This is a genomic window from Mesorhizobium sp. EU05-FHT14A09 (genome assembly GCF_058790995.1).
Map to the genome: position 1 here is coordinate 1 of NZ_JBYTDF010000004.1, position 56,136 is coordinate 56,136.

The following is a 56,136-nucleotide window of genomic DNA, read 5'->3' on the forward strand; positions in this document are numbered from 1 at the left end:
ATGAGGATGGCCATGCCGGGCATGGCTGCCACCCACCACTGGTCGAGGATGAACCGGCGGCCCGACGCGATCATCGCGCCCCATTCCGGCAACGGCGGCTGCGCGCCCAATCCGACAAAGCCCAGACCGGCCGCGGTCAGGATGATGCCTGCCATGTCGAGGGTGACACGCACGATCAGCGACGACGTACACATCGGCAGGATATGGCGCAGCACCACCCGGACAGGTGACGCACCCATCAGTTGCACCGCCTTGATATAGTCCGAGCCTCGCACCATCAGCGTCTCGGCGCGCGCAATGCGGGCATAAGGCGGCCATGAGGTGATGGCGATGGCGATGATGGCGTTCTCGATGCCGGGCCCGAGCGCCGCCACGAAGGCCAGAGCCAGGATCAGCTTCGGGAAGGCGAGGAAGATGTCGGTGATGCGCATCAGGATCGCATCGGTCCAGCCACCGGCGTAGCCAGCGACGGCACCGACCAGCAGACCGACGGGTGCGGAAATGACGGCGACCAGCACCACGACCAGCAATGTCAGCCGGGTGCCGTAAAGGATACGCGAATAGATGTCGCGGCCGAGATCATCGGTGCCAAGCCAATGCTGCGCGGACGGTGGCAGCAGGCGGGCAGCCTTGAGATCGCCCACCACCGGCGAATAGGCCGTCAGATGGTTCGCGAAGGTCGCGACGAACACCAGCGCCAGGATGATGAAAAGGCCCAGCATGCCCGGCTTGTTGGCGACAAAGCGCCGCCACGTTGCATAAGCGCGGCCGAGTCTGGCTTGCCAGCGCGAGGCGGGCTGCTCCGAAAGCAGCCACTCGCGGCGGGAAAACGCCGGTGCTGTGCTCATGACAGACGAGTCCAATGGATTGCGTGCACGGGTTGTTCTCCTCGTCGCGGTCCGAAATCAGCTATGGAAGTGGTGGCAGTGGCCGGCTGGCTCACTGCGCCTTGGTTCTTGGATCGAGCAATCGATAGAGCTGGTCCGAGATCAGGTTGATGGCGATGAACACCGAGCCTATGACGACCGTGCCGCCAAGCACTGCATTCATGTCGGCATTCTGCAGTGAATTGGTGATGTAGAGCCCGATGCCGGGCCAGGAGAACACCGTCTCCGTCAGCACCGATCCCTCAAGCAAACCTGCGTAGGACAGTGCGATCACCGTCACCAGCGGTACCGCCGCATTGCGCAGCGCGTGACCCCAGATGATACGCATTTCCGAAACGCCCTTGGCACGCGCCGCAATCACATACTCCTGGCTGAGTTCATTCAGCATGAAGGAGCGTGTCAGGCCGCTGATATAGGCCAGCGAAAAATAGCCGAGCAGCGCGGACGGCAGGAAGATGTGGCGCATCACATCCCAGAACACATCCCACTGCCTCTGCATGGCTGAATCCAGCAGATAGAAGCCGGTGGTCGGGGTGAAGGAATACTCGTAGGCGATGTCGAGACGACCCGGGAATGCAGCCCAACGCAGCTTGGCGTAGAACAGCACCAGCGACAGCAGGCCGAGCCAGAAGATCGGCACCGAATAGCCGATCAGGCCGATGACGCGCACCACCTGATCGACCAGGCTGCCTCGCCTGACCGCGGCCAGCACACCGAGCGGGATGCCGACGACCGCACCGATGAGCGTGCCGATCGTCGCCAGTTCGATCGTCGCCGGGAAGACACGGCGGATATCGTCCATGACCGCATTGGAGGTCAGCACCGACCTGCCAAAATCCCCGGCAAGCACACCCTTGATGTAGATATAGAACTGCTGGATCAGCGGCAGATCGAGACCCATCTCGCGTCGTGTACGTTCGACCACCGCTGCGGGCGCGCGGTCGCCGACGATCGCCAGCGCGGGATCGATCGGGATGACCCGGCCGATGAAGAATGTTACCGCCAGAAGACCCAGATAGGTCATGACGGCGATGACCAGGAAGCGGGCGACATGCGCTAGAAGTGCGAACGCACGGGTGCCGTCAGCCTCTGCTTGCGCTTCGGCTGCACTCAAGCCACGGGTTTCCACCGGTTATTCCTTTGTGACGGTGCCGACGAAATTGGTGTCGAAGCTGGGCCCCAGCTTGAAGCCCTTGACGGCGTTGCGCACACCAGCGACCTCCGTCTGCTGGTAGATGATCGCAAACGGGCTCTTCTCAAGCACCTCCTTCTGCAGATGCCGGTACATCTCGACACGCTTGGCGGGATCACTCTCCAGAAGTGCGGCTTCGGTTTCCTTGCTCAGTTCCGGCACATCCCAGGCATTGCGCCAGGCCAGCGTCTGGTTGTTGCTGTCATCCGCATTGTTGGGATTGGACGCAAAGGTCTGGGCGTTGGAGTTGGGATCGAAATAGTCCTGTCCCCACTGGCCGATATAGATGTCGTGGTTGCGGGCGCGGTACTTGGTCAAAGTCTGCTTGTCGTCGCCCGGAATGATCTCGATCTTGATCCCCGCTTCGGCGGCCGTCTGCTGGATGGCTTCGGCGATGCCCGTCACCGGCTGGCTGTTGCGCGTGTCCATGGTGACGGAGAACCCATCCTTGAGACCGGCCTTGTCGAGGAGTTCCTTGGCCTTGGCGACGTCCAGCTTGAACGGGGTCTCGTCAAGTTCGCCCAGCACGCCCTTGGGCAGGAAGGTCTGGTGGACATTGCCGATGCCCTTGATCAGCGTATCGCCGATGGCACTGTAATCGATCAGATATTTGAAGGCCTGCCGCACCTCTGGCTTGGCGAGGTTGGAGTTCTTCTGGTTGAGGCTGATGTAGTAGACCGTGCCCTTCGGCGCGCTGGTGAGGGAAACGTCGCCGGTCTTGGACACCGCGTCGAGATCGTTCGGTTCAAGGTTGCGGGCAATGTCGATGTCGCCCGCTTCGAGCGCCAGCCGCTGGGCCGAGCTTTCCTTCATGTGCCGATAGATGACGCGCGCGAGCTTGGCCTTCTCGCCCCAGTAATTGTCGTTGCGATCCATGACGACCGCTTCGCTGGCGCGCCATTCGCGCAGCTTGAACTGACCGGAACCCGCGGAATGCGTCTTCAGCCAGTCATTGCCGAAATCACTGTCGTATTTGTAGTCGTCGCCCGGCGTCATCGCCTTGGCGTTTTCAGACACCAGCTTCTTGTCGACCACCGCACCGACGCTTGAAGCCAGGCAGTTCAGCACGAAGCTCGGCGCGTAGGGCTTGTCGACGGTGAAGACGAAAGTGTCGGGACCAGTCGCCTTGGCCTTCTCGGCAACATTGTCGCCGGTCAGACCGAACTGACCAAGGATGAAAGCCGGGCTCTTGTCGAGCTTGATGACGCGTTCGAAGGAGTAGGCCACGTCCTCGGCGGTGAGCGGATTGCCGGAGGCGAATTTCAGCCCCGGCTTCAGCTTGAAGGTGTAGGTCAGCCTGTCGTCGGAGACGGTCCAGCTTTCCGCCAGATCGCTCGTCACCTTGGTGGTGTCGGCAAGATCGAAGCGCACGAGAAGGTCATAGATGTTGGCATTGACCTCGGCTGTCGACAGTTCGAACGCCTCGCCCGGGTCCATGGTGATTATCTCATCGAGAGCATAAGCCTCGACCAGCGTATCGGCAGGCGTTGCAGCGAATGCCGCCCCCCCCCCCATCAGCAGCGCAGATACTGCCGCGCCCATCAGCAGTTTACGCGAACGACAGGCGATCTTTTCCATCATCATGTTCTCTTCCCTTGGTTGCCGGAGTTCCCCACTCCGGGCGCGGCTTCGATGTCCGTCTGTACCGAGCCTCCACCCGGCGAGAGCTGACAAACCCGTACCCCACACCCAGCGCCCGGTTTCATCGATCTCCTGTCCCGAACTTTTTTGTTCAGTGGACAATAAACATTATGTATATACTTTTCCTGGTGTCAATCGTGCTTTTTTGCGGTTGAGACAGGGCCGGTTCTTGCCGTGTGTGCTTGATTGTGCCCTGTGATGCCTAAGGCGGCTTGCCCCTGCCCTATGGTGAGGCCAAGCTATTTTGACAGAAAACAAACGTCAAGCATGATTGTGTTAGAAACCTTTCATATCTGAAAACTTCGATGCAGGATGGAAATGACTGAATCCGTTCGCCAGCGACTGACCGAAAGCCTCGCCGCAGCCAGCAGTGCGAACAAGGCGCTTGCCAACTACATGCTGGCAAATCTCAGTGGCCTGCCATTTGAAACCTCGGCGACGCTGGCTGCCAAGGTTGGCGTGAGCGAGCCGACCGTGGGACGATTTTGCCGCTCGCTTGGTTATGCACATTTCAAGGAGCTGAAAGCGGATCTCAGGGACAGCATTGGCGGCCAGCCATGGCTGGCTGGTGAACGTCTGCGGGAGTTCCGCGAGCGCAGCCACAAGGGCGATGCGCTCGCCCGCAGTCTCGATCTGGAAATCGCTGCCTTGCTCAGTATCTATGAAATCGCCAAGACGGCAGAATGGGAACGTGCGGTCCAACGCCTGGCAGCAGTGCCCCAGCTCTTTGTCGCAGGCTTCCAGACCGAGCGCGGCATGGCGCAATACTTCGCGACCCAGCTACATTACCTGCGGCCCGGCGTTCAGCTGGCGGATGTCGCTGGTGGCAACTTCAGCGAAATCCTGCTGGCAGCGCCGAAGTCGACGGCGCTGGTGCTCTTCGAGGCACGCCGCTATTCCCGGTTGACCTATCTGTTGGCGCAGGAGGCGCATCGGGCAGGAATACCGATCACCCTGATCACCGACGCCTTCTGCGACTGGGGCCGTGAATTGGCTGACGAAATGTTCGTGGTGCCGACCGAGCTGGGCATGTTCTGGGACTCGACAGCGCAGATGGCCAGCCTCGGCAATCTGCTCATCAACGCCATTTTCAATGAGCTGGATGCATCTGTCGAGGAGCGTATGAACAGGGTCGCTGCGTTGCACGGCAAGTTCATCGGCTTTACCGGCGAATGATCCGGAAGCGAATAGGGCCTATTTCTGAACTTCGAAACAGCAGGAGACGATGAGCGGTTTGGGGAAGAATTCGAGCGTAACCTCACCCGATGGAGAGGAAGGGTCTGCTCGCAAGAAGCAGGCATCTGGGAAACGGTACGTAGGCCGCGCCGCCGCCATCGGCCTGACCCGGCAGCGTGTGGTCGAGGCAGCGATTGCGCTGATTGATGACGAAGGTCTGGCAGGCTTCTCCGTTCGCGCGCTGGCCCGCCGGCTCAATGTCTATCCCGCCGCGCTTTACTGGCATGTCGGTGGTGACAAGACCAACCTGCTGGCCGAAATCTCGGGTTCGCTGATCGCCAGCCTGATGCGCCCCGAAGATTTGCCGGACGACTGGCGCGACACCATTCGCATCCTATTCCGGCGCTTCCGTGCCAGCGTCCACCAGCATCCGCGCGCCGCCCCCCTGTTGGGCCCGCATATCCGCTCGAACGGCGCCCCGAATGCGCCCTGGGTCGAGGTCATCCTGAAGGCCCTGACCCAGGCTGGTTTCGAGGGGCAATCGCTGATCGATGCTTTCAACGCCGTGGTCGGCGCATTGGAAGGCTACATCACCATGGAACTTGCCGCCGACGGCGCAGCGGAAGGGTCCGAATGGGTACAGGCTTTCGACGCCGGTCTCGATGCGCTCGACGCGTCGCGGTTTCCACTGGTCAGGCAGCATCTGCCACAGATGTACAATCGCTCCTTCGTCATGCGCTGGAAGAGTGGCGACGTCGCCCCGCTCGCCGAGGGCTACGACTTCCTGCTCGAGACCCTCATCCTCGGCCTAGAGGCACAAGCCCGCGCGAAACCAGCTCCGGCTTAGGAAACTCAGCCCTTGACTGCACCGGCAGTCAACCCCGCGACGATCTTCCGCTGGAAGAACAGCACAAGCGCGATCAGCGGCAAGGTGACGGTAACCGAGGCGGCCATGATAGGCCCGAACGGATATTCGTAGCGCGAATTGCCCGCCAGCAGCCCGATCGCTACCGGCACGGTCCGGCTCCCCTCGGTCAGGGTGAAGGTCAGCGCGAACAGGAATTCGTTCCAGGCGAGGATGAAGGCGAGCAGGCCCGTGCTGACCAGCGCCGGCCCCATCAGCGGCAGCAGGATGCTGGTCAGGATGCGCCAGTGCGAGCACCCGTCCATGATCGCCGCCTCTTCCAGTTCACGCGGGAACTCACGAATGAAGCTGGTCAGCACCCAGGTGGTGAAGGGCAGCGTGAAGATAAGATAGGCAAAGACCAGCGACCAGACGCGGTTGTAGAGGCCGAACCAGCGGATCAGCTCGAACATGCCCGACAGCACAACCACCTGCGGGAAGATCGAAATCATCAGCACCGTCAGAAGCAGCGAACGCCGCTCCGGAAAATTGAGGCGGCCGAGCGCATAGGCGGCAAGGGTGCCCAGGCCTAGGGACAGCGCGGTCGTCGAGATGGCGACACAGAGCGAGTTGAAGATCGAGGTGGCGAAATTGGCGTCGCGGAACAGTTCCTTGTAGTGCCGGAAGTCCAGCGCCGGCAGCAGCACCGAATTGTAGAGTTCCGCCCCCTGCTTGGTCGAGGAAACGATCGCCCAGTAGTACGGAAACAGAACGTAGAACAGCAGCAGCGCGGTAACGCAGCCAAGGGCAAGCTGGCGCGCGCGGCGCATGGCTCTGTAATAGGCTGCCGAGCGGCGTTTGATGCGCGTGCTCATCGTTCCGCCGCTCCCGAGCGATCAAGCCGCAACGCGCCAACGATGAAGATTGCCACGAAAGCAATCAGCAGGAACACCATGGTCGAAGCGGCTGAGCCGATACCGAGTTCCTGGTTGTTGATCAGCCGGTCGCGCGCATAGATCGACATCGTCATGGCATTGACGTTGGCGCCGGCCAGCACATAGGCGAGATCGAACATGCGCAAGGCATCGAGCACGCGAAACAGCACCGCGACGCCGATGGTCGGCGCCAGCAGCGGCAAGGTGATCGACCACAGCCGCTTCCACCAAGGAATGCCGTCAACCTCCGCCGCTTCGAAGATCTCCTCGGGCAGGATCTGCAATCCGGCCAGGATAAGCAGCACCATGAACGGCGTCGTCATCCAGACGTCGATGAAGATGACGACGCCGAGCAGCAGAGAGCCGTTTGCGACCCAGGCAACGCCGTGATCAGCGAGACCCAGCCCGACGATCGCGCGGTTGACCACGCCGAACTGGTCATTGAGCATCCATTCCCAGATCTTTGTGGAGACGACCACCGGCATCGCCCACGGCACCAGGATCGCGGCGCGCACCAGCCCGCGCCCGGGAATGGCCTGATGCACCAGAAGCGCAATCGCCAGCCCGAGCACGGTTTCGATGGTGACGGAGATCGCCGTGAAGATTGCTGTGTTGCGCACCGCCCGCCACCAGACGGGATCGCCGGCAACCTCGACGAAATTGCTGAAGCCGACCAGGACATGGTTGGCGCTGTCGTCGAGATAGGCGTCCGTGAACGAAAAATACAGCGTGCGCGCCAGTGGCCAGCCGGCCACCAGGATCAGGACGGCGATCAGCGGCGCGACGAACAGCAGCCCCGATCGATGCTCGCGCCGTTCTAGCCGGGTCTTCACGCCACGACTCCATTGGCGGCGGCGGAGCGCTCGTGGCTCAGCGAATGATCGAGCCGTTGTCCATCCCTGTCGAACACGAAAAGATCCTCGAAGCGCCAGTCCAGGCCGACCGATGTGCCGGCCGCGACCTTGCCCAGCGCATTCGGCAGCCTGATCGACCAGGCGACATCCGGCGCGATGCGCACATAAGCGAGATGTTCATGACCGAGGTCTTCCAGCCGCTCGAGCGTGCCGGTGACCTTCCCCGGCCCTTGCGCGGTGATCGACAGCGCTTCCGGCCGGATGCCGATTTCCGCCGGCAGACCGGAACCGGAAAGCGTGACATCGAGCGACAGGTTTCCCGGTCCCCGCAAGTTGCAATCGGCACCGGAAGCCTTTGCCGAAACAGCCATGAAATTCATACGCGGGCTGCCGATGAAGCCGGCGACGAAACGGTTCTGCGGTGCATGATAAAGCTGCTGCGGCGTCCCGATCTGCTCGATGCGGCCCTTGTTCAGGACGACGATGCGATCGGCCAGCGTCATCGCCTCGACCTGGTCGTGGGTGACATAGATCATCGTCGCCGCCAGATTGGCGTGCAGCTTGGCAATCTCCATGCGCATTTCCATGCGCAGATCGGAATCGAGATTGGACAGCGGTTCGTCGAACAGGAACACTTCGGGCTGGCGCACCAGCGCGCGGCCGATCGCGACGCGCTGGCGCTGCCCGCCGGAGAGTTCGCGCGGGCGGCGTGCCAACAGATGATCGATCTTCAGCGTCGCCGCGACTTCCGCCACCTTGGCGTCGATCTGCTGTCGCGACAGGCCGAGCGTCTCCAGCGCGAAACCGATGTTGCGGGCGATCGTCATGTGCGGGTAGAGCGCATAGCTCTGGAAGACGAAGGCGATGCCGCGTTTCGAGGCAGGAATGTCCGTCACCACCTCGCCGTCGATGACGACGTCGCCCGCGCCCACCGGCACCAGTCCCGCGATCAGGCGCAGCAGGGTCGACTTGCCGCAACCCGAAGGTCCGACGAAGACGACGAGTTCACCGTCGGCGATTTCGAGATCGACGCCGGTGATGACCGGAACGTGGCCAAACGACTTGGACACTGAGCGCAAGGCGACTGATGCCATGGCATCCTCTGGCTAGAGCATGATCCCGAAGGTCCGCGTAGCAAAAAATTGCAGACTTTTCGGACAAGATCATGCGTCAAAAAAGAGTTGGAAAGACAATGGACGGTTCCGGCGCCGTCCGACGCCGGAACCGATCGCGAAAGCTAGCGGCTTTCCTTCAGCTTCTCCAGCCGACCGGCAAGATCGGTCAGCGTCTTGTCGACATCGGCGCCGTCGGCGATGATTTCGTGGACGGCACGGTAGAAGGCTTGCGAGACACGGTTGTAGCTCGATCCGGTATAGCCGGACGGACGCGCCACCGAACCGTCGAACGCCGCCTGCGCGTCGGCAAGGAACGGCAGTTTCGCCAGCACGTCCTTGTCGCTGTAGAGCGACTTCTGCGTCGGGTTGTAGGCGCCTTCGATGGCGCGCATCTTCTGGACTTCAGGCCCAACGAGATAGCGCAGCAGCTGCGTCGCGAGCTCAGGCTTGGCCGTGTATTTGGAAATGCCGAGATACATCGGGCCAAGGCAACCGCTCGACTTCTGGCCGTCGGCACCAACAGGCAGCGCCATCATACCGACCTTGCCGGCGACCTTGGAACCGTCGGCTTGCGAAGTGCCCCACACATAAGGCCAATTGCGATGGAAGACGGCGTTGCCTGCCTCAAACACTGCGCGCGAGGTTTCTTCGTCATAGCCGAGTACGCCTTCCGGGCTGATCGTCTTGACCCAGTCCTTGGCGCGCGTCAGCGCCTTGGCTGCCGCCGGGTTGTTGATCGAGACCTTACCATCCGGCTCGATGATCGTGCCACCACCGCTGGAGGCTACCCATTCGATGGCATCGCACGTCAAGCCCTCATAGCTCTTGCCCTGCCAGGTGAAGCCCCACAGGTCGGCATTGCCGGCCGCCCTTTCCTTCTCCTGGATCAACTTGGCCGTTTCGGTCAGTTCGTCCCAGGTCTTCGGCGCCTGCTTGCCGTATTTCTCGAGCAGGTCCTTGCGGTAGTACATCAGCCCGGTGTCCATGTACCAGGGCAGCGCCACCAGCCGGCCATCCTGGGTGGTGGCCGCGTCAATGGTCGACTGGAAATGCTGCGCCACTTCCTCGGCCGGAACCAGCGGCTTCAGGTCCAGCATGTTGCGCTGGAGCATGCCGATCCAGATCACGTCGATGAACAGCACGTCGGCATCGGTGGACTGGGCGGCCAGCAACTGCTGGTAGATCGGGATGGCGTCGTCGAGCAACGCCGGCATCTTGGTGATCTTCACCTCATTGCCGGTCTTTTCCTTGAAGCCGGCAGCAGCCTTGGCGCAGAGCTCATACTCGCTGGCGCCGCAGAACATGGAGACGCTGTCGGCCCAGGCAGGCGCTGCCGTGGCAGAGAAAAGCATGGCCGCGCCGAGCGCGATGGATCTCATCATCATTGTCTTGTTCCCTCTGTTGTTACGGATGATGTCAGTGAGTGGCTATCGCGCGTGCCTCTCCTTCCCGTCTTGCGAGACATGCGCGAGCAGGTCGGCTTCGCGCGGCAAGGCGCGACCGCCATAGTCGGTGGTGGAGAGCGTGCCGCAGATGACCGCGTAACGGAGCGCCTCCTCGAATGGCGCGCCACGCAGCACGCCATAGATCAGGCCGGCATTGAAGGAATCGCCGGCCCCGGTCGTGTCGACCACCTTGACCTTTGGAGCAGGCACCGCGTAACGGCGCCCTTCATGGCTGGCGATGGCGCCGTTAGCGCCGCGCTTGATCACCACCGTCGGCACATGGTGAGACAGAATCTCAAGCGCAGCCTCCGCATCCGCCGCTCCGGTGAACTGGATGGCTTCGCTCTCGTTGGGCACGAACAGATCCAGCGCCTGCAGCACATCGACAACACCTTCGGACCCGATGCCGAAATCGAGATGCTGGCACTCGCCGCAGACCAGCACGCCATTCCGGCGCGCCCCTTTGATCAGCGCAAGCCGCTCGGTGCTTCTGGAAAACCCCTGCAGCATCAACACAAGCGGCTGCGCGACCTCGACGTCATCGGTCGTGGGATCGCGGTCGTGTTCGTCGACATAGCTGATGAAGCCGCGATCGTGCTGGAAGGAGAAAGCGGCGCTCACCCGACGCAGCGGGCCGTCATGCCACTGAAAAAGCCCTTCATCGATGCCTTCGCGCCGTACCTCGTCCAGCACCATGCGGCTGAAGATGTCGGTGCCGAAACCGCACCACCAGCCGGCTTTCAGCCCCAGCCGCGTCAACGCCAGCGCTGTCGTGTAGCTGGCACCCGGCAGGTCGTCGAAACTCCTCGCCCAGATGTCGGTTCCCAAGCTCGGCAACGTTGGCAGATCGGTGAAGATCAGGTCGTAGTAGTACTCCCCCACGACCATGACATCGTAACGATTGGCCGGCGCGGGCTTCGTCATCAGCGCCACTCGCCGACATAGGCGGCATGCGCCCTGAGATATTCGTCCACCAGCGGCTCGGCTCGCGAGTAGGACAACACCAGCGGATGCGCCGCCAGCGCCTCAACCGCGATATCGCGACGGCGCTCGCGGATCGCCGCGACTGCAAGCCGTTCGTAGTGCTTGACGTTCTGGACAAGCTGCGACTGCGCTTCCGGCATCGCGCCGATCTTGGTCGGACGCACGCCCTCCTTGTCGATGACGCAGCTCACTTCCACCACATCGTCGGCGCGCAGGCCGTCGATGGCATCGCCATTGCGGATGTTGAGCCCGCTGTAGCAAGGGACGCCGGTCTGCAGCGCATCGACGAGGTTGAGCGCGACCCCGGCATAGCCCTCCCCTTCATGACCGGTCGTCTCCTCCGGCAGGGTGGCATTTTGGTCGGCTTCTTCCATGCTGGGCGCATCTCCGCGAGCATAATGCATGTAGGTTGCATTGCGGCGCTGCTCATAAGCGAAATAGGCAGACAATGCCTCATCGGCATTTTGCGTGACGCCGATCTCCTTCAACCGGGCCATCAGCGAACGGTTGAGATCGCGCACTTCCTCGCCGCGGGTGCGTTTGTCGTTCTGCACGGCGGCAACCGCCTTTTCCGCGTAGTAGTAGTAATAGAGATACTCGTTGATCCACAGGCGATGACGGCGCACGACCGACGGCGAAAACATGCGCTGCGAGGTCGAGGCCAGGAAATCGTCGTCGTCGAGCAGGTCCTGCAGCACCTCCTTACCGTTCACATAGGCCGCCCGCGTGAATGACAGGTGGTTCAGGCCGAAGACCTCGGTGCGGACATCGTTCTGCGGCAGATGAAAGCGCGAAGCGATGGCTTCCTGAGCGCCATTTGCACCGTCGCAGATGCCGATGGCGCGATCGAAGCCGGCATCCTGCAGAGCCTGCGTGACCAGGCCGGCCGGATTGGTGAAATTGAACAGCCAGGCCTTGGGACTGACCCGCTGCAGTTGCGCGGCATAGTCGAGAATGACGGGGATGCTGCGCAGCGCCATGGCGAAGCCACCTGGTCCCGTGGTCTCCTGCCCCAGCACGTCGTGGGCAAGCGCGATGCGCTCATCCTTGATGCGCCCCTCCTCGTCGCCGGGACGGACCGTGGTGACGACGTAGGAAGCTCCGTCGAGTGCGCGCTCGGTGTCCGAGGCAGTCGATATGCGCACCCGCGACTGCATGCGCGTGGCGAGTTCGGAGCTCAGCGTACCGAAGACCTCAAGCTTCTCGGCATTGATGTCGTGAAGGCAGATTTCCGTCAGCCCGCTTCGCTCGGCACGCCGCAGGGCCGACCCTACGAACAATGGCGCACGAACGCCTCCACCACCGATCAATGTCAGCTTCATCTGTGCCTCATGCTGTGCCGTGACAAGCCAATTAGAACTGGATATAACCAGTAATGTCAATGAACATTTCTTGCTTAAGCACAGGCCGGCGTGCCAGAAGATTCCCGATGCCTTGCGCCGGTTCGGCGATAGCGGCATCCGCCCAATTGGAGATCATCGTTGAAGGACGCCCGTCCCATCCAGCCACTCGACCGCAACGATCCGGCGCCGCTTTACATGCAGGTTCGACGACACATCATGAACTTGATCGAGAACGGACGGCAGCCGCTCAATTCGAAACTGTCCTCGGAACGCGAGCTGGTCGAACTGCTCGGCGTCAGCCGGATCACGGTGCGGCAGGCCCTGAAAGATCTGGAGCATGACGGCTATGTCGCCAGCCACCCCGGCAAGGGCTTCTATGTTACCGGCGGCAAGACCAAACCCTTCGAGCTCGACCTCCTGAAGAGCTTCACATCGACGGCAATTACCACCAACCGCAAGCCAGGCAGCCGCCTGATCGCAGGCTGGGTCGGCAAGGCTGATCGCGAAATCACCCGGCCGCTGTTCCTGCCGGACGGCGCTGACGTCGTCTATCTCAGGCGCCTGCGCTTTCTCGACGACGTGCCGGTCACCGTGCAGGAGGACTGGCTGTCACCGGCAACCGCTCCCGGCCTGCTCGACCTCGACTGGTCGAGCGGCAATCGCTCGCTCTATGGCGAACTGCGCGAACGGTATTCTGTCGTCCCGGTGCGCGGCGAGACGATCGTCAGCGCGCGACTGCTGACTAGCGAAGAAGTGACGCTGCTCCAGGTCGATCCGCCGGCAGCCGCCCTGATCATCGACCAGATCGCCTATGACAGCGAAAACAGGCCGGTCAATCTCTCGGTGTCGGTAACGCTGCATCCGCAGGTGCTGTCGCAGGCCTGACGCAGCGGCACAGCCTCAGCGCCCCATCCAGCCGCCATCGACTGTAAGCACCGTGCCATTGACATAGGCAGCGGCATCGGACGCCAGAAAGACAGCCGGCCCGCCAAGATCGGCGGCCTCGCCCCATCGGCCCGCCGGGATGCGCCCCAGGATCGCCTCGTTCCTCTGCCGGTCGGCACGCAGGGCTTGTGTATTGTCGGTCGCGATGTAGCCCGGCGCCAGCGCATTGACGGTCACGCCGCTGGCCGCCCACTCATTGGCCAGCGCCTTGGTCAGTTGCGCGACAGCGCCCTTGCTGGCGGCATAGGCGGCAACATTGATGCCTCCCTGGAACGACAGCAGGGAGGCGATGAAGATGATACGGCCGAAGCCGACCTCGACCATGCCACGCCCGAGCGCCTGCGCCAGGATGAATTGCGAGGTGAGGTTCACTTCCAGGGTCTGGTCCCAGGCCTCTTCGCCATGGCTGAGCGCCGGCGAACGGCTGATCATGCCAGCATTGTTCACCAGTATGTCGATGCGCGGATGCGAGCGGGCGAGGCTGTCGACAAGTGCATGGGCGTCATCGCGGTTTCCCATGTCGCACTGGTATGGCGTGAAACCGCGCCCAGTTTCCCGAACGGTCTTTTCGACGCTGCTGCCAGGCTCGAGGTTCTTGCTGACCCCGACGATATCGGCGCCTGCTTCCGCCAGGGCGATCGCTATGGCAGCGCCGATGCCGCGACGGCATCCCGTGACCAGCGCCGTACGGCCGGCGAGCGAAAATTTCTGCCTCATCTCATTCTCCCTTGCAGGCGATCAGCGTTTTCATGGCTGTTGCATTGCCTTCCAGGCGTGCGAAGGCCGAAGCGATGTCGCGAAGCGGCAGGATGTCCGTGATCATCAGGTCGGCCGCGATGACACCATCGGCCAGCAACGCCAGGGCGTGGTCGAAATCCTCCGGACGATAGACACGGGCACCGATCAGTTCCAGCTCGCGCCAGAAGAATCGGAAAAGGTCGACACTGGGCTTGGAGGCGTGAATGGCAACCATGACGATGCGGGCGCGCGCGGCCGCCACTGCCGTCATCAGCGCGACGCCGGGCTGCGTTCCCGAAACCTCGAAAACGACATCAATGCCTTTGCCGCCAGTGGCATCGGCCAGCGCTTTTTCGGTTTGCGGATCGCCCGGGTCGACTGCGATGAGACCGAGCTTCCTTGCGATGTCGAGGCGGTAGGGGTTTACTTCAGCCACGGTGACCTTCGCTCCGACATGGCGCGCCACCAGGGCGATCAGCATGCCGATCGGTCCGAAGCCGATGACCAGCACATCCTCGCCCGGGTTGACGCGGCCGCGCGCGACGTCATGGCAGGCAACGGCGACAGGTTCCACCAGCGCGGCGTCTCTCATCGACAGGCCGTCCGGCAGGCGATGCAGTACGGCGGCCGGCACCGTCCAGCTTTCCTGCATGGCGCCATCGGTATCGAGGCCGAGGAATTTGAGGTTGTGGCAGATATGGTCCAGCCCGGCGGTACAGGCCGGGCAGCGACCGCAGGCGCTCAGCGGCCGCACGACGACGCGGTCGCCGGGCGAAAACGCCGACACGCCCTCGCCGGCCGCCGTCACCGTGCCCGACATCTCGTGGCCGATGACGCGATGGTTGCCGACACGCGGGTCCATGTGTCCGAGATAGACATGCAGGTCGGTGCCGCAGACGCCGCAATAGGCGACGTCGAGCTGTACCTCTCCGGCAGCCGGCGGTCGCGGCACGGTCTCTTCCACCGTGAATGACTTCTGACCTGTGTAATAGGCGGCAAGCATGATGACCTCCAGGCAATGGCGGGGCGTTTACCGGGAGCGCGCTCCCGGCATCGAGGATTTCCGTGCGATGGTTCAGCGGTTACGGAAGCAGGTTTGCCAGCGGCGTACGCCTTTCCATGGTACAGGGCCGGAAACTCTCGGCGAAGGACCGCATCACGCGGGCACCCTGTCGGCGCGCATCCGCCTCTATGATGTCGGCATAGTCATAGCCGCGCAGCGACCGCATCACCGCCATCTGGCTTTCATGCAAGCGCAGGATGCGCAGCTTCTCGGCGAGGACATCCGCCTCGAGCTCGACGAAATGCGTCGGCTCGAAGCCATAGCCGTCACCGGGATGCATGTAGAAGATGACCGGCGCGTTCTCGAGCGCGGCGTTGCCGGTCTTCACCGAAGCGATCTGGGCGTAGAGCGCCGCATGCTCGGCGAGCCTGCCGGTTTCGGTGTGATCGGGAATGTAGTCGGCCTTCCAATGGGTGAAGATCACATCGGCGCGCAGGCGACGCACCGCTTCGATCATCTGCAGGCGAAGTCCGGTGCTGTCGGCGATGAAACCGTCGGGCTGGCCCAGACAGACGTATTCGGCATCCAGGGCAGCCGCCACACGGCGCATCTCGGTGTCCCTAAGGGCCGCGATTTCATCCGGCCTGGCATTAGGATCCCAGGAGGCCCCCTTGTCGCCATTGGCAACGCAGATGAAGCCGATCTCGTCGCCGCGACGGCGATATTTGAGCAAGGTGCCGAGACAATGCATCTCGTCGTCCTGATGCGCGCCGATGCAGACGATCTTCATCTCAACCCTCCAATCCGGGCAGGCGCGCCATCGACACGCCCATCGCCCCGTCGACACGCAAGGTCGTGCCGCTGACATAGTCGGCCGCGTCGGAGACGAGATAGGCGACCGCGGCGGCGATCTCCCGCGGCTGGGCGCGGCGCTTCCAGGGCAGCTTGCTGGCGCTTTCGGCGAGGAATTCTTCCGAATAGAAGAGCCGTTCGCCGGGCGTGTCGGTCCAGCCCGGTTCGACGAGATTGACCGAGACGCGATACTCGGCAAGCTCATGCGCTGCCGTCAAAGCGAGCTGGCGCAATGCCGCCTCCGCCACATTGTAGGACAGCGCCCCCGCGAAGGGGCGGATCGCGTGCGGAGAACTGATGACGACGATGCGCCCGCCGCCATGTGCCACCATTACGGTCGCCGCCGTGCGTATCAGGGCAAAGGCGCCGACCACGGTGACGTCGAACGAATCGCGCAGCGAAGCCGCATCGGTGTCGAGCAGCCGGCCATGTTTCTCCAGCGCGACGGCCGAGACCAGGATGTCGACGCTGCCATGGCGGGCGACATGGTCCGCCACCGCGTTCTCGACATCTTCAGGGTCGCCGCAGTCGACGCGATGAACCGTGCCACTGCCGCCGGCGGCCTCGATCTCGGCGAGCGCGTGCTGAGCCGCCGTCTCGTCGATATCGAAGAGTGCCACATGCACGCCGCCTGCTGCGATCGCCGCCGCGCAGGCGGCCCCGATGCCACCGCCCGCCCCGGTAACGATCGCGGTCCGCTGACGCGAGCTCATGACGCCACCTTCAGTGACATCAGTCGCTCCTCATCCACCGCGATGCCGAAGCCAGGACCATCCGGCACCTTGACCTCGCCATTCTCAAACACCAGCCGTTCGGCCAGCAGCTCGCGGCTGACGGCATCGCCGGCAGTGTTGAATTCGATGAAGGTCTCGCGCGGCAGGAAAGCCACGAAATGCAAGGTCGCAGCGGTCAGGATTTCCGATCCCCAGGCATGTGGGCAAAGTTCGACATTGGCGCTTTCGGCCAGATAGGCGATCTTGCGCGCCACGGTCAGGCCGCCGCAGCGCGACAGATCCGGCTGCAGCACATCGATGCCGACATCGTTCACCAGGCGGGCAAACTCGGTCATCCCTGTCTCGGCTTCACCGGCGGCGACACGAACGCCGACCTGCTCGACGACGCGCCTGTAGGTATCATAGTCGTCCGGCAGGCACGGCTCCTCCACCCAATACGGCCGGACATGCTCGATGGCGCGGATGAGCTGGACCGTCTCGCGTACCGTGCGCCGCTTGCGCCAGCCGACATCGATCATCAGTTCGCGGTCGTCACCCAAGCCATCACGGGCCGCCTCGGCGAGCGCGACGTCACGTTTCAGCTCGGCGCCGAACGGCCCCCAGCCGAATTTCGCGGCGCGGAACCCCTGCTCGCGATAGATGCGCCCGGCGTCGCGGTTTGCCGCCGGGGTGTCGCGGAACAAAGTGCTGGCATAAGCCGTCACCCGATCCCGCCGCTTGCCGCCGAGCAGCGTGGCGACCGGCAGGCCGGTTGCCTTGCCCATGATATCCCAGCAAGCGAGATCGACGCCGCTGATGGCCTGCACCACGGCGCCGCGCCGCCCGTAATAGTAGGAGCCCTGGTAGAGCCTCGACCACAAGGGTTCGACCTGCATCGGGTCCTGTCCGAGCGCCAGCGCCTTCAGCCCGGAGAACAGGCCCGAAGCCTCGCCGGGCGCGCCGACGATCGCTGCGGCGACGTGCGGCTGGCTTTCGATCTGCGAATAGCCGGTGATGCCCTCGTCGGTGCGCACAATGAACACACAGCTCTGCTTCTGGCCGTGGACATCGCCACCGGCTTCCGAGCCGTAGTCGCCGGGCGCCTCGATGACGACGACCTCGATGTCAGTGATCTTCATGCTCAGAAACCCACGGTCTCGAAGGGGTCGGTGGTGCGTACATGCTCGACCAGCCGGGCAAGATCGTCCGGCGGATTGTCGCCAAGCGTCCGTTCCAGCGCACGGTCGACCACATCCGCCGTTGCGAACGGATAGTCGGTTCCGAACAGGAGCTTCTTTCCAACACCATATTCGGCGGCCGAAAGCAGCGCGTTGCGGAAGTGGCGCGGTCGTCCCTCCAGACCGGACACGTCGGCGAAGACATTGGGGTGCTTGCGCACCACGACGATGCATTCGTCGATCCAGGGATGGCCCATATGTGCGATCATGATGCGCATCTTCGGAAAGGTGCGCGCAATTTCGTCGATCTGGTAGGGCAGCGCGTATTTCAGCACAGAGTTTCGCACGAAGGTCGCGCCCTGGTGCCAGATGATCGGCAGGTCATAGGCTTCGATGCGTGCGTAGAGCGCGAAGGCTTCCGCACACAGCGGGTCGAAACCCTGATAGGTGGGCGCGAGCTTGACGCCGCCCATGCCAAGCCCCTCGACGCCGTGCGCCAGCCGTTTCAGCGCGTCGGGGCGCATCGGGTCGACCGAGGTGAAACCGACCAGCCGGCTGCGGTCGCGGCTGACATAATCCGCGACATAGTCGTCCGGCACGATCAGGCCGGAATGGCGCGCATCGAAGGCCAGAACGACGGAACGCCTGGTTGTGCCGGCAACGGCCTGCCAATGCGCCTCGGGCGAGGCATCGACCCTGTCGACATCGGGCCAGACCTGACGCAGGTCGTGGGCGAACTCATCCGACATATGTTCGCGCAACCACACATGCGTGTGGATGTCGCCGGGGAAAGTGGTCATTGCAGTCCTCCACTATGACGCGCTGCCCCGGCAATCAGCGGCTCGAGCGCGGCTCTGGTTTCCACGATCGCGGTCAGCACATCCATGGTGTTGCACCGCCATTGCCTCATCGGCGTGTATTCGACGCAGACGGCACCTGCGCAGCCCGCGCCGGCGAGAGCCTCGAACAGCGCGGCGAAGTCGGTCTCGTTGCGCAGCCATTCGACCTGGATTTCACCGGGCCGCGCAGCCCGCGCATGAACGAGATCGACCCGTCCCGAGCGCACAAGCGGCAGGACGCGATCGAAGCCGATCGACTGTGCCGCGAAGTGCGAGACATCCAGCACGAGGGCCAGCCCCCGCACCTCGGCCAGCAGATGTTCCACCAGTTCTGGTGTCGAGGCGATCGAGCCCATATTCGGTTCGATGCGCAGCCCGATGCCCGCATGTTCCGCCCTGTCGACACGCCATCCCAGTTCGTCGACGCAGCAGCGCCAGCCCGCCTGCGAAGCACCCGGCCAGGGCGTGCCTGGCAGGACGGTCACCGCCGGCGCGCCAAGCTCCACGGCAAAACGCACCGCCGTTTCGAAAACAGTCCGCGCGCGCCGGCGCCATGCGCCGTCCGGCGCATTGACGGCACCGCCGGAAAAATCGCCGCCGCGCAGGATCAGGAACAGATCCTCGATGCGCAATCCGGCGGAGACGAGCTCCTGCCGCGCCGCCGCGGCCTGCTCGCGCCAGCCCTGCACGAAGGCCGCCATCTGCGCATCATCGTCGAGAAACAGCTCCATCACGACGCCGTCGAACCCGAGCAGGCGGACGAGCTGCAAGCGCTCGCGCCGCCGCAATGCCGGAAAGGAATAATCGCTGCAGGCCAGGCGCATCATCGGACCATCAGTGTCCCGACGACAAGGCGGCTTGTTCGGCCGGCACGGGCCGGCTGACACGCTCCAGGTCGAAACCGACGATCAGGCGGATCAGCTGTTCGGTGTCGACGTCGGTCGCCGCGCGGTTGGCGATGATGCGCCCCTGCTTGAGCACGACGACGCGATCGGCGACCTCGACGACATGCGGCAGGATATGCGTGATCAGCACCACCGCGACGCCCTTTGCCGCGACCTTGCGGGCCAGGGACAGCACCGCTTGGGATTGCTCGACGCCCAGCGAGGCGGTCGGTTCGTCCATGAACAGCACGTCCTTGGCCCATGCGGCGGCACGCGCAATGGCGATCGCCTGCTGCTGGCCGCCGGAAAGCCGACCGACGGGCACACCGGTGATCGAGCCGATCTTGGCGCCGAGTTCGCGCAGCAACGTGCCACTAGTTTCGGTCATCGCCTTGCGGTCGAGGATGTTGAACGGCTTCAGCCAACCGCCTACCATGACCTCCCGGCCGAGATAGAGATTGGCGACGACATCACGGTTCGGCGCCAGCGACAGATCCTGGTAGATCGTCTCGATGCCGCGCAGGCGGGCATCCTGCGGGCTGGCGAGATTGACCGGCACGCCATTGTGCAGGATCTCGCCCTCGTCGGGCCGGATCACGCCCGACAGCATCTTCACCAGTGTCGACTTGCCGGCGCCATTGTCGCCGACCAGTGCCACCACCTCGCCGCGCGAGATCGAAAAGTCGAGCGAATCTGCCGCCACGATCGGCCCATAACGTTTGGTCAGGCCGCGTGCTTCGAGTACCGGGCTCATGATCTCTCCCTCGCCTTGCGCCGCAGTTCATCGGCCAGCACCGCGAGCAGCAGCGCGAGTCCCTGGACGATGATCTGCCAGTAGGCCGGTACGCCGAGCAGCGTCAGCCCGTTGTTGAGAACGCCCAGCATGATGACGCCGAGCAATGTGCCACCGACCGAGCCACGCCCGCCGAGCAGGCTGGTGCCGCCCAGGATGACACCGGCGACCACGGTGAGCTCGGAACCCGTGCCCGCCATCGAAATGCCGGCACCGGTGATCCCGACCAGCACGATGCCGGCGACGGCCGCCGACAGCGAGGACAGGCAATAGACGATGGCCCGGACGCGCGGCACGGAAATACCGGCCCTGAGCGCGGCCGATTCCGAGCCGCCGATGGCATAGATATGCGCGCCGAGCCGCGTGTAGCGCAGGATGACGAACACGACCAACAGAACCGCCAGCATGACATAGATCGGGAATGGCACGCCCAGCACCCGGCCATTGCCTATGAAGTCGATCAGCCCGTTCTGCACCAGGATGGCATTGCCGCCGCCGCTCGACCAGGCATGGGCAATGCCGCGATAAAGAAACTGCGTGCCGATGGTGACGATGAAGGGGTTGATGCCGACGCGTACGATCAGCAGGCTGTTCAGCCCGCCACAGATGAGGCCGACCGCCAGGGCAAAAAGGATGGCGACCCAGCCGGGCATTCCCGAAGCCGTGGCCTGGGCAAGCGCGATGCCGCTCAATGCCACGACGGAACCCAGCGACAGGTCGAGCCCACCGCTGATCAGCACGATCGTGGCAACGAAGGCCATGATCGCGGTCACCGAAACGGCGACGCCGATATTGGCGAAATTGGTCGGGGTCAGGAAATAAGGGCTGAGGAAGGTGATGGCGATCGCCAGGGCGACGATGGTCGCTATGAGACCGCTCTGTTCCGGCAAGCGGATGGCTTCGCGCCTCCCGCCTGAACCGGACGGTCTTTGTGTCTGATAGGGTTCGGTCGCTGCCATCGGGCCTCGCCTCATGAGAGATCAGCCGGACAAATGTCCGCTCGGATTTCGGGAAAGAATAGAGCCCGGCCGTTGGGCCAGGCTCAACGGCCAGCCTTACGGATGGACGACCACCGGCTCGGAGAACACCTGGGTGGGCACCGGCAACCCTTCGGCGATATCGAGCGCCAGGGATATTTGGTAGACGCCGCGCAGTTCCGGAGCCTGGCTGACATCGCCGACGAAGGTCGGATCACCGCCATTGACGATCGCCATCGCACCCGGATCGACATCCGTTCCGATCAATATGGCCCGCTCGCCCAGGCCCGCCGCCTTGTAGGCGGCATACATGCCGAGCGCCTGCACGTCGGTGATGGCGTTGGAGATCACATATCTGGCGCCGGGATGCGCGGTCAGCCAGTCGGTCACCTTGGAACGCGCCTCGAGCGATCCTTCAGCCTGGCGGCAATCGAGCAGCGTCGCCTGCTCCGCCGGCATTCCGGGGAAGGCTTCCACCACTTTCTTCTGGAATGTCGAGACACGGGCATGCGGACCGTTTTCGGAGCTGCCGACCTCTGTGTTGGCGCAGGAAACCGCCCAGATATCCTTCGCTTCCCAGCCACGCTTCCTGGCAACCTCGATCGCATATTCGGCGGCAACCCGACCGACATCCGCCTGCTGCGCGGCAAAGAAGATCGCGTTGGGTGGCGGCACGAGGTCCGCCAGCACCACCGGCAGGCAGGCACCGTCATATTTCTTCATCAGTGCCGGCAGCACCGCGTCCACCTCGGTGCCTTCCAGCACCACGTCCGGCGCGTACTGGACAACGGTATCGGCAACCACCAGCGGCTGTGTGGTGCTTGGATATTGTGAATCGAACAGCCGCAGTTCGACACCGGCATCCGCCGCTGCCTTCTCCATGCCCGGCGTCCACTTGGCCATGAACGGTCCCGTGGTCAGCGGCTGGATGAATGCGAATTTCAGCGGCTTGGCGGCCTTGCGCAGCTTCGCTTCGTATTTTTCAGGGTGATCCTTGGCCGGCACGAACTTGCAGCTCGACCGGTCATAGACGACCCATTCCTTGCTGTGGCTGGCATATTGCGTGATTGAAATCGCGTCCTGCGCACAAGAAGCGCTCGCCAGCAACGTTGCCGTGGCAAAAACCGCCACGGATGCGAGCAGACCAGACATATTTCCTTTCATGCTCTTCCTCCCATCTCCCCCAAAGGGCCGAGGCCGGCGCTCCGACCTCGGCATCAAGCACTACAAGATCCCATACTTCTCGAAGACGACGGCCAATGGTGTCCCCTTCAGGAGTTCTGCCTTGGTGTTGTTTTCGCCATTCACCTTCTCGAAGGCGAGCCGAAGCGCTTCAGCCTCGATCGCCTGCGGGACAACCACGACACCGTCGGCATCGCCGAACACGATGTCGCCCGACCGCACCAGCGCTCCGCCGCATTCAATGGCGGTGTCCATCGCCACCATCTTGCCGCGCCCCTTGCTGTCGAGCGGACCAATGCCGCCATGGAACACCGGGAACTGCGACTGGATGATGCTTTTGGTGTCGCGAACCAGTCCGTCGGTGACGCAGCCGACGGCTCCCCTCACCCGCGACGCGGTGCTGAGCAGATCGCCCCACGGCGCGATGCGGCCGGTGTTGCCGCACCCGATGATCGCCACTTCGCCGGCCTTGAGGTCGTCCACGAAGGCGATTTCCGTTTCATAGGGGTTCTCGCCCTCGATGACCTCATACACATCCGCATAGAAGCCGGTGCGCGCGCGGCCGACCATGATCAGCGAAGGATCGAGCGGCCTGATCCTGGGCGACATTGCTTGGCGCGTGTAGCCAAGGCCGTCGAGGACATCGGAGAGGACTGCGGTGAACAGCAGCTCCCTGACTTTTTCGAGCTCCGGAATGGCCTTTCCAGGGGGCTCAGCGAGGGTTTGGGCGACGGTCACGTCTGATACCTTTCACATTGGTTTGATTAAGTTGGTGTAACGTTACATCAACTTAAATCACTGTCAATAGCGACGAGACGCGTGTCGGCAAAATTTCGGAGGCTCAGTTGTTGGTTGACGCTGGCTTGCTGGACCGGCCCTGCCGGAAGATGACCGGCAGCACCACGTCGCGCTGTTCGAAAGCACCTGTCTTCAGCATGTCGACCAGAAGATCGCCGGCGCGATGGCCGATTTCGCGCGCCGGGGACAGCACCGTTGTCATGGTGGGATCGACGAACTTCCAGAACTCGAAGCCGTTGAACCCGGTAATCTGGATCTGATCGGGCACGCTGAACCCGGCAAGCTGGCAGGCCCGCATCGCCGCGATCGCCATCTGATCGTTCAGCCCGACGATCGCATCCGGCGCCTTTTTCGCAGCCAGCGCCTGTTTCACTTCGCCGAATGTGACATCGAAGCTCTCATCCCCGCAGACCAGGACCTCGATGTCGATCCCCGGCACCTGTTCGAGCCTGTCGCGAAAACCCTTCTCGCGCAGCTTCATGGCCGGCCACACCGCGCGCGGTGCCAGCATCCAGAACCGCTGGCTTCCGGACGCGAGCAGATGATCGGCGACTTGCCGGCCGCCGGCGAAATCGTCCTGCCGAACCACGGCAATGGAGCTAGCGGCTGCCTTTGTGTCGTCCTGCAACAAAACGATCGGAACATCGAAGCCGAGCAGTTCCTCCACGAACCATCGCCTTTCCGTTTCCGTGCCGGACAGCATCAGCACGATGCCATCGGCCTGGATGCCCTGGAACAGGCCGGCGGTGCGGAACTGCGACGGTTTGATGGCCCGGATCGTCAGCGTGTAGCCGATCTCGGTCAGGAAGTTGGTCAGGCCGGTGATGACTGCGGTGGTGAACGGATCGCTCAGGAAGTCCGAATTCTCATCGACGACCAGCAGCCCGATGGTCCACTCCTTTGACAGACGAAAGCGGCGTGCGGCGACGGAAGGACGATAGCCGATACGCTCGATCACCTCACGCACACGCTGCGCCGTCTCTTCGGTGAAGCGGCCCGTCGAGTTGATGACGTTCGAAACCGTGATCGGCGATACACCGGCTTCGCGCGCGACATCCTTGACCGTCGGCTTCGAAGCTTTTCGTGTCATGCTCATCAGGCCTGCCTGTCGGGGCGCGATCGCATCGCGGGGTATCCCCTCCTTAGTCAGCCGGTCTGCCGATGACAAGCAGACGGCCGGCGATGCCGGGATGGCCTCTCGCAAGTGTCGATAGTCTCAGCCTGGATAAAGGCCGCTTTCGGTAGCCACGCGCCGATAGGCTGCACCGGCGGTAAAGCCGCCGTCGATCACGAAATCCTCGCCGGTGATGAAACTCGACGCCTCGCTTGCCAGGAACATCACAAGTCTGGCGACTTCTTCCACCGTGCCGCTTCGCTTCATCGGCGTGAGGTCGATCATCGGCTTGAGATGCGGCGCCTCGGCATTGAGGCCGGTCACGATCAGCCCAGGGCAAACGCTGTTCACGCGGATGCCCCAGGAGACATATTCCATCGCCGCAGTGCGGGTCAGGCCACGCAACCCCCATTTGCTCGCCGTATAGGCAGGATCGTAATGGCCGGAGAAGGCGCTGTTGGAGGAGATGTTGACGATGCTGCCTCCACCGCTCCGGCGCATCAGTGGAGCCGCGGCCTGGATGCCGAGAAACGGGCCGGTCAGGTTGATGGCCATCAGGCGCTGCCAGGCGTCGAGCGGCGTGTCATTGATCGACTTGCGGTTGATGATGCCTGCATTGTTCACCAGGATATCCAGGCGTCCCTTCCAGGATTCGACACGGTCGATCGCGCGGGCCCAGCCCTCCTTGCTGGCGACATCGAGAGCCAGGAAGCGCGCCTCGCGGCCCTCCGAGACGAGAGCCCCGGCAAGGTCTTCACCTTCCCGTTCCAGGACATCGCAGATCAGCACCGCCGCTCCGGCTTCCGCAAGCAGGCGCGCTTCGGCTTCCCCCTGGCCACGTCCGCCACCGGTGACGATGGCGACGCGATCGGCAAGATTGGTCATGACAAGCTTCCTTCAGGAGCATGATCTCGAACTGAAGGTCAGCACAGCAAAAAGCTGCGGACTTTTCGGACAAGGATCATGCGGCAAACAAAGAATCCGAGGGGAATATCGATTCACCTCGATCGCATTTCGCTCGAGGTCAGGGACGAGCGGGGATGGTGCGTTGTGTCTGGCTTCCCAGGCCCTGCACGCCGAGGCGGATGGTCTGGCCCGGTTTCAGGAAAACCTGCGGCTTCTGGCCGAGCCCGACGCCGGGCGGCGTGCCAGTGGCGATGATGTCTCCCGGCTCCAGCGTCATGAACTGACTGATGTAAGCAACGAGTTCGGCGACCCCGAAGATCATCGTGCGGGTCGAGCCGTTCTGGTAGCGCGTGCTGTCGACCTCCAGCCACAGATCAAGCACCTGCGGGTCGGGAACCTCGTCGCGCGTGACCAGCCAGGGGCCGATCGGCCCGAAACTGTCGTGGCTCTTGCCCTTTGTCCACTGCCCGCCCCGTTCCGACTGAAAGGCGCGCTCGGAGACGTCGTTGACCGTGCAGTAGCCGGCGACATGTTCGAAGGCATCGGTCTCGCGCACGTATTTCGCCCGCTTTCCGATGACGATCCCGAGTTCGACCTCCCAATCCGTCTTGGTGGAACCTTGCGGAATCTCGATGTCGTCATTCGGGCCGCAGACGGCACTTGTCGCCTTCATGAACAGGATCGGTTCGGCCGGCGGTTCCTTGCCGGTTTCCCGCGCGTGATCGGCATAGTTCAGCCCCACGCAGATGAACTTGCCGATCCTGCCGACGCAGGCCCCGATGCGGGGCTCGCCCTGCACCAGCGGCAGCGTGTCCGGATCGACGGCCCTCAAGGCGGCAAGGCTGCCATCCGAGAGCGTTTCGCCCGCGATGTCGGCAACAATACCGGACAGGTCTCGCAGTCCGCCCTGGCGATCGACGAGACCCGGTTTTTCCTGCCCGACCGGGCCAAAGCGCAGCAGTTTCATGCCGTCCTCACATCTCAGTAAAAATCGGGGGCTTTCTTTAGCGCCGCCCATTGCGTGCCGTCATGGCCGGCAACAACCAGCGCATCCGTCTTTTCCTGCACGGCGCGCAGCTTCTTGACTGAGCGGACGGAATCGACGGCGGAATGGAGGGCGCCGGGAAGCGCCTTTTCTTCCCAATGGTCGAGCGTGTCGGCGGCGTCGACCGCCAGAAGCACCGATTGGCCGCTGGAGGTGCGCACGAGGATCGATTGATGGCCGCCGGTGTGCCCGGGCGAACGGATCAGCACGATCGAGCCGTCACCATAGAGGTCATAGAAATCGCCCCAGGCGTCCTCGAGCAGAAGCCATTTCAGATTTGGATTGTCGAAATCCTTGCGCACATAGGCGCCGGTGGCGAACCAGTCCGGTGTGAAGGCGTATTCATACTCGTTGCGCTGCACGACATGGGTCGCATTGGGGAAGCGCCCGACAGCACCGACATGGTCGAGATGCAGATGCGACAGCACGACGTGCTTCACGCTTCCGATGTCGACGCCAAGCTTCTCGAGCTGGGCCACACAGCCCTGTTCCGGTGTCAGCACCGGATAGAAGAACTGCGCAACCGCACCCCAGTGCCCATGCGGGTCGGTTGCGCATTCGACCGGCGTGCCGCCATCGATGACGACATTGCCCTTCGGATGGGTGATGTAGAAGAAGGGAACGGGGATTTCGTGGTCGGCGTCCCCGCCCTGGTTAAGATAAATGTCGTGATACTTGCACTTCAAGATGCCGGTATCGAACATGTAAAGGCGAATGTCGGTCATTGGTTCTCCTCCCGCTGGTGTCACGCGCGCGAATAGCCGACGAGAACGGAATCGTCGACGTCAGGCAGGTTGACCACGATGTTGTCCGGCGTGCGTGCCGTCAGCCAGATGAGGTCTTCCGTCGTGCTCATATTGACCTCGACATGCGGCATATGGGGCGGAACGAACACGAAGTCGCCCTCTTCCATGTCGAGATATTCGGCGTAGTTTTCGCCGAAATAGATGCGGCCCTTACCCTTGAAGACATAGCCGCCCGTCTCGGCGTCGCCGTGGTGATGCGGCAGCGAGCGGTAGCCGGGCTTGTTGCTGACCTTGCCGAACCAGATCTTTGTTGCCGGCGTGTGCTGCGGGCTGACGCCGGAGATGCGCACAGCGCCACCCGACTGGCCGGTGCCGGCATGTTCCTGGTCCTTGCGGGTGACGACGGGAACGATCTTTGCGCTCATGTCTGCTCCTTGAATACGGAATTTGCGATGGACGCGCTCACTTGATGAACGCGTATTTCTTGCGGTCGATGGTGGAGGCGACGGCCAGGATGATGACCAGCCCCTTGATCACCTCTTGGGTGAAGCTGCTGACTTCGGTGACGTCCATGCCATTGGACAGGATGGCGATGACCAGCACACCAAGGATGGTGCGCTGCGGGCCGCCGATGCCGCCCGACAGTGCCGTTCCGCCCATGACGATCGCGGCGATGGAATCGAGCAGCATGTTCGCGCCCGCAGCCGGCGTGCCGGCGCCGACCTGCGCCGTCAAAAGCACGCCGGCCAACCCGCACAGCGCTCCCGACAGCATGAAGGCATAGACCTTGTAGCGATTGACCGGGACCCCGCTGTTGGCGGCGACGACCTCGCCACCACCGATGGCGAACAGATACCGGCCGAGCACGGTGTTGAAAGCGACGAACGCCAGCAGCGCGGCAGCCGCCAATGCCACCAGGATGATGGTCGGGATGCCGGGGATGTATTCGGCATTGACCAGATCGGTGAGGCTGAGATCCATGAACATGATCGAGGAACCGCCACAGATCATGTTGGCGACGCCCGACAGGATCGACAGCATGCCAAGCGTGACCAGGAAGGACGGTACCTTGAGCATGATCAGAGTCATGCCGTTCACGAGGCCGACAAGGAGACCGGCACCGATGCCGGCCGCTACAGCTGCGAGCGGACCAGCCGCGTCGATAGTCAGGGCCGCGACGATGCCGGACAGCGTGACGATCGAGCCGACCGAAAGATCGATCGACCCGATCATGATCACCATCGTTCCGGCCAGCGCGACGAGCAGCAGCACGGACGACTGGCGGCCGATGTTCATGACGTTGTCGAAGGTCGCGAAATACGGGTTCTGCACTGTGAACAGGACGGCGAGCGCGAGGATCACCAGCAGCGGATAGAGCGACACCGCATGTTTGGCGATCCACTGGCCGGGTCGGATCTGTGCCGGGTTGGATTGAGACACTCTGGTTTCCATTTCTGTCAGACCATGTGGGTTACGACCGCCGTCTCGGCGGGCTTGTCATGGGCGGGAGCAGCGATCTCGGCGGAGACCCGGCCCGAGCGCAGCGTGACGATCCGGTTCGAGAGCCCGATGATCTCAGGCAGGTTGTCGGAGATCAGCACGATCGCCACGCCATCGCGGGCCAGTTTGCGCAGCAGCGCATAGATTTCTTCCTTGGCGCCGACATCGAGGCCGCGGCCGGGATCGTCGAGCACGAACAGCTTGATGCCGCGCGCCAGCCATTTGGCGAACACGACCTTCTGGGCATTGCCGCCGGAGAGGTTGCGGATCTGGATGGCACGGCCGGGTGTTCGCACACGCAGGCGCTGGATCCAGTCATCGGTAACCTCCCATTGCCGTCGCGACGACAGGATAGGCCAGCGGCCGAAGCGGAAGCTGCGCAGGCTTGGCAGCGTCAGGTTCCATTCCACCGAATGCATCCCGATGACGCCGGCAATGTTGCGTTCGGCTGGGACGTTGCCGATGTCGGCCGCCAGCGCCGATGCAAGCGAGCCCGGGCGTAGGCGCTTTGTGTTGACGAAGATGTCTCCGGCCTTGACCGCCAACGCACCGGCGATGGCGTGACCGAGGGTTGTCTTGCCGGAGCCGAGAACACCGGCCACGCCGACAATCTCGCCGGCGCGAACGCTAAGCGACACCTTGTCGAGTTGGCCCGGAACGACGAGGTCACGGGCATCGAGCACGACGTCCCCGAAATCCTCGCGCTGCTCGCTTTCCTTGTAATAGCCGGCCGAGCGCGCGCGCCCGACGATCGCCTCGTGAAGCAGGTCCGGCGTCGCTTCCGACACCGGCCAGGTACCGTTGATGGCACCATCTTTGAGTGCGGCGACGCGGTCGCACACCGCAAAGACGTCGGAAAGCCTGTGGGAGACAAGGATGATGGAGGCCTTGCCGCGCCAGCGCCGGATCGAGTTGAACAGGATTTGCGTTTCGGCATCCGACAGTGCGCTTGTCGGCTCGTCGAGCAGGATGACGGGCTCGACCGGATAGATGCGGCCAAGCGCAAAGGCCTTTGCGATCTCGACCAGTTGTCGTTCTCCGAAGGCCAGGCTCCCTGTCATGGCCAGCGGGTCGATGGCGATGCCCAGTTCTTCGAGGACATCGGCGGCGAGCCTGACCATCGCCTGCCTGCCGAGAATGCCGGCTTTGGCGAAGCCGGCTTCACGACCCAGCAACATGTTTTCGAACACGCGCAGGTTGGCGATGAGACCCTGCTCCTGAAACACCGTGGCAATGCCGGCGCGCGCCGCATCCGCCGGCGAACCAAGGTTGACACGCGCGCCACCAACAAAGAGATCGCCTTCGGTGGGCCGCACCGTGCCGTTGATGACGGAGATCAGCGTCGACTTGCCTGCCCCATTCTCACCAACCAGCCCAAGAACGCCATGGCGTTCGAGGGACAGGCTGACGCGACGGAGAGCCGTTACCGGTCCGTATTGTTTGGTGACGCCGCGAAGCTCGAGCGCCGGAACCATGGTGTTCATGACGATACGCGCTGGTCAGGCCTTCACGGGGCCGGTCTTGTAGTGCTCGGCATAGAGCGCATCGACCGAGGAGAAAGCGCCCTTTTCCTTTGCGCCGGCATAGGCGGCGTTGAGACGCTCTTTGCCTTCGGGGAACGGGGCCCAATAGGTTTCCGGATCGATCGCGGTGATCTTGTTCTGGGGATCCCAATTGTCCGGATTGAGCGTGCGGCTCATCAGCGCCCAGTCGAACGGATTGGAACCCTCGCCATAGATCGCCTGCTCGATGCGCGCCGCATCCTTGGCCGTGGCCAGCGCGGAGCCGGTGAACAGCAGCCTTTCGCCGAGCGTCGGCTTCCAGCCGTTGAGGGCATCGAATGCCAGCACTGCGGTGAAGCCCGCGCCGTAGGGCGGCAGAGACGTGTGGGTTGCGATCATCTGTTCGCCCTTGGCCACCTCGCGCAGGCCTTCCGGCAAGCCGTCGACGCCCGAGACCTTGACGTGATCCAGCTTGCGCTCGCGCAGAACCGAAAGCACGCCGAGCGCCATGTTGTCGTTCTGGGCGAACACGCCCTTCATGTCGGGATGCGCGGTGACCATCGACAGCATGACCTTGCGTGCCTGTTCGCGGTCCCAGTTCGCACGCAGCCCACCGACGATCTTGATGCCCGGATATTCCTTGGCCGCCTGCATCAGGCCCGCGGTGCGGTAGGAATCCGTCGGGGTCGCCATGCCGGCGATGTGCACGATCTTCCCTTCCCCGCCGACGCTTTCGAATAGCGCCTTGGCAACCTCATAGGCACCTTCCACCGAATTCGGCGTGACGAAGGAAACATAGAAATCGCCGACATCCGACGGCGTGAACCAGGCCGGCGATTCCCAGCTCGGCACATAGTGGATGCCATTGTCCTGGCAGAACTTCGCGACCGTAGGCAGCGAGCCCGCCGGCTCGACGCAACCGATCAGCATCCTGGCCGAACTGGCTGGCAGGCTGCGTATCTGGGACAGCTGCCTGGCGGTGTCGTTCTGGTGGAACAACTCCTGAGTTTCGAGGCCGAGCGCCTTCGAAGCGGTGCCGAAGGCGCGTGTCCAGACCGACCAGTAGTCGTTGGCGGGCGTCGAGACCTGGTTGGCGATCTTGCCGCGAATGACGGTTGCGGCCTCCGCCACGCGTGACACAGCCGGCGTCATCGCCAGCGAAATGCCTGCAGCGCCCATCAACTTCATGAATGTTCGCCGGCCTACGCCTTCGTCGAGCGAATGCAGGGTCGCCAGCGTGTTGAGTTCTTTATCGGTCACAATCATCCTCCCAAGCAAGAATTTTGATAATTCTCACATTACGATAATTAGCAAATTTCTAATCTGTCAAGAGGGCGGCGGCATACGACTTTTCCACACGCCTCCCCCTTCACGGAAAGCTTGCATATCGACCCGCCTGGCGGTTAGGCAGCAAGACTTTGCCTCACCACTTGACATGCGTATTTTCAACAAATTATCGTATTGTAAGAAATTACACATCGGAGAATCCATGCTCAATGGTCAAGCCGCAATCGTTTCCGGCGCGGCACACCCAGACGGGATCGGCTTTGCCATTGCGCGCACCCTGGCGAGGTCCGGCGCCAGCGTGGTGATCATCGATCTCGATCCGGCAAGCTGCAGCCAGGCGGCCGCGACCCTGAGCGAGGAACTCTCTTCGTCCGAAGCGGGACGTGTCGTCGGCATGCCCGCGGATGTGCGGGACGGCTCGGCACTCGGCGAAGTGGTGGCGCAGACGAAAGCGTTGTTCGGCAGGCTCGACATCGTCGTGAACAATGCCGGCATCGCGCAGGCCAGGAAGCTGCTCGATATCACCGAACAGGACTGGCAAACCACGCTCGACATCAATCTGGGCGGCATGCTGAAGCTGTCGCAGGCCGCCATTCCGGTCATGAATGATGGCGGCGCCATCGTATGCATCGCCTCCATCGCGGCCCAGCGTGGCGGCGGCCTGCTCGGAGGACCACATTACGCAGCCTCGAAAGGCGGCGTCCTGGCGCTGGCCAAGAGCATGGCGCGCGAATTCGGTGCTCGCGGCATCCGGGTGAACTGCATCAATCCCGGCATCATCATCACGCCGATGAACGTGAATGCCTTCGACGAGGCCACCAAGCGGCGGTTCGTCGAGACGATCCCACTGCAGCGCTTTGGAACACCGCAGGACGTCGCCAATACATGCCTGTTCCTGGCTTCGCCGCTCGCGGGCTACATCACTGGCACCGCGGTGGACATCAATGGTGGAATGCACATCCACTGATTGACGCCCATGACCGCGCCTTTCATAGACTAGCCAAGCAACGCGGCCTTGACGTCAAGTCGCAGGAACCGGAGTCACTTCACCGTATGGACAGCCTTCAGCGGATGATTGCGATCTTTGACCTGTTCGACGGTGACCGTACGGCCGTGACCGCCGAGGAAGTGACGACCGCGCTCGATTGTTCGGTACCCACCGCCTACCGTTATCTCAAGACGTTGAGCACCGCCGGCCTTATCGCTCCAGACATCCAGCGCGGCTTCACCCTGGGGGCGCGCATCATCCAGCTCGACCGCCAGATCCGGTTGAACGACCCGCTGCTGCATCGGGCCGGCGATGTGATGAACGAGCTCATCAAGCAGGTCAAAGGCAACCTGATGGTGTGCGGCTATTATGGCAAGAACGTCGTGTGCATCGCGCAGGCCTGGCCGGACCGCACGGTTCTCACCAGCTATGACCGCGGCCGGCCGATGCCGCTTCTCAAAGGGGCCGCCGGCAAGGCAATCCTGGCGCATCTGCCCGATCATCGCCTGCGCAGCCTGATGCTGTCGAATGCCGCCGAGATCTCGGCCGCCGGCTTGGGCAACGACTGGGCAGGCTTTCGCAAGACCCTGAAGGATATTCGCAGGCAAGGCTATTCATTCAGCCGCGGTGAAGTCGACAGTCGCAATGCGGGTATCGCAGCACCCATCCTTTCCAGCGACAAGCGTATCCTGGGCAGCCTGGTCATCGTCATTCCCAGCCAGGATCTCGACGACGCTCTGGTTCCGGAAATTGCCGAGAAGATCAAGACAGGTGCGCAGGCGATCGCGGTGTATTGAAACGCATCAGCCCAGTCGAACCCAATCTATGGCTTCGAGAATATAAGGCGTGAACAGGAAGTCGCGGATCCCGACGATCTCGTTTTCACGCCAGTCGACCAGCACAAAATGCGACGGCTTGTCCATCGGGCCGGTGCTGTCGAATACGAGCATCGCCGGCCGGCCTTCGACGCCCCCCAGGGCGAAACGCCATTTCGCCACTTCGCCGTAACGCGTGAAATAAGGAACGACTTTCTCGCGGCCCTGCCACCGCAGCCTGTTCACCAGATCGAGCTTGACGTCATCGGCAAGCATGGTGCGGATCGCGTCGAAATCGCCGGTCTGGAACAGCTGTACGAAGGTTGCGATCTTGCGGCGGTCCTGTTCGGGCATCAGCGGCAGGCGAGTATCTTCCGGCGCCTGTGCGAGCTGGCGCAGTGCCACCCGCCCGCGCTGCAGCGCCGATTTGGCGGCGGCAGGAGAGCATTCGGCAATGCCCGCGACCTCTTCGACCGAATGACCGAGCACATCCTTGAGGATCACGGCGCAGCGCTGAAGTTCGGGCAGTTGCAGGAATGTCTGAAAGCTGACCGCGACGATATCCCCTTCCGTCATCGGTACCGCCTCGACGTCTTCGGTGAGCGGGACAATCATGTTGCGGGAACTGGCCCGCAGGAAATCGAGGCTGGCATTGTGCGCGATGCGGAACAGCCAGCCTTCGAGGTTGTCGACCTCGGTGCCTTGGGCCCGCGCGTGAAGCGCCTTGACCAAGGTGTCCTGCAGGACATCCTCGCCAGTGATCGCCGATCCGGTCATGCGCGCGCAATAGCGATGAAGGCGTGGTCGCAACGCAGTCAGCCGATTCTCGAATTCGTCCGGGGTCATGATCAGGCCTACACCGCTTCTGCGCACTGAAGCGCCATGGATTGAGCATGAATGTCGATCAGGAGCTTCGACAGGACCGCCGGTTGCGACAGGAAAGGCGAATGGCTGCTTTCCAATGTATGGGTGGCCGTCCTGCCGCCGATACTCGCATCGACCATTGCGATCATGCGATCCTGGCCTGTCAACGGCACTGCGCGATCCTGCGTACAGCGGATGTAGTGGCGCGCCACGGTGCCAAATCGCGCCGAGGTGATTTCCGACAGGGCGAGCGCGCCGAGGTTCGATTCGTCGCAATGCAACTGCAGGACCGCCTGCTCGAAGTCGTCTTCCGAAACGTCTGCATAAAACGACGCCTTGAGCAGCGATCTGTAGGCTTTGTCTCTCGATCCGGCGTGGATCCTGGTCGCGCCGATGGTGACGGGATCACCCACGAACAGCCTTGGCGACAGTGCCGAAGACATGGAATCGTGCTGGAGCATGGCGAGCAACGGCACGCCGCTCGGCACCAGGAATCCGGCAAGATAGACGACCGCCTGAAGCCGGTGCGGAATCTGCTCGGTAACCGCCGAAACAGTCATGCCGCCAGCCGAATGCCCGACCAGGATAACCTTGCCGTTGCCCAGCAATGCCGCTTCTTCGTTCAACGCGACGACTGCCTGTGTCCGCTCTTCCTGCGTGATGGCTGCGACGGGCGATCGCTCGATGGCGAAGGCGGCAGGGTCGTAGGGATGAAGCGATACCGGTGCGATCGAATGCGCACCAGCGCCGGGAAGATCGAGGGTCAGCACCGCAAAACCGCTGGCATTGAGGATTGGCGAGACCTTGTCCCAGGCTGAATGGTTGTGCCAACCACCGTGAACCAGGACGAAAACTGCTTTGGCTGCTGACATCGTCACACCCCTTTCTTCGACATTATGAGCTTTGCTGCTTGCGTGAGACAAAGCTTGGCTGCTGGCCGGGCTCAACCTTCCGCGGGTCGATCAAAATGACAGGCTCCTCGGTCATGGCACGCGTCCTTGCATTTCGGACAAGGCAAGGACGATGACAAAGCCGGAAACGGATCGCGCGACCTGAGATTTTTCGGGAGATCCCTCATGCTCCGCTTTGTGCCGCAGTGCCCAAGTGTTTCGGCGCAGCGGCCAGCACGCCTTGCGTGAGGCTCAGGCCAGAATACAAAAAGGCCGGGCAAAGCCCGGCCTTTCAGCAGTCTTGGGAGAGACTTCTATTCCGCCGGTGCCTCGACGGACTGGCGGGCACGACCGAGCGTGACCTGCGTCAATGCAAAGGCAATCACGGCGGCAAGCGTGATGCCTGCCACCATCGGCAGCGGCGTTCCGTCAAAGAACAGGCCGGCAATGCCCATCGCCACGGCACCGATGGCGAAATGCAGCGTGCCCATCAACGCCGACGCCGTGCCGGCAATAGAGCCGTGCTCTTCCATGGCCAGCACCGAGGTGGTCGGGATGACGAGGCCGAGGAAGCCGTAGCCGACGAACAGCAGGCTCGCCATCACGTCCAGCCGGTCGACGCCGGAAGCCATCACCGCAAGCAGCACCACCATCGCGGTGGCATAGCCGACGACGGCCACCTTCACGACCCGCTTCAATCCAAAACGATCCGCCAGCAGCCCCGTCATCTGCGACATGCCGATGAAGGCGACGGCGTTGATCGAGAAGAACACGCTGTAGAGCGAAGGCGAAAGTCCATAGTGGTCGATCAGGATGAAAGAGGAGCTCGCCAGATAGACGAAGAAGGAGGCAATGCCGAAACCACCGATCGCCGTCAGTCCGAGGAAATTGCGATCGTTGAGCAGGAACCAGTACCCCTTCAGCGCCGAGCTGAAAGACGAGCCGACCCGGTCCTCGACCGGACGTGTCTCCTCCTGCGCCGTGGCCAGAAGCACGATGGCGATCACCGCCGCGCCAGTCAGCACCCAGAACACGGCGCGCCAGCCAAGCGTTTCGATGATCAGGCTGCCGGAGAGCGGCGCCAGGATGGGCGACACCGAAAACACCAGCATCAGCAGCGACATCAGCTTGGCGGCCTCGTTGCCGGTGTGCATGTCACGCACGACAGCCCGCGGAATGGCCATGCCTGCACTCGCGCCCAGCCCTTGCAGGAAACGGAACGCGATAAGCCATTCAATATTTGGCGCCATCGCCGAGCCGATGCCACCGACGATGAAGAGCGCAAGCCCGACATAGAGCGGTGGCTTGCGGCCGAACATGTCGGACAATGGACCAACAACGATCTGGCCGAAGCCCATCGACAGGAAAAAGATCAAAAGGCTCATCTGCACGGCAGAGGTGCCGGCATTGAGATCGGCACCGATCGAAGGCAGCGCCGGCAGATACATGTCGACGGCGAAGGCACCTACGGCAGACATAAGGCCGAGCAGCACCGCGGTGCGGAGAAAATGCGCGTTCATGATATGGCTCTTTCAAATCAGGTCGCTGCCGCGATGCGGCGTCTGACCCAAGGACGTTCCATCCCCTGAGATGCCGACACCAGAAACGCCGCATCTCCAATCTTGTAGTCCAGAAAATTAGACACTCTTGTCTAAATTGTCAATCACGGCTATATAGATTTTTATGAGCCAGACGATTGCTGCTGACAGTTCTCCACCGCGCGGCCACGAAGCCAAAAGGGTTGCGATCGTGGATGCTGCCATGTCGGTTTTCTGCCGCGAAGGCTTCGCCGGCGCCAACATCGACCTGATTGCCGCGGAAGCAGGCGTTTCGCGCCAGACCGTCTACAATCATCACGGCGACAAGGAAAAGCTGTTTGTCGCAGTGGTGCGCGAACTGACCGAACGCTGCAATGCCGGTATTTTCGCGACCCTGGCCACTTTCCCCGACCAGCCCAGGGATCTCGAAGCGGATCTGATCGGCTATGCCGTACGCATGAACCGCAATTGCATCTGCAGCCGTGACGGCAAATTCCTGCGCAAGCTGATCCAGACCGAGGGTGAGCGTTATCCTGAACTGTTCGCCGAATGGCGTTCGAATGGTCCGGGCACCACGCTGCCGGCACTTGCCGCGCGCTTCGCGCGCCTTGCCTTTGCTGGACATCTCACCATCGATGACCCGGACGTGACCGCAAGCCACTTCGTCGGCCTGATCAACGCCGAATTGCAGATCGAATTCATGATGGGCGTCCAGCCGAGCCAGGAAGAAGTCCTGCAGTCGGCCACCCACGGCGTGCGAACCTTCCTGCGAGCCTACGGCGCCCGGCAACCCGTCTCTCGCCAGCGTGAGGCGGTTCTGGCCTAAGCGAACAAAGTCGCGAAAGCGTCACTCGAAGACGGCTTTGGTGTTGGCCACTGTGCCGGCGCCCTCTATATGCGGTTTACGAGCCCGCCAAGCTTGATTACAGCTATGCGGACGATTCAACGGAACCGCCCAGGCATATGGCCGACGACCACATTCGCTACGACATCCTGGCTCAGGAGGCTTTGCGCGGCGTCATGCGCAAAGTGCTGGCCGAGGTCGCGCGCACCGGCCTTCCGGGCAACCACCATTTCTTCATCACCTTCCTGACCGGAGCGCCCGGCGTGCGCATTTCGTCGCGCCTGCGCGAACGCTATCCCGAGCAGATGACCATCGTCATCCAGTTCCAGTACTGGGATCTGAAGGTGACGGAAGCAGGTTTCGAAGTCGGCCTGTCTTTCTCCGATATTCCGGAAAAGCTGGAGATCCCGTTCTCTGCCGTACGCGGCTTCTACGATCCATCGGTGAATTTCGAACTCGAATTCGATGTTCGGACCGATACTGCCGACGAGGTGGAAGAGAAGCCGGCGGCGGAACCCGTCGCGCTTGCTCCCGAAAAGAAGTCCGAATCGAAGAAGAAAGCGGCGGCGGCGGAACCTGAGAAGCCAGCGGCCGATGAGCCTGCCACCGGCAAGGGCGCCGAAGTCGTCTCGCTCGACGCCTTCCGCAAGAAATAATTCGATCGCCATGGCCGAGATCGTCAATCTCCGCCAGTTCAAGAAGGGCAAGGCGCGCGAGCAGCGCGCCGCTGCAGCCGAGCAGAACCGTGCCCTGCACGGCCGCAGCAAAAGCGAGAAGCAGCGCGACGAGCTGGAAGCCGAGAAAGCCGAACGGCTTGTCGATGGCCACCGCCGCGAGCCAACCACCGGCACGCCTTCCACCGACAAGAGCTGAGCAGCGCGTGAGCCTGGTCGAAAAACGCTCCGTCACCATACGCGGCCACCGCACGTCCTATTCGCTGGAAAAGCCGTTTTCCGACGAACTTGCCGCGATCGCCGAAAACCGCGGCCTCGCCCTCGCGGCGTTGGTGGCCGAGATCGACGAGCAACGCCCGCGCGAAGCCAACCTGTCGTCGGCGCTGCGGCTTTACGTGCTGGATTGGCTGAAGCGAGATCGCTAACCAGCAGGATTCTCATCCGCGGATCAAAGCAATCCGCCCGAACCATTGGGAAGAAGTTTCTTCAGCGCGTTCTGGGCGTCTTCATTTCCCTGCCCCGCTGCTCTCCTCCACCAACGCTCGGCTTCCACCGCGTCTGTTTGAACGCCCCGCCCCTTGAGATACATCACACCGAGATTGTACTGCGCACTAGCGTCGCCCTGTTTTGCAGCTTCCAAAAACCATCTCAGCGCCTGTGTATCGTCTTGCCTGGTACCCCTTCCGAGGAAGTGGAGTTTTCCAAGATAAGATTGCGCTTCTTTCAATCCGTGTTCCGCCGACCGGCGGATCCAAAGGAAGGCGAGCGTTTCGTCTGCGCTCACCCCAGAACCGTTCAAATACAAGGTGCCGAGATAGAGTTGGGCGTCTGGCTGGTTCTGCTCGGATGCCTTGCGCAGCCATTGCACAGCCAGCACATCGTTTTTCGGAACGCCCTTCGCTTCGAAGTACATTGTACCAAGTACATATTGTGCAGAGATGTGCCCTTGTTCGCCGGCCTTGCTGCACCATCGGAAGGCAGTTGGATATTCTTGCACTACACCAACACCACCGAGGTAGATGTAGCAGAGAGAATATTGCGCTTCGGCGTTCCCCTGTTTTGCGGCTTTGTGATACAGTTCCGCAGCTTGAACATCGTCGTGCGGCACTCCTCGCCCAGAACCATACAACATGCCAAGCGCCTGTTCGGCTTCGGCCAACCCCTGCCCTGCTGCCTTTTGCAGCCACTGAGCGGCTTGCGTGTCATCTTGCTTGACTGCGATGCCTTCTAGGTGGGCAATCCCCACATTGTATTGCCCAGCGGCATCCCCCTGCAGCGCCGCCTGACGAAACAACCGCAGCGCAATTTCATTGTCCTTAATGACCCCCTCGCCTGTCACATAGAGGCCAGCTAGAGCCACCTGCGCATAAGAATTGCCTCTATTTGCAGATTCTCTCAAATAAGATATTGATTTATCAAGATTTTTCGCGACGCCATTTCCAGTATAATACTTACACGCGAGATATATCCTGTAGTAATCATTACCAGCAGAAAGGCGTTTTGCCTTCTCTAATCCGGCCTCATCGACGCCATCCTGACAACCATATGCCAAGCCGATCGATACACTATGTATGAAAAAATAATAACAGAAGCATGAAACAGCCAAAAGACATAAAACTATCGGCCATCGCCTAAATAGCATTGAATATTTAGCAGAAAGCAATTTTCGCCCCGCCAATGTCAAAACATCCGAATACAGTGCCAAGAACGCTGTAATTTTTCAAGCTGGCAAACCATAGGCTTCTTAGAAGAAACTGCGAGCCTTGCGGGTAGCACGTGACGAATTGCGCTCGTCAACCGATGCGTTTGGCCATCATCATTTCATCGATTTCTCTGCCCTCATGGATCAACCCGGCAGGCAAGCGGCCGATCTCGACAAAGCCTTCGCGGACATAGAAACGGCGTGCCGACGGGTTCTCCACGCTAACGGTCAACTCCAGTTGCAGGATGCCGGCGTCACGCGCATGCTTCGTCAGCGCCTCAAGCAGAGCCTTGGCCGTTCCCATGCCACGTTCGCTTTTCCGCACGTAGACCATCACGATCATGGCGCGGTGGCGCGTTTTCAGCGATTGCTCGCGCAACAGGCCCATCAAGCCGACCGGCGCGCCGTCCCGAAAAGCGATGAACACCGCGCCGCCGGCAATCCGCCGCAGCCATTCTTCATCCGGCAACAACTCCCAATCCTCGACGCGGCTGGCAAAGGCCGCCGCTTCGAGCCTGAGCGCCTCCAGTCTTATGAGTTTGAAGGCGCCGACATCGTCCGCACCGGCCAATCGCACTGTCGCAGCATCCATTCGCAAGTCCTCTTCGGCCTGCACGCAACCGATCATTCAAAAAAGCCTCGTTGCCAGGCTTCTATTGCAGTGTTTTCAGGAAATCCTGGATCGAAAACGGCTGGAGCTTGCCGTCCGGCGCACTTGGTGCCGCAGGCGCCGGCGGCATTGCCTAGCGTTCGGCGTCCAGTTTTGCTCTTTCCTCCTGCGCCGCGCGCATCGCCGCTTCGGCTTTGCGCCGCTCAGCCTCGGCTGCTTCCGCAATCGCCCGCTCGGCGCGCGCTTTCGCTTCGGCATCGATCTTGGCTTTTGCTTCTGCGGCGGCTGTGGCTTCGGCCTCCGCCTTGAGCCGCGCGTCTTCCTCGGCTTTGCGTTTCTCCTCCTCGATGCGCCGCTTTTCTTCTTCCGCGCGGTCGCGCGCTTCCTGCAGCGCCGCGTAGTAGCGTGCTTCGCGCCGCAACCGTTGCTTCTCCAGCAAGACGGCCTGCATCGCTTCCACCCGCTGCTGCTCTTTTTCCAGCGCGCGCTGGGTGAGGAACTGTGCCAGCGGCGCACTGTCGAAGCTGCGGACCGGGGCCTCGATCGGTCCCTCGACGCTGTAGTTCAAGGCCGGATCCGAGCCGACCAGCGCCTCGTTGCCGGCCTTGTAGGTGACAGTGCCTCGCGCCGCGACAGTGCCAGCCGCAAGATCAGCGGAGACCTCGGCGGACAAGGACGACGTCGGCGTTTCGAAACTCACCGGCGGTGCACGCAGCACCCCGCCCGCCAATGTGAAAGCGACATCCGCGTCGCGCGCGACAAAGGAGCCCTGCCCCGCGATCGCGCGGGCAAACGCGGCTGTGCGCGGCGCGTCAATGTCGCGACCAACACCGTCCGCCTTGGCAAGCAGCGCCGGCAGCGCGTCGGCATTGAGGTTGGCGATCGTAACGCCCTTGAAGGATGCTGTTCCCGAACCGGCAAGTGAAGCCATCATTGCATCGATGGATTTGCCGCTCGTGGTCACGCTGGCACTCAAGGTACCCGCTCCCGAGAGGCCTGAGGCTGGCAGAAGCTTGGAAAGGTCTGTACCAGCCAGCGTCACCTGGCCGCTGAGCAGCCCGGTGCCGTCATTGTTCTTCAGGTCGAACAGGCCGGTGATTTCACCGCCGAACAGCTTGGCCTTCAACTTCGAAATGCCGAGTCCGTCATCGCCTAGCTTCAGCGACAACATCGCGTCGTCCGCGGCCACCAGCGGACCGGCCAGCAGCTTCACCACAGCCAGTTCGAGATCAGCGGTCATCTGCAGCATCGGCTTCGCCGAAAACGGCGTCTTGGGCCAGTTGCTGCCATCGCCAACCAAGGCGTCGTTGCCGAACAGCATCGCCGCCAGCGGATCCAGATCGAGCGTATCCAATGCCAATTGCCCACTCAGATGCGGTTTGGCGGCATCGAATTCGGCCGCGATATCGCCGGAGAGAGCAGTCCCTGCAGCGCTTCCCTTGAGGCCGGAAATCGCGACGCGGTTGTTGCGATAGTCGGCTTCGGCGGCAAGGGCCACGGGGGCGCCAAAGCCCATTCCCGGCAGGGCAATGCCCGTCGTCATCAGCCAGGGTTCGATATCGGCTGTGTCGAGCGCGATCTTGCCCTTGGCGGCCAGCCCTTCAGGCGCATCGGTTACGGTGCCGTCAAAGCGTGCGCGCAAATCCGGTCCCCACAGATTGAAAGCCGTCGCGACGCCTTCGCTGAGCGTGCCTCTGGCAGTGATATCGGTTGTTGCCTCGCCAACCATGCCGAGCGGCAGAGCTGGCAGGCCGTAGAGTGCAAGAAGCGCGGCGGCATCCGGGTTCTTTGCATCGAAGGTCAGCGAAAACGGGGCTTTCGCGACGTTGCTCGGCTGGCCATGTGCCGACAGCGAAACCGACACCGCCGAACCGCCGGTCGTTCCTTTGCCGGATAGCGCCAACCCGGTCGTGCCGTCACCATTGTCGGCTGCGCTCATCACGACGTCGAGGCGCGTGTCACGATAAAGACCGGGATAGGCCTTGCCACGCTCCGAAAGCGTGGTCAGCAGCCGGCTCCCCGGAAAACGGGAGGCAGCCGCATCAACCAGCGGCGCAAGATCGGGAGCCAGAAGCGAAGCGTCCAGGCTGCCGGTCGGCCCCTTCGGGAAGTCTTTCATGCGGCCGGTGGCACTGACCGACGCCCCGGCCAGCCCGCCGATCGACAGCTTGTCGATTTCCAGCATGCCGGCCCGCAGTCGCAACGCCGTATCCAGCGTTTCGGCTGAAAAACCCCAGGCATTCACCGGTCCCGCCTTGATCTTGGCGTCGAGGTCAGCATCGGCGAAGCGGTTGGTGCCCCTGTCCGACACGAAGAGCGATGCAAATGCGCTCAGCCCCTCGACGTCGAGCGCTCCGCCCTCCAGCCTTGTCATGACGGCCGGCTTGCCATCGGCCGGCTGGCTGGCGTCGAGATTGCCCCGAAAATTTGCCTTCCCCAAAACCAGCTCCAGATCGTCGAACGTCTGGCGGGCATCCGTCAGGTCGACCTTTGCGCTGAAACCGGCACTCGGCAACCGCCGGATCGCTTCGTCGACATCCTGTGAAAGCCACGCCGCGAAACCGGACGGTTGAGCGACGGCGAGCAGCAGCGAGCCGGTGAAACGCACCTTTTCGTCGATATCCAGCTGTCCGTTGGCTTCGAGTGTGGTGCGGCCGGGCAAGGTTGCCGCCAGCGATTTTACCGCCCAGCCCCCGGTGGCGGGCTCGGCCGAGACAACGACATCACGAATCGTCGTGTCGCCGGCCACCATTGCCGGCAGCTTCACTTCCACGGAACCTGGCATCGCGGGCTTCGGCAGTCCCAAAAGCACGCGCTCGAGTGCTGCAATGCGTTGCGGCAGCGCCGCTGTCCCTTCCTTGCCGGGCGTCTCGTCGAACTGCACCTGCGCGCCGCTCGCCTCTATGGCGAAGCGCGGATCGGCGCCGAGATCGACCGAGGCCTTGCCATCGGCGGTGTAGGGATTGTCGAGAGGCCCGGTCTCGAGGCGGAACTCGTCGACCGCAAGCTTGCGGTGGTCGAGCTGGAACTTGCCGTTCAACCGGTAGGTGGGTGGTGCCTTGCTCCCGGTCGCATTCGGGTCTCTCGCGACCGCAGGCTGGGGCCCGTTGTCTCCCAAAAGTCGAAACTGGCCGGCGTAAAGCGCCCGGCCATTTTCCACACCGGCATTGCCGTCCGCTTCGACGGTCAGGGGATAGCCATCGGGATCTGCCTTGATCCGCAGCGCGATCCTGCCGGCATCGGCCTTTCCGGTTGTCACCGCAAGGCGCATGGCAACGCCATCGGCCTTCAGCGCACCTTCCGCGCGCCACGGTCCGGCCAGGGATTTCGCTGAAACGGTCGCGTTGATGCCGGACAACGTCGTGGTGCGTCCGCTCACCTCCTGGCGCAGCTCCACCACCCCGTCGGTCACCGTCAGCTTCTCGATGGCCACCTGTGCCGGATCGAAAGGCGAAGACGGCCTCGCTGTCCAATCCACCTTGCCGTCGGCGGCAATCCTGATGGTCGCCTTCGGCTTCACCAACCGCATATCGAAGATGAGCACCTCTCCACGCAGGAACGGCGCGAGCTCTGCGTCCATGGAAAAGGTCTCGACGGTCATCGCAGGGTCGCCACCCGCACCGCCAGCCACCGAAACGTCGGTGAACGTTACCGACGGAAATGGCAGAAGCCGTGCCGTCGCGCTGCCCTTCACCGTTACCTTGCGGCCAAGAATGGTACTGGCCTCGCGCTCGAAGTCGGCGCGATAACCAGTCCAGTCGATGAAAGGCGGCAACACCAGCGCCGCGAGCAGCGCCAGCACGAACAGACCACCGAAAATCACGAACAGGCGGGCGAGCATTACCCTTGAACCGTTGGGTTGAAATGTTCGCGCAATCTAGCGGCAATACTGAGTTGATAAAGTGGCATCTCTCAATCCGTTACATTTGTCGGTGCATTCGTGAATTCCACTGATCGAAAAATGCCGGAATCCGATAGGGATAATCGCTTTGTTAGCATCCTGCGGCACTTTGTGCGGCCCAGGACGTTTCATAAAATGAGCACATACGGAAAAAGAGATCGCACCGTGATCAAAATTGCCGCCGCTTCCCTGATTGGTTTTGCAGCCCTCGTGGGCGTTTCCACCTTGCCGGCCAACGCAGGACGCACGGTCACGTGCTCGTCCGACGGTGACCAGTACAATGAATGCCAGGCCGATTTCCGGTCCGCAGTGATCGTGCGGCAGAAATCCGACAGCCCCTGCATCCGCAACCGCACCTGGGGCTACGACCGTGGTTCCGGTACCATCTGGGTTGACGGCGGCTGTCGTGCGGTCTTCGGCGAAGGTTCGTCCAGTCGCCGTGTGGTGCGCCGTTATTCCGACGACCCGTTCGGCCCGCCGGTCGTCGAGCCACGCCGCTACGATCCCTATAACGATCGCCGCTATCGCGAGCGCCGTGAGCGTCGCGACGACGACTGCTTCTTCAACGGCGACTGCTGATTCCTGATCGGGCGAAACGGAAGCATACTCCCGTTTCGCCCGATCAGCCTCGTTCCTGGGCTGGTCGCCGCATCAGGACCACTTCCCGTGGTCTACCATCCTCGTCTTGCAGGCTTCGTGAGACTTCGGTGAAACCCAGACGCGCGTAGAAGCCGACGGCCGCCGCATTCGCGGCAAAAACCTCCACGTCGAGCGCTCCCTTCAATGTGGCAGCATGCAGCACCAGCGCTTTGCCGAAACCACGGCCATGTGCCGACGGATCGACGAACAGCCCGCCGATGAAATTGTCGAGCAGGCCGATGAAGCCGACAGAACTGCCGTTCTCCTCGATCACCCAATTCTCGGCCTGCTTCAGATAGACATCCCTCACCTGCGCCTGTTGATCGAGCAGTTCCGTTTCGCTGAAGAAAGGATGACCGATGCGCGAGGCGGCCAGCCAGATATCGGCAAGCCGTTCACGGTGCAGCTCGTCACGATAGGCGTGGATTGCCACGCCATGTTCGACGTTCATGGAAGTATCCTTCAGAAACGGCTTATGCTGGCAGTATCTTTCCGGGATTCATGATGTTGTCCGGATCGAGCGCACGCTTGATCTGCCGCATCAAGTCGAGACCATGGCCATGCTCGGCCTTGAGGAAGCCGACCTTGCCCTGGCCGACACCATGTTCGCCGGTGCAGGTGCCTTCCATGGCAATCGCGCGCATGTTGAGGCGCGCGACAAACCGTTCCACAAGCGCCACCTCGCCCGCGTCCTCGGGATCCATCAGGGCCAGCACATGGAAATTGCCATCGCCGGCATGGCCGACGATCGGCGCGATCAGGCCCATTTCGGCGATATCCACCTCGGTCGCCGCCACGCATTCAGCCAGCCGCGAGATCGGAACGCAGACATCCGTCGACAGTCCCTTGGCGCCGGGCCTGAGCGTCAGCGAAGCCCAGTAGGCGTCGTGGCGCGCTTTCCAGAGCTTGCTGCGCTCCTCGGCCACCGCCGTCCACAGAAACGGCCCGCCGCCATTCTCTTCCGCGATCATGCCGAAGGTCTCCGCCTGTTCGGCCACGCCGGCATCGCTGCCGTGAAATTCCACGAACAGGCACGGGCTCTCCTGATAGTCCAGCTTGGAATAGGTCTTCATCGCGCGCATCTGCAGCGCATTGACCAGTTCGATGCGGGCGACGGGAATACCCATCTGGATGGTCTGGATCACCGCCTGCGAAGCCGCCTCCAGCGTGGGGAAAGGGCAGACGCCTCCCGAGATCGCCTGCGGGATGCCCTGCAACTTCAGCGTCAGCTCCGTGATGATCCCGAGCGTACCTTCCGAGCCGACCAGCAGTCGGGTGAGGTCGTAACCGGCCGAGCTCTTCCTGGCGCGCGCGCCAGTCTTCACGATTTCGCCGTCCGCCATGACGGCGACCAGCGACAGCACATTTTCGCGCATCGTGCCGTAGCGGACCGCATTGGTGCCTGAGGCACGCGTTGCTGCCATGCCGCCAAGCGTGGCGTTGGCGCCGGGATCGATCGGGAAGAACAGGCCGGTGTCGCGCAAATGCTGGTTGAGTTGCTCGCGCGTCACGCCCGGCTCCACGCGGCAATCCAGATCCTCGGCATTGACCGCCAGGACCTGGTTCATGCGTGATAGATCCACAGAAATACCGCCGCCCGGCGCATTCACATGCCCCTCCAGCGAGGTGCCGACGCCAAAGGCGATGACCGGTACGCGATGTTCTGCGCAGGCCCGCACCACCGACTGCACCTCTTCCGTCGTCTCGCAGAAGGCGACGCCGTCCGGCGCCTGGGTCGGGATGTAGGTGGTGGTATGGGCGTGCTGTTCACGGATCGCCTCGCCGGTCTGGAACCGCTCGCCAAGCTGCTGTTTCAGGATGCCGAGCACGGCGGCGATGCCGTTCTCATTGCGTTCGACCGATACGAGGTCGCTCAGAGCCATGCTTTCCTCCGCGATTGGACCATCGCGGCCCTTGTTCTCGAGTTACAGCTGCATAAGCATGTCGCGCAAAAGTGTGCAGCGGTTTTGCGACAACGATATGCGCGAAGTAAAGATCTGCTCACACGCTGTGTCTAGCGGATCGAATTTGACATTCGATCCAGTAGCAGGTCGTCAGTGGTTATTCGGTTGCGCCAGAGGAAACATCTCAATGTCCATCCCCGCCCCTTTCGTCTCCCGTATCATGGATATCGAGAAGGACTGGATCGACTACAATGGCCACCTCAACATGGCTTACTACAACGTGCTGTTCGACCGCTGCTCGGACGACGCTTTCGAACTGATGGGCATGGGACCGAACTATGCCCGCGACCGCAAGCTCACCATCTACACTGCCGAAGTACATGTCTGCTACGTGCAGGAGCTGCATCTCGACCACAAGGTGACGGCCACCTTCCAGCTTCTCGACCACGATGAGAAGCGGCTGCGCGTTTACCAGGAAATCCGCCATGTCGACGGCTGGCTGGCAGCGACCTCGGAATCGCTTTCGCTGCATGTCGATATGGCGGGACCCAAGGTCGCCCCCTTCCCGCCGGATGTGCAGGCCAAGGTCGAGACGATGCGTGAAGCCCATGCCGGCCTGCCCGTGCCGGAACGGGCAGGCCGCTCCATCGGCATCCGCCGCAAGGCCGGCTGAAGCCGCGCCGTTAACCTTAATCAATACTGAACGGGGAGAACCCGCTTGATGCCGTTGAGCGAATCGACGGCGCACCGGAAAACACGGCCTCAGGGTGAACAGAAGCCTGGAGACGGCCAGCCGAAATCTGGCCAGGCACGCACATGAAGATCGATATCGAGGCTCTGTCGGAAAAGCTGGCCGCCGACCCGCGCATCAGCGACTACGACTTCTGGCGTTCGCTGAAGAATCTCAACAATGAAATCTTCCAGATCGCAAATTCGAACGAGCCGATCCCGTTCGATATGCTGCGCTGGCGTGCCGTCATCAAGCAGGCGCGCTCCAAGCGCGGTCCGGCCTGAACCAAACCGTCAATAACGGCAACCGCAGAGCATGATTCCGAAAAAGGGAAACCGGTTTTCGGAAAAGATCATGCTTCAGCAATGAGATAGAGCGAGATGCTGATTCAACGCAGTCACATCCTGCTCCAGTGTCCTGAGTTTCTTCCTCGATCGCGAGGCCTGTGGCGCGCGACCGCTCAGGCGAGCGCCAAGGTCGACAAAAGCGCGAGCAGGAACGAGGCTGCGACCATCAGCGCATAGGCGCGCGGCAGATCGAAAAGGATCATGTGCCCGGCGATCCAGGCGGTGCCGGCCGCGCCCAGCGCGTAGAGGAAGCCGTTGCGGTGGCCATAGACCAGGTTGGCCGCCATCAATCCGCCGATGATGAGCGCACCGAAAACCACGATCACGGCAATGGCTGCCTTGTCGAAATTGTCGTCCACCGTGGTCGGGGGTTTGGAATCGAACGGTTCTTGCATGGCCTCGCCTTGAATGGTTGGCGCGGACAGACTTAACCGACCGCACCAAAGGAGCAAAGACTAAACTCGCCTGCCGCGACGATAACAAGGCGCTACTGTGGATTTCAGGAAACGCCTGCTGAAAAATTCAGCAACCTGCGGCGAACGCAGCCCGGGATCAATCGCCTCCGACGATCTCCATGAAACGAATGCGGTTGCCGAACGGATCGATCACCTCGACCTCCAGCCGGTCTTCCACCTTCTCCAGCCCAGGCTTCATGTAGCGATAATTTTTCGCTGCCAGTTCGCGCTGAAAGGCCTCGGTGCCCTTCATGTAGACGACCATGTTGCCACCCGGGCTGGCATCGCCGGAATGTTCGGACAGATGCAGCCTGAGGCCCGCGCGTGACACCTGCGTGTAGAGCGGGAAGTTGTCGCCGTAACGGTGCTCCCAGTCGACGCTGAAACCGAGGAATCCGAGATAGAACTCGTGCGCCTTGGCGACATCGAAGATCCGGACGATCGGTACGGCCTGTTCGAAAACGATATTGCCGGCCTTGCCGGGAGCGACGGTCCCCTCGCCGCGTTCGATCCGTGCCGAAAGGATGTTCCAGCTCTCGAGCCCGAACTGGCGGGCGACGATCTCCAACGCCTCGGAATGGGGGATTTCGATGTTCTTGGCGGCAAGCGCTTCGCGCATGGCTTTTGCCATCGCCTTGGAATCCAGGAATGTACGCATGATCTGCGATCCTTCTCATCAGGACGAAAAGCTTCACCGGGGCCCGCATTGCCGGTGCCTTCGTCCCATGGACAAGGACCAGACTGGATCATCGCGACGCATTCGCCATACCTTTTCAAGGTGCGGACTGCCGGCTGCGTCGAGCCGTTGCTGGACGCTATCGAGGTCGCATTGAGCCGTCAACAGGGATCAAAGCCGTCGAATCCGGGAACAGTGTGTGAACATTGCTGGCCTTTCTCGTCCGAATCACTACATTCGGAGACGAAATGGCCGGCGATCACGACATGCCCTTCTTTGACGAGGACGACGCTCCGCGTTTCGACGCCGCGCGTGCGCCTTCTTCGCAGGCTGCGCCGTCCGGCATCGCGGCCCGCGCCATGGCGGCACGCCAGGGCCACAACAACCCGCCCGAATATCTGAAGGGCCTCAACCCAGAGCAGCGGCAGGCCGTGGAAACCACGGAAGGTCCGGTGCTGGTCCTGGCCGGCGCTGGCACGGGCAAGACGCGCGTGCTCACCACCCGCATCGCCCACATCCTGGCCACCGGCCGCGCCTTCCCGAGCCAGATCCTTGCCGTCACCTTCACCAACAAGGCCGCGCGCGAGATGAAGCAGCGTATCGGCGTCCTCGTCGGCGAGGCGATCGAAGGCATGCCATGGCTGGGCACCTTCCACTCGATCGGCGTCAAGCTGTTGCGCCGCCATGCCGAACTCGCCGGCCTGCGCTCGGATTTCACCATCCTCGATACCGACGACGTCACCCGCCTCATCAAGCAGCTGATCCAGGCTGAAGGCCTCGACGACAAGCGCTGGGCGCCGCGCACCTTCGCGCAGATGGTCGACACCTGGAAGAACAAGGGCCTCGGCCCGGACGAGATTCCGGAAGGCGATGCCCGCGCCTTCGCCAATGGCTGCGGCCGCGAACTCTACCGCGCTTATCAGGATCGGCTGACCACGCTGAACGCCTGCGATTTCGGCGATCTTTTGCTGCATCCGATCCGCATCTTCCGCAGACATCATGATGTCCTGGCGGAATACCACCGTAAATTCAAATACATCCTCGTCGACGAGTACCAGGACACCAACACCGCGCAATATATGTGGCTGCGGCTCCTGGCCCAGCGGCCGAAACAGTCCAGCGCCACGCAACCGGCCGAAGCGCGCGACCGTGCGCCGGGCGACTTTTCGCCCGCCCACGAAAACACGGCCGACGGCCGCGAGCCCGATTGGGCGACTGAGCCGTCGCAAGCCCCCCGCGGAGCGCCCGCGCCATCAGGCGCGGAACAGCGCGCGAGCGAAAACAAGGTCAACATCTGCTGCGTTGGCGATGACGACCAGTCGATCTATGGCTGGCGCGGCGCCGAGGTGGACAACATCCTGCGCTTCGAGAAGGATTTTCCGGGCGCCACCGTCATTCGCCTGGAGCGCAACTACCGCTCGACCGCTCATATCCTGGGCGCAGCGGCGCATCTCATCGCGCACAATGAAGGCCGTCTCGGCAAGACGCTGTTCACCGACCGGCCGGATCCGGAAGATCCCAAGGTCAACGTGCATGCCGCCTGGGATTCGGACGAGGAAGCACGCGCCGTCGGCGAAGCGATCGAGGCCTATCAGCGAGCCCGCCACAAGCTGAACGACATGGCGATCCTGGTGCGCGCCTCCTTCCAGATGCGCTCCTTCGAAGACCGTTTCATCGAAATCGGACTCAACTACCGGGTTATCGGCGGTCCGCGCTTCTATGAGCGTCAGGAAATCCGTGACGCCATGGCCTTCATGCGCGTCGTCGCCAATTCCGGCGACGACCTCGCCTTCGAGCGCATCGTCAACGTGCCGAAACGCGGCCTGGGCGACGCCACCATCCGCCAGATCCACGACACCGCCCGTGCGCTCGGCGTGCCGATGCTGGAGGCCTCCGCCCGCCTTGCGGAAAGCGATGAGCTGAAACCCAAGCCGCGTGCGGCGCTGCGCGAAGTCGCCACCAACTTCGCCCGCTGGCAGGGCCTGATCGATTCCACGCCGCACACCGAACTCGCCGAGATGATCCTCGAGGAGAGCGGCTACACCGACATGTGGAAGAACGACCGCTCGGCGGAAGCGCCGGGGCGGCTGGAAAACCTCAAGGAGCTGATCCGCTCCATGGAGGAATATGAATCGCTGCGCGCCTTCCTCGAACATGTCGCGCTGGTGATGGACGCCGAGCAGAACGAAGGCCTCGACGCCGTCTCCATCATGACGCTGCATTCGGCCAAGGGCCTGGAATTCGAGACCGTGTTCCTGCCCGGCTGGGAGGAAGGCCTGTTCCCGCACCAGCGCGCGCTGGACGAAGGCGGCCGCTCAGGCCTCGAGGAAGAGCGTCGGCTGGCCTATGTCGGCGTGACCCGCGCCAAGAAGAACCTGCACATCTGGTTCGTCTCCAACCGCCGCATCCATGGGCTGTGGCAGTCGACCATCCCCTCGCGTTTCCTCGACGAATTGCCGGAAGCCCATGTCGAGGTGCAGGAAGGCAATGGCTCGAACTACGGCGGCTACGGCAATCCTTATGGCGGCGGCTCATTCGCTTCCGGCCGCGGCGGCTTCTCGGGCGGCCGCCAGAACCCCTATGGCGCCTCGCGCTTCGACAGCATCGGCTCACCCTCGGGCGGCCGCGCGGCGCGCGGCGATCAGGGCGGCTCGTTCTCCAACAGCTACGCCACGCCGGGCTGGCAGCGCGCCCAGCAGAACCGCACCGAGGCGACCGACCGCAACTGGGGCTCGCGCAGCGGCCACCAGGTCGAGCGCATCGGCTACGGCGAGGTCGATTCCGGCTATGGCGCCGGCCGCACCTCGGTGAAGGGCCGCACCATCGAAGGCGAGCTGGTAGCGAAATCGGTGGCCGACGCGCCTTCGGCTTTCAAGGTCGGTGATCGCGTGTTCCACCAGAAGTTTGGCAACGGCAACATCGCGGCCATCGACGGCAACAAGCTGACCATCGATTTCGACCGCGCCGGCCAGAAGAAGGTGCTGGACGGCTTCGTGAAAGCGGTCTGAGCGCCAAGCTGCGGCTGCGCTGGGCGCTTCTGTCAGTTGCCCTCTGCGAGCCGAAACAGCCGCACCGACTTCGTCGCGGCGCGACCGATGATGCCTTTCGCCTCCAGATCGAGCTGGACGGCCTTCAGCCACCAGCCTGCCTTGGCACCGCCCGGCCACAGATCGTCGGGCAGGTCCGGCAGCAGCGCCTCCTTGGCTTCCGCCACCGTCAAGCCCGTTGGATTTCCAGGCAGGACGGCAAGCAGCGCCTCGCGCATCGCCAGATATTTGACGCGGTCCACCTTCTGCCTGTGATGCGGCGAGACGACGTTTTCGATCTCGATCCTGTCGGCGGGATCAGGCATGGATCTCACCGTTCACCGCGATCTTCGGACTGCGGAAGCCCATCGCGGCCCAGGCGCGGAACAGGCGCCAGTAGAACCCCAGCGATTGCTGTTTCAGGTTCGGCACGTTGCTCGGCAGGACCGAAGCATCCGGCAGGTCGGCGGTCATCGTCCGCAATTCGAGCGGCGGCACCGCACCCTTGGGCCACAGGCCGGCATAGAGGCTGAGCCAGTGCCCGCCCTTGAACTCAAGGAACACCGGCGTGTTGCAGCAGGAAGCGACGACCCGCCGGGTTCCGGCCTGCGGCGCGAGGCGAAATTCCTTGAGATGGTCCGCGCCACGCGTGATGCGGACATGATCCTTACGGTGAAAGACGAAAGGGGTCGCGCCATGCGCGTCGACGACCTGTCTGGCGCCGGGCAGTTTTTCCAGCCGCGCCCCCGCCTCACGGCAGCTGTTGCAGCAGCATTCCACGCTCATCATCGGCGCCGAAGCAACTTCCAGCTGAACCTTGCCGCACGCACAGCCAATCATCATGCTCATGATATCTGTCCCTCCTCCGGACGACTGAAAAGCAACCTGATGTATTGATCGAGATGGTCGAGGCTTTCCCGCGCCAGCGCCGGATCATTGCCGGCCTTTGCCATGACGAAGGCACCCTGCAGCACCGTCTGCGTGTGCCGCGCCAGGCTCTGCGCCGTCCACTTTCCGGTGACGCCATATTTGATCCGGGCGGCTTCGATATCCGCCTCAAGCGTCGCCGCATGACCGAAAATGCTCTGTGCGCACGCCTCGCGAATGGTCGGCGAGGTCACATAGACCTCCTGCACCATCGTGCCGACGAGGCAGCTGAACTGCGCAATCTCCCCTTCGATGATCGACTTGCGGAACGCCACATAAGCAAGCACCCGCTCAAGAGGATCATCAGGCAGATGGTAGGGAGCGGCGGCAAAAAACGCTGTGGTCCCGGCCGACCAGTCATCGGCCGCGGCGATGCCGAGCGCATCCTTGCTTTTGAAATGATGGAAATACGCGCCCTTGGTCACCTCCGCCGCCTGGCACAGGTCTTCAACGGAGGATGCGGTGAATCCCCTGGCGCGAATGATGTCGCGCGCCGCATCGAGCAGCCGGTTTCGGGCATCACCACGGTCGGGATTTGTCTTGGTCGGTCTTGGCATATCCGATACGTACCGTACGTATGGTATGTATGCAAGTTCGAATCTCCGTATCTGATTTCCCCTGCTGGCAGCGTCCCGCCGCCCCCGCAACAGCAAAAGTAAACACACGCCTGACCCTTCCCCAACGTCATTTTTTCCGCGTCAAAAGCCGAAAATTCTTGCCAGCGAGCGATTTTGCCGCTTTCTTGCCTTTTTAGGAGGGTTTTTCGCGGCGGGCTCCAATCCAACGAGGGACGACACAGGGATTGGTTAACCATCTTTGTCCATCCTTTGAGACAATCGGCAAAGGACCGCCACGCGCGACCGGTATTCCGGCGAGCGAATGGGTAAGGCGGTTTGTGCGTGTTGCGCCGATTGAAGGAAGTTCGGTCGGCATGGCGTTCGTGCGTGAAAAATTCCGGGACAGCGGTCCCGCCTCTGCTGGTTTCAAGACAGTGCTGGCCCGCTCCGCCAGGCTGGCTGGCTGGGTGACGATCCCGACGGCAGGTGCCGTGCTGGCGATGTGGTCCCTGGCCACTGTTGCCGGCGCCTATTCGGCTGCAAGCTCCATCCGCGCCAATGCCCATTTCCTGCCTGCGCGCGTCAGCGTGGCCAGCACGGACGCGCGAGCGCTGGAGGCCAACTCCAAACTCAAGCAGGCGCTGGTTGCCCGCGAATGGAGCAAGCGCCGCCAGCAGCTTGCAGCGGCCGAGGCCGCCGACAAGGCGGAAAGACTGGCTGCAGCCGAAGAACTGCCGCAATCGCCTTTGGATGAGCGCTTCGCGCGCGCCCTCGGCGCGCCGGATACCGACCGTTTCGGTCCAGCCCTGGGCGAGCCGGAACGGTCTGCACGCGTCGCGCTGGCCCTTGCCGCTCCGTCCGGGATGGAGCTCGGCTTTGCCGACCCCGCCCCCACCCCGGATTCAGCGATACGGGAGGTTCTGGTGGCAAGTCTTGTCCTGCCCAGCCAGGACGATGAAGTCGACGACGAGGAACAGGTCGCGCTCGCCGACACCGGCGAAGTCATCGAGGACCCGGATTTCGCGGCTGTGCCCGAGAACGCGCCGCTGCCGGCCTACCGCCCACGCGCCGAGGAAGGCAGCAAGCCCGAGACGCGCCGGCGCGCCGACGCCGAACCCGAGAGCGACGACGAGCCGGTGCGCAAACCGGCAAAGCGCATCAGCCAGCCCGCACAGCCGGTGCTTGCCTATGCGCGGCCTGACAATCCTTCGGAGAGCGGCGGCCTCGGACAGGCTTTCCGCAACCTGTTCTCGTCACCCGGCGGGTCAAGCGCCAGGGCCGGCAACGGTACGGCTGTCTACGACATTGCTTCCGCCACCGTCACCATGCCCGATGGAACCAGGCTCGAGGCGCATTCAGGGATTGGCTCGATGGCCGACAATGTACGCTACGTGAACCAGAAGATGCGCGGCCCCACCCCGCCCGACACCTACAAGCTCTCGATGCGTGAATCCCTGTTCCACGGCGTCGAGGCGATCCGCCTCACCCCGGTGGACGGCAAGGTCAAGCATGGCCGCAACGGCTTGCTGGCGCACTCCTATCTGCTGCGCGGCGGCCGTGCGGAATCGCATGGCTGCGTTGCCTTCAAGGACTACAAGCGCTTCCTCGCGGCCTTCAAGCAGGGCAAGATCAAGCGCCTGGTCGTGGTTGGCGGTGGCGGCAGCTCGCGCCCCAAGGCCACCACGGTTGCCGACAACGGCCGCGGCGCCTAAATCGGCGGAGCTTACTTCCGCATGTCCTTCAGCTTTTCAGCAACGGTCGCCGCAAGGTCGGCGTAGCGCTCTTCGAGTCGTTCGGCAGCGGTGATCACCGGGAAATCGTGGCCGAATTTCTCCAATGCGTGCTTGAGCTTCTCGGCAAAGTCGGCCTGCTTGTCGAGCGCGGAAAACAACGCCAGCACCTGCTCGGCGCTGATGTCGGGATGCGCAAGCATATCCGGTACCTCACGGCCCATGCGCTCGCCGGTCGCCGTCTCCTGCTTCAATATCTCCAGCCAGTCGGTCACGAAAAAAGCCCGTCATGTGTCCAGTCCGCCTCTTTTAGCGAGTCTGGGTCGCATGTGCCAACCGCCGACCAGAAAACCTTCTCTTCTTGGGAAAGAAAACAAAACCACCTGCTCCCGCAAGTTGATGCGGCAAAGCCAGGACAGATGAGCAAGTTCAGCTCTATTTCTATTACAGTACATATGGAAAAGGTAATATATCCTTAGCCATTTTCTGCGAGCCTGATCTTGCAGGCGATCATGCTTGCAATTCCGCCTTGAGCGGTACCTCAAGCCCCTTCCGCCTCGCATGCGCAGACGGAAGGGGTTTAGGACCGCCTCCCCTGAGGACCAGCCGCATGTGGCTCGACATTCCTGCGCCCAAGCAGCCGACCGGATTCCGGGACTGATCATGGCCAGGGCGCGCGGCGGATCTTTCGTTCTCACCGCCAGCGCAGCATTCGGCATCGCGGCTGCCACGGCGCAGGCCGGCGAGACGGTCGAACCAACTCTCAACACCAGCATAGAGCGCCACTACACGACCAATGCGATGGAGAGTGACCGGCCGATCGCCGACTGGTACTCGCTGCTGCGCAGCAGCCTGTCGCGCAAATGGGGCGACAACGACGCCTATATTTCGCTGAATGCGG

General features: G+C 62.5%; 57 protein-coding genes (1 of these 57 only partly in view). 15 read left to right on the forward strand and 42 right to left on the reverse strand.

Annotation, left to right across the window (positions count from 1 at the left end; translation table 11 throughout):
* The 3 genes from AC3WTO_RS15155 to AC3WTO_RS15165 form a co-directional block, all read right to left on the reverse strand.
* Window positions 1-848, reverse strand: an 848-nt coding sequence (locus AC3WTO_RS15155; protein ID WP_492461564.1) for an ABC transporter permease, incomplete at its 3' end; no start/stop codon positions are given.
* Between the two features lie 91 nt (window positions 849-939).
* Complete coding sequence (locus tag AC3WTO_RS15160) at window positions 940-2,001, reverse strand: ABC transporter permease (RefSeq protein WP_492461565.1); 1,062 nt, start codon at window positions 1,999-2,001, stop codon at window positions 940-942.
* 18 nt (window positions 2,002-2,019) lie between these two features.
* Window positions 2,020-3,663, reverse strand: a complete 1,644-nt coding sequence (locus AC3WTO_RS15165; protein ID WP_492461566.1) for an ABC transporter substrate-binding protein — start codon at window positions 3,661-3,663, stop codon at window positions 2,020-2,022.
* A 375-nt stretch (window positions 3,664-4,038) separates the two neighbouring features.
* Between AC3WTO_RS15165 and AC3WTO_RS15170 the strand changes: the two genes are divergently transcribed.
* Both AC3WTO_RS15170 and AC3WTO_RS15175 read left to right on the forward strand, forming a co-directional pair.
* A complete protein-coding gene (locus AC3WTO_RS15170) occupies window positions 4,039-4,896 on the forward strand; it encodes a MurR/RpiR family transcriptional regulator (RefSeq protein WP_492461567.1) in 858 nt (285 codons plus the stop codon).
* Window positions 4,897-4,945: 49 nt separating this feature from the next.
* On the forward strand, window positions 4,946-5,743 hold the full coding sequence (locus tag AC3WTO_RS15175) for a TetR/AcrR family transcriptional regulator (protein ID WP_492461569.1): 798 nt from the start codon (window positions 4,946-4,948) through the stop codon (window positions 5,741-5,743).
* 5 nt (window positions 5,744-5,748) lie between these two features.
* On the opposite strand, the gene AC3WTO_RS15180 is transcribed toward AC3WTO_RS15175, so the two are convergent.
* The 6 genes from AC3WTO_RS15180 to AC3WTO_RS15205 form a co-directional block, all read right to left on the reverse strand.
* The gene (locus AC3WTO_RS15180; protein WP_492461570.1) at window positions 5,749-6,615 is read right to left on the reverse strand and encodes a carbohydrate ABC transporter permease; all 867 of its coding nucleotides are present in this window, start codon (window positions 6,613-6,615) and stop codon (window positions 5,749-5,751) included.
* Window positions 6,612-7,508, reverse strand: coding sequence for a carbohydrate ABC transporter permease (locus tag AC3WTO_RS15185; protein ID WP_492461571.1), 897 nt, complete (start codon window positions 7,506-7,508; stop codon window positions 6,612-6,614). Before AC3WTO_RS15185 ends, AC3WTO_RS15180 begins: the two co-directional genes overlap by 4 nt.
* Window positions 7,505-8,623, reverse strand: coding sequence for an ABC transporter ATP-binding protein (locus tag AC3WTO_RS15190; protein WP_492461572.1), 1,119 nt, complete (start codon window positions 8,621-8,623; stop codon window positions 7,505-7,507). Before AC3WTO_RS15190 ends, AC3WTO_RS15185 begins: the two co-directional genes overlap by 4 nt.
* A 143-nt stretch (window positions 8,624-8,766) precedes the next feature.
* Window positions 8,767-10,026 carry an ABC transporter substrate-binding protein gene (locus AC3WTO_RS15195; RefSeq protein ID WP_492462108.1) on the reverse strand — a complete coding sequence of 420 codons (1,260 nt, stop codon included), beginning with the start codon at window positions 10,024-10,026 and terminating at the stop codon, window positions 8,767-8,769.
* Window positions 10,027-10,071: 45 nt separating this feature from the next.
* Entirely contained in the window at window positions 10,072-11,013 is a 942-nt protein-coding gene (locus AC3WTO_RS15200; protein ID WP_492461573.1) for a carbohydrate kinase family protein, read from the reverse strand.
* Complete coding sequence (locus AC3WTO_RS15205; protein WP_492461574.1) at window positions 11,013-12,395, reverse strand: family 4 glycosyl hydrolase; 1,383 nt, start codon at window positions 12,393-12,395, stop codon at window positions 11,013-11,015. The genes AC3WTO_RS15200 and AC3WTO_RS15205 overlap by 1 nt, the downstream gene beginning before the upstream one ends.
* A gap of 216 nt (window positions 12,396-12,611) precedes the next feature.
* Here AC3WTO_RS15205 and AC3WTO_RS15210 point away from each other — a divergent pair, with 216 nt between their 5' ends.
* Entirely contained in the window at window positions 12,612-13,301 is a 690-nt protein-coding gene (locus AC3WTO_RS15210; RefSeq protein ID WP_492462109.1) for a GntR family transcriptional regulator, read from the forward strand.
* 15 nt (window positions 13,302-13,316) lie between these two features.
* Here AC3WTO_RS15210 and AC3WTO_RS15215 read toward each other — a convergent pair whose 3' ends face one another.
* The 19 genes from AC3WTO_RS15215 to AC3WTO_RS15305 form a co-directional block, all read right to left on the reverse strand.
* Window positions 13,317-14,078 carry an SDR family oxidoreductase gene (locus tag AC3WTO_RS15215; protein ID WP_492461575.1) on the reverse strand — a complete coding sequence of 254 codons (762 nt, stop codon included), beginning with the start codon at window positions 14,076-14,078 and terminating at the stop codon, window positions 13,317-13,319.
* Between the two features lies 1 nt (window position 14,079).
* The gene (locus AC3WTO_RS15220; RefSeq protein WP_492461576.1) at window positions 14,080-15,102 is read right to left on the reverse strand and encodes a zinc-dependent alcohol dehydrogenase; all 1,023 of its coding nucleotides are present in this window, start codon (window positions 15,100-15,102) and stop codon (window positions 14,080-14,082) included.
* A 79-nt stretch (window positions 15,103-15,181) separates the two neighbouring features.
* A complete protein-coding gene (locus AC3WTO_RS15225; RefSeq protein WP_492461577.1) occupies window positions 15,182-15,892 on the reverse strand; it encodes a PIG-L deacetylase family protein in 711 nt (236 codons plus the stop codon).
* Window position 15,893: 1 nt separating this feature from the next.
* A complete protein-coding gene (locus tag AC3WTO_RS15230) occupies window positions 15,894-16,667 on the reverse strand; it encodes an SDR family NAD(P)-dependent oxidoreductase (RefSeq protein WP_492461578.1) in 774 nt (257 codons plus the stop codon).
* Window positions 16,664-17,806: a mandelate racemase/muconate lactonizing enzyme family protein gene (locus AC3WTO_RS15235; RefSeq protein ID WP_492461579.1), complete on the reverse strand. Its 1,143-nt coding sequence runs from the start codon at window positions 17,804-17,806 to the stop codon at window positions 16,664-16,666. Before AC3WTO_RS15235 ends, AC3WTO_RS15230 begins: the two co-directional genes overlap by 4 nt.
* 2 nt (window positions 17,807-17,808) lie before the next feature.
* Window positions 17,809-18,645 (reverse strand): amidohydrolase family protein, encoded by an 837-nt coding sequence (locus AC3WTO_RS15240; protein WP_492461580.1) that lies wholly within the window; start codon window positions 18,643-18,645, stop codon window positions 17,809-17,811.
* Window positions 18,642-19,511 carry a sugar phosphate isomerase/epimerase family protein gene (locus tag AC3WTO_RS15245; protein ID WP_492461581.1) on the reverse strand — a complete coding sequence of 290 codons (870 nt, stop codon included), beginning with the start codon at window positions 19,509-19,511 and terminating at the stop codon, window positions 18,642-18,644. The genes AC3WTO_RS15240 and AC3WTO_RS15245 overlap by 4 nt, the downstream gene beginning before the upstream one ends.
* 7 nt (window positions 19,512-19,518) lie before the next feature.
* Complete coding sequence (locus tag AC3WTO_RS15250; RefSeq protein WP_492461583.1) at window positions 19,519-20,322, reverse strand: ATP-binding cassette domain-containing protein; 804 nt, start codon at window positions 20,320-20,322, stop codon at window positions 19,519-19,521.
* Complete coding sequence (locus tag AC3WTO_RS15255) at window positions 20,319-21,320, reverse strand: ABC transporter permease (protein WP_492461584.1); 1,002 nt, start codon at window positions 21,318-21,320, stop codon at window positions 20,319-20,321. The genes AC3WTO_RS15250 and AC3WTO_RS15255 overlap by 4 nt, the downstream gene beginning before the upstream one ends.
* A gap of 96 nt (window positions 21,321-21,416) precedes the next feature.
* A complete protein-coding gene (locus tag AC3WTO_RS15260; protein WP_492461585.1) occupies window positions 21,417-22,502 on the reverse strand; it encodes a sugar ABC transporter substrate-binding protein in 1,086 nt (361 codons plus the stop codon).
* A gap of 60 nt (window positions 22,503-22,562) precedes the next feature.
* A complete protein-coding gene (locus AC3WTO_RS15265) occupies window positions 22,563-23,258 on the reverse strand; it encodes an RraA family protein (RefSeq protein WP_492461586.1) in 696 nt (231 codons plus the stop codon).
* 103 nt (window positions 23,259-23,361) lie between these two features.
* The gene (locus AC3WTO_RS15270) at window positions 23,362-24,414 is read right to left on the reverse strand and encodes a LacI family DNA-binding transcriptional regulator (protein WP_492461587.1); all 1,053 of its coding nucleotides are present in this window, start codon (window positions 24,412-24,414) and stop codon (window positions 23,362-23,364) included.
* Window positions 24,415-24,534: 120 nt separating this feature from the next.
* Window positions 24,535-25,317: an SDR family NAD(P)-dependent oxidoreductase gene (locus tag AC3WTO_RS15275; RefSeq protein WP_492461588.1), complete on the reverse strand. Its 783-nt coding sequence runs from the start codon at window positions 25,315-25,317 to the stop codon at window positions 24,535-24,537.
* A 139-nt stretch (window positions 25,318-25,456) separates the two neighbouring features.
* Window positions 25,457-26,305 carry a fumarylacetoacetate hydrolase family protein gene (locus AC3WTO_RS15280; protein WP_492461589.1) on the reverse strand — a complete coding sequence of 283 codons (849 nt, stop codon included), beginning with the start codon at window positions 26,303-26,305 and terminating at the stop codon, window positions 25,457-25,459.
* Between the two features lie 14 nt (window positions 26,306-26,319).
* Entirely contained in the window at window positions 26,320-27,108 is a 789-nt protein-coding gene (attM, locus tag AC3WTO_RS15285) for an AttM family quorum-quenching N-acyl homoserine lactonase (RefSeq protein ID WP_492461590.1), read from the reverse strand.
* A gap of 20 nt (window positions 27,109-27,128) precedes the next feature.
* A complete protein-coding gene (locus AC3WTO_RS15290; RefSeq protein WP_492461591.1) occupies window positions 27,129-27,554 on the reverse strand; it encodes a cupin domain-containing protein in 426 nt (141 codons plus the stop codon).
* Window positions 27,555-27,591: 37 nt separating this feature from the next.
* Window positions 27,592-28,569, reverse strand: coding sequence for an ABC transporter permease (locus AC3WTO_RS15295; RefSeq protein ID WP_492461592.1), 978 nt, complete (start codon window positions 28,567-28,569; stop codon window positions 27,592-27,594).
* A gap of 17 nt (window positions 28,570-28,586) precedes the next feature.
* Complete coding sequence (locus AC3WTO_RS15300) at window positions 28,587-30,113, reverse strand: sugar ABC transporter ATP-binding protein (protein WP_492461593.1); 1,527 nt, start codon at window positions 30,111-30,113, stop codon at window positions 28,587-28,589.
* A 15-nt stretch (window positions 30,114-30,128) separates the two neighbouring features.
* Entirely contained in the window at window positions 30,129-31,391 is a 1,263-nt protein-coding gene (locus AC3WTO_RS15305; RefSeq protein WP_492461594.1) for a sugar ABC transporter substrate-binding protein, read from the reverse strand.
* Window positions 31,392-31,620: 229 nt separating this feature from the next.
* On the opposite strand from AC3WTO_RS15305, the gene AC3WTO_RS15310 reads away from it, so the two are divergent.
* Window positions 31,621-32,385: an SDR family NAD(P)-dependent oxidoreductase gene (locus AC3WTO_RS15310; protein ID WP_492461595.1), complete on the forward strand. Its 765-nt coding sequence runs from the start codon at window positions 31,621-31,623 to the stop codon at window positions 32,383-32,385.
* 86 nt (window positions 32,386-32,471) lie between these two features.
* Window positions 32,472-33,203, forward strand: coding sequence for an IclR family transcriptional regulator (locus tag AC3WTO_RS15315; RefSeq protein ID WP_492558418.1), 732 nt, complete (start codon window positions 32,472-32,474; stop codon window positions 33,201-33,203).
* 6 nt (window positions 33,204-33,209) lie between these two features.
* On the opposite strand, the gene AC3WTO_RS15320 is transcribed toward AC3WTO_RS15315, so the two are convergent.
* The 3 genes from AC3WTO_RS15320 to AC3WTO_RS15330 form a co-directional block, all read right to left on the reverse strand.
* Window positions 33,210-34,067 carry a sigma factor gene (locus AC3WTO_RS15320; protein WP_492461597.1) on the reverse strand — a complete coding sequence of 286 codons (858 nt, stop codon included), beginning with the start codon at window positions 34,065-34,067 and terminating at the stop codon, window positions 33,210-33,212.
* A gap of 8 nt (window positions 34,068-34,075) precedes the next feature.
* Window positions 34,076-34,957 (reverse strand): alpha/beta fold hydrolase, encoded by an 882-nt coding sequence (locus tag AC3WTO_RS15325; protein ID WP_492461598.1) that lies wholly within the window; start codon window positions 34,955-34,957, stop codon window positions 34,076-34,078.
* Between the two features lie 332 nt (window positions 34,958-35,289).
* Window positions 35,290-36,495, reverse strand: coding sequence for a multidrug effflux MFS transporter (locus AC3WTO_RS15330; protein WP_492461599.1), 1,206 nt, complete (start codon window positions 36,493-36,495; stop codon window positions 35,290-35,292).
* 163 nt (window positions 36,496-36,658) lie between these two features.
* On the opposite strand from AC3WTO_RS15330, the gene AC3WTO_RS15335 reads away from it, so the two are divergent.
* The 4 genes from AC3WTO_RS15335 to AC3WTO_RS15350 all read left to right on the forward strand — a co-directional run bounded on the left by AC3WTO_RS15335 (window position 36,659) and on the right by AC3WTO_RS15350 (window position 38,456).
* Entirely contained in the window at window positions 36,659-37,339 is a 681-nt protein-coding gene (locus AC3WTO_RS15335) for a TetR/AcrR family transcriptional regulator (RefSeq protein WP_492461600.1), read from the forward strand.
* A gap of 137 nt (window positions 37,340-37,476) precedes the next feature.
* On the forward strand, window positions 37,477-38,013 hold the full coding sequence (locus AC3WTO_RS15340) for an SspB family protein (protein WP_492461601.1): 537 nt from the start codon (window positions 37,477-37,479) through the stop codon (window positions 38,011-38,013).
* 10 nt (window positions 38,014-38,023) lie between these two features.
* Window positions 38,024-38,230, forward strand: a complete 207-nt coding sequence (locus tag AC3WTO_RS15345; protein WP_492461602.1) for a DUF4169 family protein — start codon at window positions 38,024-38,026, stop codon at window positions 38,228-38,230.
* Window positions 38,231-38,237: 7 nt separating this feature from the next.
* Window positions 38,238-38,456 carry a ribbon-helix-helix domain-containing protein gene (locus tag AC3WTO_RS15350; protein ID WP_492461603.1) on the forward strand — a complete coding sequence of 73 codons (219 nt, stop codon included), beginning with the start codon at window positions 38,238-38,240 and terminating at the stop codon, window positions 38,454-38,456.
* A gap of 23 nt (window positions 38,457-38,479) precedes the next feature.
* On the opposite strand, the gene AC3WTO_RS15355 is transcribed toward AC3WTO_RS15350, so the two are convergent.
* The 3 genes from AC3WTO_RS15355 to AC3WTO_RS15365 all read right to left on the reverse strand — a co-directional run bounded on the left by AC3WTO_RS15355 (window position 38,480) and on the right by AC3WTO_RS15365 (window position 44,184).
* Window positions 38,480-39,736 carry an SEL1-like repeat protein gene (locus tag AC3WTO_RS15355; RefSeq protein ID WP_492461604.1) on the reverse strand — a complete coding sequence of 419 codons (1,257 nt, stop codon included), beginning with the start codon at window positions 39,734-39,736 and terminating at the stop codon, window positions 38,480-38,482.
* A gap of 88 nt (window positions 39,737-39,824) precedes the next feature.
* The gene (locus AC3WTO_RS15360; RefSeq protein WP_492461605.1) at window positions 39,825-40,325 is read right to left on the reverse strand and encodes a GNAT family N-acetyltransferase; all 501 of its coding nucleotides are present in this window, start codon (window positions 40,323-40,325) and stop codon (window positions 39,825-39,827) included.
* Window positions 40,326-40,476: 151 nt separating this feature from the next.
* Window positions 40,477-44,184, reverse strand: a complete 3,708-nt coding sequence (locus AC3WTO_RS15365; protein WP_492461606.1) for an AsmA family protein — start codon at window positions 44,182-44,184, stop codon at window positions 40,477-40,479.
* 225 nt (window positions 44,185-44,409) lie between these two features.
* On the opposite strand from AC3WTO_RS15365, the gene AC3WTO_RS15370 reads away from it, so the two are divergent.
* Window positions 44,410-44,823, forward strand: coding sequence for a DUF3011 domain-containing protein (locus AC3WTO_RS15370; RefSeq protein WP_492461608.1), 414 nt, complete (start codon window positions 44,410-44,412; stop codon window positions 44,821-44,823).
* Between the two features lie 43 nt (window positions 44,824-44,866).
* On the opposite strand, the gene AC3WTO_RS15375 is transcribed toward AC3WTO_RS15370, so the two are convergent.
* On the reverse strand, window positions 44,867-45,334 hold the full coding sequence (locus tag AC3WTO_RS15375) for a GNAT family N-acetyltransferase (RefSeq protein WP_492461609.1): 468 nt from the start codon (window positions 45,332-45,334) through the stop codon (window positions 44,867-44,869).
* A gap of 22 nt (window positions 45,335-45,356) precedes the next feature.
* Window positions 45,357-46,766 (reverse strand): FAD-binding oxidoreductase, encoded by a 1,410-nt coding sequence (locus tag AC3WTO_RS15380; protein WP_492461610.1) that lies wholly within the window; start codon window positions 46,764-46,766, stop codon window positions 45,357-45,359.
* Window positions 46,767-46,974: 208 nt separating this feature from the next.
* Between AC3WTO_RS15380 and AC3WTO_RS15385 the strand changes: the two genes are divergently transcribed.
* Both AC3WTO_RS15385 and AC3WTO_RS15390 read left to right on the forward strand, forming a co-directional pair.
* Complete coding sequence (locus AC3WTO_RS15385) at window positions 46,975-47,460, forward strand: thioesterase family protein (RefSeq protein WP_492461611.1); 486 nt, start codon at window positions 46,975-46,977, stop codon at window positions 47,458-47,460.
* Window positions 47,461-47,603: 143 nt separating this feature from the next.
* A complete protein-coding gene (locus AC3WTO_RS15390) occupies window positions 47,604-47,801 on the forward strand; it encodes a hypothetical protein (protein WP_101935034.1) in 198 nt (65 codons plus the stop codon).
* A gap of 176 nt (window positions 47,802-47,977) precedes the next feature.
* On the opposite strand, the gene AC3WTO_RS15395 is transcribed toward AC3WTO_RS15390, so the two are convergent.
* The gene (locus AC3WTO_RS15395) at window positions 47,978-48,259 is read right to left on the reverse strand and encodes a hypothetical protein (protein ID WP_492461612.1); all 282 of its coding nucleotides are present in this window, start codon (window positions 48,257-48,259) and stop codon (window positions 47,978-47,980) included.
* Window positions 48,260-48,416: 157 nt separating this feature from the next.
* Window positions 48,417-48,977 carry a glyoxalase superfamily protein gene (locus tag AC3WTO_RS15400; RefSeq protein ID WP_492461613.1) on the reverse strand — a complete coding sequence of 187 codons (561 nt, stop codon included), beginning with the start codon at window positions 48,975-48,977 and terminating at the stop codon, window positions 48,417-48,419.
* 266 nt (window positions 48,978-49,243) lie between these two features.
* On the opposite strand from AC3WTO_RS15400, the gene AC3WTO_RS15405 reads away from it, so the two are divergent.
* Window positions 49,244-52,003 (forward strand): ATP-dependent helicase, encoded by a 2,760-nt coding sequence (locus AC3WTO_RS15405; RefSeq protein ID WP_492461614.1) that lies wholly within the window; start codon window positions 49,244-49,246, stop codon window positions 52,001-52,003.
* A gap of 32 nt (window positions 52,004-52,035) precedes the next feature.
* Here the strand turns inward: AC3WTO_RS15405 and AC3WTO_RS15410 are convergent, their stop codons facing one another.
* The 3 genes from AC3WTO_RS15410 to AC3WTO_RS15420 are packed head-to-tail and all read right to left on the reverse strand — an operon-like array spanning window position 52,036 to window position 53,505.
* A complete protein-coding gene (locus AC3WTO_RS15410; protein WP_492461615.1) occupies window positions 52,036-52,347 on the reverse strand; it encodes a DUF6958 family protein in 312 nt (103 codons plus the stop codon).
* Window positions 52,340-52,870 (reverse strand): GFA family protein, encoded by a 531-nt coding sequence (locus tag AC3WTO_RS15415; RefSeq protein WP_492461617.1) that lies wholly within the window; start codon window positions 52,868-52,870, stop codon window positions 52,340-52,342. The genes AC3WTO_RS15410 and AC3WTO_RS15415 overlap by 8 nt, the downstream gene beginning before the upstream one ends.
* Window positions 52,867-53,505, reverse strand: coding sequence for a TetR/AcrR family transcriptional regulator (locus AC3WTO_RS15420; protein WP_492461619.1), 639 nt, complete (start codon window positions 53,503-53,505; stop codon window positions 52,867-52,869). The genes AC3WTO_RS15415 and AC3WTO_RS15420 overlap by 4 nt, the downstream gene beginning before the upstream one ends.
* 374 nt (window positions 53,506-53,879) lie before the next feature.
* Here AC3WTO_RS15420 and AC3WTO_RS15425 point away from each other — a divergent pair, with 374 nt between their 5' ends.
* Window positions 53,880-55,217 (forward strand): DUF2778 domain-containing protein, encoded by a 1,338-nt coding sequence (locus AC3WTO_RS15425; RefSeq protein WP_492461620.1) that lies wholly within the window; start codon window positions 53,880-53,882, stop codon window positions 55,215-55,217.
* An 11-nt stretch (window positions 55,218-55,228) separates the two neighbouring features.
* Here the strand turns inward: AC3WTO_RS15425 and AC3WTO_RS15430 are convergent, their stop codons facing one another.
* Window positions 55,229-55,510 carry a hypothetical protein gene (locus AC3WTO_RS15430; RefSeq protein WP_492461621.1) on the reverse strand — a complete coding sequence of 94 codons (282 nt, stop codon included), beginning with the start codon at window positions 55,508-55,510 and terminating at the stop codon, window positions 55,229-55,231.
* A 388-nt stretch (window positions 55,511-55,898) separates the two neighbouring features.
* Here AC3WTO_RS15430 and AC3WTO_RS15435 point away from each other — a divergent pair, with 388 nt between their 5' ends.
* Window positions 55,899-56,136, forward strand: the 5' end (the start) of a protein-coding gene (locus tag AC3WTO_RS15435) for a hypothetical protein (RefSeq protein ID WP_492461622.1). Its footprint extends 944 nt past the window's final position; 238 of the gene's 1,182 nt are visible here — the first part of the coding sequence; the start codon lies at window positions 55,899-55,901; the stop codon falls past the right edge of the window.

Coding starts and splice junctions, on each gene's coding strand:
- AC3WTO_RS15165 (WP_492461566.1), bottom strand. CDS start 3,663: ATGATGATGGAAAAGATCGCCTGTCGTTCGCGTAAACTGCTGATGGGC.
- AC3WTO_RS15170 (WP_492461567.1), top strand. CDS start 4,039: ATGACTGAATCCGTTCGCCAGCGACTGACCGAAAGCCTCGCCGCAGCC.
- AC3WTO_RS15175 (WP_492461569.1), top strand. CDS start 4,946: ATGAGCGGTTTGGGGAAGAATTCGAGCGTAACCTCACCCGATGGAGAG.
- AC3WTO_RS15180 (WP_492461570.1), bottom strand. CDS start 6,615: ATGAGCACGCGCATCAAACGCCGCTCGGCAGCCTATTACAGAGCCATG.
- AC3WTO_RS15190 (WP_492461572.1), bottom strand. CDS start 8,623: ATGGCATCAGTCGCCTTGCGCTCAGTGTCCAAGTCGTTTGGCCACGTT.
- AC3WTO_RS15195 (WP_492462108.1), bottom strand. CDS start 10,026: ATGATGAGATCCATCGCGCTCGGCGCGGCCATGCTTTTCTCTGCCACG.
- AC3WTO_RS15200 (WP_492461573.1), bottom strand. CDS start 11,013: ATGACGAAGCCCGCGCCGGCCAATCGTTACGATGTCATGGTCGTGGGG.
- AC3WTO_RS15205 (WP_492461574.1), bottom strand. CDS start 12,395: ATGAAGCTGACATTGATCGGTGGTGGAGGCGTTCGTGCGCCATTGTTC.
- AC3WTO_RS15210 (WP_492462109.1), top strand. CDS start 12,612: ATGCAGGTTCGACGACACATCATGAACTTGATCGAGAACGGACGGCAG.
- AC3WTO_RS15215 (WP_492461575.1), bottom strand. CDS start 14,078: ATGAGGCAGAAATTTTCGCTCGCCGGCCGTACGGCGCTGGTCACGGGA.
- AC3WTO_RS15220 (WP_492461576.1), bottom strand. CDS start 15,102: ATGCTTGCCGCCTATTACACAGGTCAGAAGTCATTCACGGTGGAAGAG.
- AC3WTO_RS15225 (WP_492461577.1), bottom strand. CDS start 15,892: ATGAAGATCGTCTGCATCGGCGCGCATCAGGACGACGAGATGCATTGT.
- AC3WTO_RS15230 (WP_492461578.1), bottom strand. CDS start 16,667: ATGAGCTCGCGTCAGCGGACCGCGATCGTTACCGGGGCGGGCGGTGGC.
- AC3WTO_RS15235 (WP_492461579.1), bottom strand. CDS start 17,806: ATGAAGATCACTGACATCGAGGTCGTCGTCATCGAGGCGCCCGGCGAC.
- AC3WTO_RS15240 (WP_492461580.1), bottom strand. CDS start 18,645: ATGACCACTTTCCCCGGCGACATCCACACGCATGTGTGGTTGCGCGAA.
- AC3WTO_RS15245 (WP_492461581.1), bottom strand. CDS start 19,511: ATGATGCGCCTGGCCTGCAGCGATTATTCCTTTCCGGCATTGCGGCGG.
- AC3WTO_RS15250 (WP_492461583.1), bottom strand. CDS start 20,322: ATGAGCCCGGTACTCGAAGCACGCGGCCTGACCAAACGTTATGGGCCG.
- AC3WTO_RS15255 (WP_492461584.1), bottom strand. CDS start 21,320: ATGGCAGCGACCGAACCCTATCAGACACAAAGACCGTCCGGTTCAGGC.
- AC3WTO_RS15260 (WP_492461585.1), bottom strand. CDS start 22,502: ATGAAAGGAAATATGTCTGGTCTGCTCGCATCCGTGGCGGTTTTTGCC.
- AC3WTO_RS15270 (WP_492461587.1), bottom strand. CDS start 24,414: ATGAGCATGACACGAAAAGCTTCGAAGCCGACGGTCAAGGATGTCGCG.
- AC3WTO_RS15275 (WP_492461588.1), bottom strand. CDS start 25,317: ATGACCAATCTTGCCGATCGCGTCGCCATCGTCACCGGTGGCGGACGT.
- AC3WTO_RS15280 (WP_492461589.1), bottom strand. CDS start 26,305: ATGAAACTGCTGCGCTTTGGCCCGGTCGGGCAGGAAAAACCGGGTCTC.
- attM (WP_492461590.1), bottom strand. CDS start 27,108: ATGACCGACATTCGCCTTTACATGTTCGATACCGGCATCTTGAAGTGC.
- AC3WTO_RS15290 (WP_492461591.1), bottom strand. CDS start 27,554: ATGAGCGCAAAGATCGTTCCCGTCGTCACCCGCAAGGACCAGGAACAT.
- AC3WTO_RS15300 (WP_492461593.1), bottom strand. CDS start 30,113: ATGAACACCATGGTTCCGGCGCTCGAGCTTCGCGGCGTCACCAAACAA.
- AC3WTO_RS15310 (WP_492461595.1), top strand. CDS start 31,621: ATGCTCAATGGTCAAGCCGCAATCGTTTCCGGCGCGGCACACCCAGAC.
- AC3WTO_RS15315 (WP_492558418.1), top strand. CDS start 32,472: ATGGACAGCCTTCAGCGGATGATTGCGATCTTTGACCTGTTCGACGGT.
- AC3WTO_RS15320 (WP_492461597.1), bottom strand. CDS start 34,067: ATGACCCCGGACGAATTCGAGAATCGGCTGACTGCGTTGCGACCACGC.
- AC3WTO_RS15325 (WP_492461598.1), bottom strand. CDS start 34,957: ATGTCAGCAGCCAAAGCAGTTTTCGTCCTGGTTCACGGTGGTTGGCAC.
- AC3WTO_RS15330 (WP_492461599.1), bottom strand. CDS start 36,495: ATGAACGCGCATTTTCTCCGCACCGCGGTGCTGCTCGGCCTTATGTCT.
- AC3WTO_RS15335 (WP_492461600.1), top strand. CDS start 36,659: ATGAGCCAGACGATTGCTGCTGACAGTTCTCCACCGCGCGGCCACGAA.
- AC3WTO_RS15340 (WP_492461601.1), top strand. CDS start 37,477: ATGGCCGACGACCACATTCGCTACGACATCCTGGCTCAGGAGGCTTTG.
- AC3WTO_RS15345 (WP_492461602.1), top strand. CDS start 38,024: ATGGCCGAGATCGTCAATCTCCGCCAGTTCAAGAAGGGCAAGGCGCGC.
- AC3WTO_RS15360 (WP_492461605.1), bottom strand. CDS start 40,325: ATGGATGCTGCGACAGTGCGATTGGCCGGTGCGGACGATGTCGGCGCC.
- AC3WTO_RS15365 (WP_492461606.1), bottom strand. CDS start 44,184: ATGCTCGCCCGCCTGTTCGTGATTTTCGGTGGTCTGTTCGTGCTGGCG.
- AC3WTO_RS15375 (WP_492461609.1), bottom strand. CDS start 45,334: ATGAACGTCGAACATGGCGTGGCAATCCACGCCTATCGTGACGAGCTG.
- AC3WTO_RS15380 (WP_492461610.1), bottom strand. CDS start 46,766: ATGGCTCTGAGCGACCTCGTATCGGTCGAACGCAATGAGAACGGCATC.
- AC3WTO_RS15385 (WP_492461611.1), top strand. CDS start 46,975: ATGTCCATCCCCGCCCCTTTCGTCTCCCGTATCATGGATATCGAGAAG.
- AC3WTO_RS15390 (WP_101935034.1), top strand. CDS start 47,604: ATGAAGATCGATATCGAGGCTCTGTCGGAAAAGCTGGCCGCCGACCCG.
- AC3WTO_RS15395 (WP_492461612.1), bottom strand. CDS start 48,259: ATGCAAGAACCGTTCGATTCCAAACCCCCGACCACGGTGGACGACAAT.
- AC3WTO_RS15400 (WP_492461613.1), bottom strand. CDS start 48,977: ATGCGTACATTCCTGGATTCCAAGGCGATGGCAAAAGCCATGCGCGAA.
- AC3WTO_RS15405 (WP_492461614.1), top strand. CDS start 49,244: ATGGCCGGCGATCACGACATGCCCTTCTTTGACGAGGACGACGCTCCG.
- AC3WTO_RS15410 (WP_492461615.1), bottom strand. CDS start 52,347: ATGCCTGATCCCGCCGACAGGATCGAGATCGAAAACGTCGTCTCGCCG.
- AC3WTO_RS15415 (WP_492461617.1), bottom strand. CDS start 52,870: ATGAGCATGATGATTGGCTGTGCGTGCGGCAAGGTTCAGCTGGAAGTT.
- AC3WTO_RS15420 (WP_492461619.1), bottom strand. CDS start 53,505: ATGCCAAGACCGACCAAGACAAATCCCGACCGTGGTGATGCCCGAAAC.
- AC3WTO_RS15425 (WP_492461620.1), top strand. CDS start 53,880: ATGGCGTTCGTGCGTGAAAAATTCCGGGACAGCGGTCCCGCCTCTGCT.